Origin of the sequence: Sporosarcina ureae DSM 2281, from assembly GCF_000425545.1 — a bacterium.
In the GTDB taxonomy this organism is placed as follows: Bacteria; Bacillota; Bacilli; order Bacillales_A; family Planococcaceae; genus Sporosarcina; species Sporosarcina ureae.
This window is the reverse complement of the sequence record NZ_AUDQ01000002.1, coordinates 57,672-115,342: the sequence shown is the minus strand read 5'-3', so window position 1 is coordinate 115,342 and position 57,671 is coordinate 57,672. Positions and strand designations below refer to the sequence as shown.

Annotated in this window: 57 protein-coding genes, 1 riboswitch and 1 other annotated feature (2 of these 59 cut by a window edge); of the genes, 16 read left to right on the top strand and 41 right to left on the bottom strand. The window is 40.8% G+C overall.

Annotation, left to right across the window (positions count from 1 at the left end):
• Positions 1-2,322, bottom strand: partial view of a leucine--tRNA ligase gene (gene leuS, locus H605_RS0102955; RefSeq protein ID WP_029052825.1) — the 5' portion only. Its footprint begins 93 nt before the window's first position; 2,322 of the gene's 2,415 nt are visible here — the first part of the coding sequence; the start codon lies at positions 2,320-2,322; the stop codon falls past the left edge of the window.
• Positions 2,323-2,401: 79 nt separating this feature from the next.
• Positions 2,402-2,619: a binding site (T-box leader), on the bottom strand.
• 145 nt (positions 2,620-2,764) lie between these two features.
• Here leuS and mnmL point away from each other — a divergent pair.
• Together mnmL and mnmM are read left to right on the top strand one after the other, a co-directional pair.
• The gene (gene mnmL / locus H605_RS0102950; RefSeq protein ID WP_029052824.1) at positions 2,765-3,718 is read left to right on the top strand and encodes a tRNA modification radical SAM protein MnmL/YtqA; all 954 of its coding nucleotides are present in this window, start codon (positions 2,765-2,767) and stop codon (positions 3,716-3,718) included.
• Between the two features lies 1 nt (position 3,719).
• Entirely contained in the window at positions 3,720-4,328 is a 609-nt protein-coding gene (mnmM, locus tag H605_RS0102945) for a tRNA 5-(aminomethyl)-2-thiouridylate-methyltransferase MnmM (protein ID WP_081657832.1), read from the top strand.
• Between the two features lie 38 nt (positions 4,329-4,366).
• Here the strand turns inward: mnmM and H605_RS0102940 are convergent, their stop codons facing one another.
• The 6 genes from H605_RS0102940 to H605_RS0102915 all read right to left on the bottom strand — a co-directional run bounded on the left by H605_RS0102940 (position 4,367) and on the right by H605_RS0102915 (position 10,141).
• Entirely contained in the window at positions 4,367-5,092 is a 726-nt protein-coding gene (locus tag H605_RS0102940; protein ID WP_029052822.1) for an SDR family NAD(P)-dependent oxidoreductase, read from the bottom strand.
• Positions 5,093-5,118: 26 nt separating this feature from the next.
• Complete coding sequence (locus H605_RS19540) at positions 5,119-5,253, bottom strand: hypothetical protein (protein WP_255407629.1); 135 nt, start codon at positions 5,251-5,253, stop codon at positions 5,119-5,121.
• Between the two features lie 109 nt (positions 5,254-5,362).
• Complete coding sequence (locus tag H605_RS0102930; protein ID WP_029052821.1) at positions 5,363-6,028, bottom strand: 3'-5' exonuclease; 666 nt, start codon at positions 6,026-6,028, stop codon at positions 5,363-5,365.
• A gap of 68 nt (positions 6,029-6,096) precedes the next feature.
• A complete protein-coding gene (locus tag H605_RS0102925) occupies positions 6,097-8,025 on the bottom strand; it encodes a DUF294 nucleotidyltransferase-like domain-containing protein (RefSeq protein WP_029052820.1) in 1,929 nt (642 codons plus the stop codon).
• Between the two features lie 228 nt (positions 8,026-8,253).
• The gene (locus H605_RS0102920) at positions 8,254-9,801 is read right to left on the bottom strand and encodes a solute symporter family protein (RefSeq protein WP_029052819.1); all 1,548 of its coding nucleotides are present in this window, start codon (positions 9,799-9,801) and stop codon (positions 8,254-8,256) included.
• 13 nt (positions 9,802-9,814) lie between these two features.
• Positions 9,815-10,141, bottom strand: a complete 327-nt coding sequence (locus H605_RS0102915) for a DUF485 domain-containing protein (protein WP_029052818.1) — start codon at positions 10,139-10,141, stop codon at positions 9,815-9,817.
• 451 nt (positions 10,142-10,592) lie between these two features.
• On the opposite strand from H605_RS0102915, the gene H605_RS0102910 reads away from it, so the two are divergent.
• On the top strand, positions 10,593-11,261 hold the full coding sequence (locus tag H605_RS0102910; protein WP_029052817.1) for a GntR family transcriptional regulator: 669 nt from the start codon (positions 10,593-10,595) through the stop codon (positions 11,259-11,261).
• A gap of 44 nt (positions 11,262-11,305) precedes the next feature.
• On the opposite strand, the gene brnQ is transcribed toward H605_RS0102910, so the two are convergent.
• The 10 genes from brnQ to H605_RS0102860 all read right to left on the bottom strand — a co-directional run bounded on the left by brnQ (position 11,306) and on the right by H605_RS0102860 (position 23,700).
• Entirely contained in the window at positions 11,306-12,688 is a 1,383-nt protein-coding gene (gene brnQ / locus H605_RS0102905) for a branched-chain amino acid transport system II carrier protein (protein ID WP_029052816.1), read from the bottom strand.
• 333 nt (positions 12,689-13,021) lie between these two features.
• Positions 13,022-16,096 carry an AAA family ATPase gene (locus H605_RS0102900; protein ID WP_029052815.1) on the bottom strand — a complete coding sequence of 1,025 codons (3,075 nt, stop codon included), beginning with the start codon at positions 16,094-16,096 and terminating at the stop codon, positions 13,022-13,024.
• The gene (locus tag H605_RS0102895) at positions 16,093-17,247 is read right to left on the bottom strand and encodes an exonuclease SbcCD subunit D (protein ID WP_029052814.1); all 1,155 of its coding nucleotides are present in this window, start codon (positions 17,245-17,247) and stop codon (positions 16,093-16,095) included. The genes H605_RS0102900 and H605_RS0102895 overlap by 4 nt, the downstream gene beginning before the upstream one ends.
• 106 nt (positions 17,248-17,353) lie before the next feature.
• Positions 17,354-18,070 carry an NAD-dependent deacylase gene (locus H605_RS0102890; RefSeq protein WP_029052813.1) on the bottom strand — a complete coding sequence of 239 codons (717 nt, stop codon included), beginning with the start codon at positions 18,068-18,070 and terminating at the stop codon, positions 17,354-17,356.
• Positions 18,071-18,196: 126 nt separating this feature from the next.
• Positions 18,197-19,201, bottom strand: a complete 1,005-nt coding sequence (locus tag H605_RS0102885; RefSeq protein WP_029052812.1) for an aliphatic sulfonate ABC transporter substrate-binding protein — start codon at positions 19,199-19,201, stop codon at positions 18,197-18,199.
• A gap of 27 nt (positions 19,202-19,228) precedes the next feature.
• Positions 19,229-19,984, bottom strand: coding sequence for an ABC transporter permease (locus tag H605_RS0102880; RefSeq protein WP_029052811.1), 756 nt, complete (start codon positions 19,982-19,984; stop codon positions 19,229-19,231).
• Positions 19,917-20,759, bottom strand: a complete 843-nt coding sequence (locus tag H605_RS0102875) for an ABC transporter ATP-binding protein (protein ID WP_029052810.1) — start codon at positions 20,757-20,759, stop codon at positions 19,917-19,919. Before H605_RS0102875 ends, H605_RS0102880 begins: the two co-directional genes overlap by 68 nt.
• A gap of 247 nt (positions 20,760-21,006) precedes the next feature.
• Positions 21,007-21,933, bottom strand: coding sequence for a cysteine synthase A (gene cysK, locus H605_RS0102870; protein ID WP_029052809.1), 927 nt, complete (start codon positions 21,931-21,933; stop codon positions 21,007-21,009).
• Between the two features lie 42 nt (positions 21,934-21,975).
• On the bottom strand, positions 21,976-23,187 hold the full coding sequence (locus tag H605_RS0102865) for an MFS transporter (RefSeq protein ID WP_029052808.1): 1,212 nt from the start codon (positions 23,185-23,187) through the stop codon (positions 21,976-21,978).
• A gap of 33 nt (positions 23,188-23,220) precedes the next feature.
• On the bottom strand, positions 23,221-23,700 hold the full coding sequence (locus H605_RS0102860; RefSeq protein WP_029052807.1) for a PaaI family thioesterase: 480 nt from the start codon (positions 23,698-23,700) through the stop codon (positions 23,221-23,223).
• 168 nt (positions 23,701-23,868) lie between these two features.
• Between H605_RS0102860 and H605_RS0102855 the strand changes: the two genes are divergently transcribed.
• The gene (locus H605_RS0102855; RefSeq protein ID WP_029052806.1) at positions 23,869-24,321 is read left to right on the top strand and encodes a hypothetical protein; all 453 of its coding nucleotides are present in this window, start codon (positions 23,869-23,871) and stop codon (positions 24,319-24,321) included.
• Between the two features lie 83 nt (positions 24,322-24,404).
• Complete coding sequence (gene pepF / locus H605_RS0102850; protein WP_037561545.1) at positions 24,405-26,213, top strand: oligoendopeptidase F; 1,809 nt, start codon at positions 24,405-24,407, stop codon at positions 26,211-26,213.
• A 54-nt stretch (positions 26,214-26,267) separates the two neighbouring features.
• Here the strand turns inward: pepF and H605_RS0102845 are convergent, their stop codons facing one another.
• Together H605_RS0102845 and H605_RS0102840 are read right to left on the bottom strand one after the other, a co-directional pair.
• Positions 26,268-27,284, bottom strand: coding sequence for an LLM class flavin-dependent oxidoreductase (locus tag H605_RS0102845; RefSeq protein ID WP_037561500.1), 1,017 nt, complete (start codon positions 27,282-27,284; stop codon positions 26,268-26,270).
• 5 nt (positions 27,285-27,289) lie between these two features.
• Positions 27,290-27,649: a winged helix-turn-helix transcriptional regulator gene (locus H605_RS0102840; protein ID WP_029052803.1), complete on the bottom strand. Its 360-nt coding sequence runs from the start codon at positions 27,647-27,649 to the stop codon at positions 27,290-27,292.
• A gap of 135 nt (positions 27,650-27,784) precedes the next feature.
• Here H605_RS0102840 and H605_RS0102835 point away from each other — a divergent pair, with 135 nt between their 5' ends.
• Entirely contained in the window at positions 27,785-28,411 is a 627-nt protein-coding gene (locus H605_RS0102835) for a nitroreductase family protein (RefSeq protein ID WP_029052802.1), read from the top strand.
• A gap of 397 nt (positions 28,412-28,808) precedes the next feature.
• Here the strand turns inward: H605_RS0102835 and thiD are convergent, their stop codons facing one another.
• Complete coding sequence (gene thiD / locus H605_RS0102830) at positions 28,809-29,636, bottom strand: bifunctional hydroxymethylpyrimidine kinase/phosphomethylpyrimidine kinase (RefSeq protein ID WP_029052801.1); 828 nt, start codon at positions 29,634-29,636, stop codon at positions 28,809-28,811.
• 184 nt (positions 29,637-29,820) lie between these two features.
• Positions 29,821-31,167, bottom strand: a complete 1,347-nt coding sequence (locus tag H605_RS0102825) for a dihydrolipoyl dehydrogenase family protein (protein WP_029052800.1) — start codon at positions 31,165-31,167, stop codon at positions 29,821-29,823.
• A 156-nt stretch (positions 31,168-31,323) separates the two neighbouring features.
• Between H605_RS0102825 and H605_RS17310 the strand changes: the two genes are divergently transcribed.
• A complete protein-coding gene (locus tag H605_RS17310) occupies positions 31,324-31,839 on the top strand; it encodes a cupin domain-containing protein (protein ID WP_051210449.1) in 516 nt (171 codons plus the stop codon).
• Between the two features lie 46 nt (positions 31,840-31,885).
• Here H605_RS17310 and H605_RS0102815 read toward each other — a convergent pair whose 3' ends face one another.
• From H605_RS0102815 to H605_RS0102780, 8 genes are all read right to left on the bottom strand, one after another.
• Positions 31,886-32,248, bottom strand: coding sequence for a rhodanese-like domain-containing protein (locus tag H605_RS0102815; protein ID WP_051210448.1), 363 nt, complete (start codon positions 32,246-32,248; stop codon positions 31,886-31,888).
• 197 nt (positions 32,249-32,445) lie between these two features.
• The gene (locus H605_RS0102810) at positions 32,446-33,327 is read right to left on the bottom strand and encodes a 3-hydroxyacyl-CoA dehydrogenase family protein (protein ID WP_029052798.1); all 882 of its coding nucleotides are present in this window, start codon (positions 33,325-33,327) and stop codon (positions 32,446-32,448) included.
• 192 nt (positions 33,328-33,519) lie between these two features.
• Positions 33,520-33,900, bottom strand: a complete 381-nt coding sequence (locus H605_RS0102805) for a DUF3887 domain-containing protein (RefSeq protein ID WP_029052797.1) — start codon at positions 33,898-33,900, stop codon at positions 33,520-33,522.
• A gap of 153 nt (positions 33,901-34,053) precedes the next feature.
• Positions 34,054-34,644 (bottom strand): class I SAM-dependent methyltransferase, encoded by a 591-nt coding sequence (locus H605_RS0102800; protein ID WP_029052796.1) that lies wholly within the window; start codon positions 34,642-34,644, stop codon positions 34,054-34,056.
• Positions 34,645-34,867: 223 nt separating this feature from the next.
• Positions 34,868-35,194, bottom strand: coding sequence for a monothiol bacilliredoxin BrxC family protein (locus H605_RS0102795; RefSeq protein ID WP_029052795.1), 327 nt, complete (start codon positions 35,192-35,194; stop codon positions 34,868-34,870).
• Between the two features lie 168 nt (positions 35,195-35,362).
• Positions 35,363-35,584: a small acid-soluble spore protein Tlp gene (locus tag H605_RS0102790; RefSeq protein ID WP_029052794.1), complete on the bottom strand. Its 222-nt coding sequence runs from the start codon at positions 35,582-35,584 to the stop codon at positions 35,363-35,365.
• A gap of 92 nt (positions 35,585-35,676) precedes the next feature.
• On the bottom strand, positions 35,677-37,728 hold the full coding sequence (locus tag H605_RS0102785) for an acyltransferase family protein (RefSeq protein ID WP_248681196.1): 2,052 nt from the start codon (positions 37,726-37,728) through the stop codon (positions 35,677-35,679).
• A 216-nt stretch (positions 37,729-37,944) separates the two neighbouring features.
• Complete coding sequence (locus tag H605_RS0102780; protein WP_029052792.1) at positions 37,945-38,472, bottom strand: D-glycero-alpha-D-manno-heptose-1,7-bisphosphate 7-phosphatase; 528 nt, start codon at positions 38,470-38,472, stop codon at positions 37,945-37,947.
• A 261-nt stretch (positions 38,473-38,733) separates the two neighbouring features.
• On the opposite strand from H605_RS0102780, the gene H605_RS0102775 reads away from it, so the two are divergent.
• From H605_RS0102775 to H605_RS0102765, 3 genes are all read left to right on the top strand, one after another.
• Entirely contained in the window at positions 38,734-40,095 is a 1,362-nt protein-coding gene (locus H605_RS0102775; RefSeq protein ID WP_276324875.1) for an MDR family MFS transporter, read from the top strand.
• Positions 40,096-40,258: 163 nt separating this feature from the next.
• Positions 40,259-40,468: a helix-turn-helix transcriptional regulator gene (locus H605_RS0102770; RefSeq protein ID WP_037561497.1), complete on the top strand. Its 210-nt coding sequence runs from the start codon at positions 40,259-40,261 to the stop codon at positions 40,466-40,468.
• Positions 40,469-40,954 carry a hypothetical protein gene (locus H605_RS0102765; RefSeq protein ID WP_029052789.1) on the top strand — a complete coding sequence of 162 codons (486 nt, stop codon included), beginning with the start codon at positions 40,469-40,471 and terminating at the stop codon, positions 40,952-40,954.
• 102 nt (positions 40,955-41,056) lie between these two features.
• On the opposite strand, the gene H605_RS0102760 is transcribed toward H605_RS0102765, so the two are convergent.
• The 3 genes from H605_RS0102760 to H605_RS0102750 all read right to left on the bottom strand — a co-directional run bounded on the left by H605_RS0102760 (position 41,057) and on the right by H605_RS0102750 (position 42,760).
• The gene (locus H605_RS0102760) at positions 41,057-41,572 is read right to left on the bottom strand and encodes a QueT transporter family protein (protein WP_099639603.1); all 516 of its coding nucleotides are present in this window, start codon (positions 41,570-41,572) and stop codon (positions 41,057-41,059) included.
• 154 nt (positions 41,573-41,726) lie between these two features.
• On the bottom strand, positions 41,727-42,482 hold the full coding sequence (locus H605_RS0102755) for a 3-oxoacyl-ACP reductase (protein ID WP_029052787.1): 756 nt from the start codon (positions 42,480-42,482) through the stop codon (positions 41,727-41,729).
• Positions 42,483-42,538: 56 nt separating this feature from the next.
• A complete protein-coding gene (locus H605_RS0102750; RefSeq protein WP_029052786.1) occupies positions 42,539-42,760 on the bottom strand; it encodes a DUF2829 domain-containing protein in 222 nt (73 codons plus the stop codon).
• Positions 42,761-42,976: 216 nt separating this feature from the next.
• Positions 42,977-43,076, top strand: a riboswitch (purine riboswitch).
• A 52-nt stretch (positions 43,077-43,128) separates the two neighbouring features.
• On the opposite strand from H605_RS0102750, the gene H605_RS0102745 reads away from it, so the two are divergent.
• Together H605_RS0102745 and H605_RS0102740 are read left to right on the top strand one after the other, a co-directional pair.
• A complete protein-coding gene (locus H605_RS0102745; protein ID WP_029052785.1) occupies positions 43,129-44,292 on the top strand; it encodes an MFS transporter in 1,164 nt (387 codons plus the stop codon).
• A gap of 85 nt (positions 44,293-44,377) precedes the next feature.
• The gene (locus H605_RS0102740; protein ID WP_029052784.1) at positions 44,378-44,695 is read left to right on the top strand and encodes a DUF3784 domain-containing protein; all 318 of its coding nucleotides are present in this window, start codon (positions 44,378-44,380) and stop codon (positions 44,693-44,695) included.
• Positions 44,696-44,969: 274 nt separating this feature from the next.
• Here the strand turns inward: H605_RS0102740 and H605_RS0102735 are convergent, their stop codons facing one another.
• Complete coding sequence (locus H605_RS0102735; protein ID WP_029052783.1) at positions 44,970-45,488, bottom strand: hypothetical protein; 519 nt, start codon at positions 45,486-45,488, stop codon at positions 44,970-44,972.
• An 83-nt stretch (positions 45,489-45,571) separates the two neighbouring features.
• Between H605_RS0102735 and H605_RS19535 the strand changes: the two genes are divergently transcribed.
• Positions 45,572-45,697 carry a hypothetical protein gene (locus tag H605_RS19535; RefSeq protein WP_255407670.1) on the top strand — a complete coding sequence of 42 codons (126 nt, stop codon included), beginning with the start codon at positions 45,572-45,574 and terminating at the stop codon, positions 45,695-45,697.
• A gap of 56 nt (positions 45,698-45,753) precedes the next feature.
• Here the strand turns inward: H605_RS19535 and H605_RS0102725 are convergent, their stop codons facing one another.
• The 4 genes from H605_RS0102725 to H605_RS0102710 all read right to left on the bottom strand — a co-directional run bounded on the left by H605_RS0102725 (position 45,754) and on the right by H605_RS0102710 (position 49,941).
• A complete protein-coding gene (locus H605_RS0102725; protein ID WP_029052782.1) occupies positions 45,754-46,131 on the bottom strand; it encodes a PH domain-containing protein in 378 nt (125 codons plus the stop codon).
• Positions 46,132-46,353: 222 nt separating this feature from the next.
• Positions 46,354-48,261, bottom strand: a complete 1,908-nt coding sequence (locus tag H605_RS0102720; RefSeq protein ID WP_029052781.1) for a PTS fructose transporter subunit IIABC — start codon at positions 48,259-48,261, stop codon at positions 46,354-46,356.
• Between the two features lie 16 nt (positions 48,262-48,277).
• Complete coding sequence (gene pfkB, locus H605_RS0102715) at positions 48,278-49,192, bottom strand: 1-phosphofructokinase (RefSeq protein WP_029052780.1); 915 nt, start codon at positions 49,190-49,192, stop codon at positions 48,278-48,280.
• Complete coding sequence (locus H605_RS0102710; RefSeq protein ID WP_029052779.1) at positions 49,189-49,941, bottom strand: DeoR/GlpR family DNA-binding transcription regulator; 753 nt, start codon at positions 49,939-49,941, stop codon at positions 49,189-49,191. The genes pfkB and H605_RS0102710 overlap by 4 nt, the downstream gene beginning before the upstream one ends.
• A 117-nt stretch (positions 49,942-50,058) precedes the next feature.
• Here H605_RS0102710 and H605_RS0102705 point away from each other — a divergent pair, with 117 nt between their 5' ends.
• The 3 genes from H605_RS0102705 (at position 50,059) to H605_RS0102695 (ending at position 52,754) form a co-directional block, all read left to right on the top strand.
• Positions 50,059-50,325, top strand: coding sequence for an HPr family phosphocarrier protein (locus tag H605_RS0102705; RefSeq protein WP_029052778.1), 267 nt, complete (start codon positions 50,059-50,061; stop codon positions 50,323-50,325).
• Complete coding sequence (gene ptsP / locus H605_RS0102700; RefSeq protein ID WP_029052777.1) at positions 50,325-52,040, top strand: phosphoenolpyruvate--protein phosphotransferase; 1,716 nt, start codon at positions 50,325-50,327, stop codon at positions 52,038-52,040. The genes H605_RS0102705 and ptsP overlap by 1 nt, the downstream gene beginning before the upstream one ends.
• 399 nt (positions 52,041-52,439) lie before the next feature.
• Positions 52,440-52,754, top strand: a complete 315-nt coding sequence (locus tag H605_RS0102695; RefSeq protein WP_155979459.1) for a hypothetical protein — start codon at positions 52,440-52,442, stop codon at positions 52,752-52,754.
• 43 nt (positions 52,755-52,797) lie between these two features.
• Here H605_RS0102695 and H605_RS0102690 read toward each other — a convergent pair whose 3' ends face one another.
• The 4 genes in view from H605_RS0102690 to H605_RS0102675 are tightly spaced (at most 25 nt apart) and all read right to left on the bottom strand, a layout consistent with a single transcriptional unit that may run on beyond the window.
• On the bottom strand, positions 52,798-53,517 hold the full coding sequence (locus tag H605_RS0102690; protein ID WP_029052775.1) for a hypothetical protein: 720 nt from the start codon (positions 53,515-53,517) through the stop codon (positions 52,798-52,800).
• A 25-nt stretch (positions 53,518-53,542) separates the two neighbouring features.
• Positions 53,543-57,184, bottom strand: a complete 3,642-nt coding sequence (locus H605_RS0102685; protein ID WP_029052774.1) for a multicopper oxidase — start codon at positions 57,182-57,184, stop codon at positions 53,543-53,545.
• Between the two features lie 17 nt (positions 57,185-57,201).
• Positions 57,202-57,489, bottom strand: coding sequence for a hypothetical protein (locus H605_RS0102680; protein ID WP_029052773.1), 288 nt, complete (start codon positions 57,487-57,489; stop codon positions 57,202-57,204).
• A gap of 15 nt (positions 57,490-57,504) precedes the next feature.
• Positions 57,505-57,671, bottom strand: partial view of a hypothetical protein gene (locus H605_RS0102675; RefSeq protein ID WP_029052772.1) — the 3' portion only. Its footprint extends 124 nt past the window's final position; 167 of the gene's 291 nt are visible here — the last part of the coding sequence; the start codon falls outside the window, past its right edge; it ends in the stop codon at positions 57,505-57,507.

The window sequence follows — 57,671 nt, the reverse complement described above, 5'->3', positions numbered from 1 at the left end:
TAAAGCGACTTGCTCTAATTCTTCTTTCGAGCTATCTTTCGCTACAGTAATTTTCGCACGAATTTTACCGTTGATCTGTACCGCCACTTCCACTGTATCATCCGATAGTTTAGTTTCATCAAACGTCGGCCACTGTGCATAGGCAATCGTCTCCGTGTGACCTAGTTTAGACCACAGTTCCTCTGCCAAGTGAGGTGTGATAGGCGAAATTAATAGAAGGAATCCTTCGATGTATGCTTTTGGCAACTTCTCCGCTTTATAGCTTTCATTGATGAATACCATTAATTGAGAAATCGCTGTGTTATTACGCATAGCTTCGAAATCTTCCGTTACTTTCTTGACCGTCTGATTATAGACTTTCTCAAGAGGTCCACCTGTTTCATCCGTTAATTTATCTGTCAATGTATCGTCTTCATTGACGAGTAGACGCCAAATGCGATCAAGGAAACGACGAGATCCGTCGAGACCATTTGTTGACCATTCTTTCGATGCGTCAAGTGGTCCCATGAACATTTCATAAATACGCAACGTGTCTGCACCGTGTGAATGAACGATATCATCCGGGTTGATGACGTTACCTAGCGACTTAGACATTTTCACATGCCCTTCGCCTAAAATCATCCCTTGGTTGAAGAGCTTTTGGAACGGCTCTTTCGTTTGTACTACACCAATATCGTACAATACTTTATGCCAGAAACGAGCATACAATAAATGCAGAACTGCGTGCTCGGCTCCACCTACGTAAATATCAACTGGCAACCAACGTTCAGCCAATTTCGGATCAATGATCATGTCATCATTATTTGGATCGATATAACGCAAGTAATACCAGCAGCTTCCTGCCCATTGTGGCATCGTGTTCGTTTCACGACGACCTTTCATACCAGTTTCCGGGTCGACTACATTGACCCACTCTGTAATATTGGCAAGTGGTGACTCGCCTGTACCACTTGGTTTGATATTGTCTGTTACAGGCAACATCAATGGCAATTCCGATTCATCGACAGTAGTCATCGTGCCATCTTCCCAGTGAATGACAGGAATCGGCTCGCCCCAATAACGCTGACGGGAGAATAACCAGTCGCGTAGACGATACGTGATTTTGCGTTCGCCCGTACCATTCTCTTCGAACCATTCAATCGACTTTGAAATTGCTTCTTCTTTGCCTAGACCATTCAAGAAGTCAGAGTTGATGTGTTCGCCTTCTCCTGCATATGCCTCTTCTTCAATGTTTCCGCCTGCAACTACTTCCACAATTGGTAAATCGAATTTCTTCGCAAACTCATAATCACGCTCATCATGTGCAGGAACTGCCATGATCGCACCTGTGCCATACGTAGCCAATACGTAGTCTGCGATCCAGATCGGCATTTTCTCACCGCTTGCTGGATTGATTGCATAAGCACCAGTGAATACGCCCGATTTGTCTTTTGCTAAGTCTGTACGCTCAAGATCGCTCTTTGATTTTACTGAATCGATATATTCTTCTACCGCTTCACGCTGTGCATCGGTAGTAATCGCACTAACTAATTTATGTTCAGGAGCCAATACTGCATACGTCGCACCGAAAATCGTATCTGGACGAGTAGTGAACGCTTCGAATGAATGCTCAGTGTCCGCAATTTCAAACTTTAATTGTGCACCTTCAGAACGACCGATCCAGTTACGTTGCATATCTTTTAGGCTTTCAGGCCAATCCAAATCATCTAAGTCTTCTAACAGACGATCTGCATATTCCGTAATACGCAATACCCATTGGCGCATCGGACGACGTTCAACTGGGTGATTTCCACGCTCAGACAACCCGTCTATCACTTCTTCATTTGCTAGAACTGTTCCTAATGCCGGGCACCAGTTGACAGCTACTTCATCAATATACGCAAGACCGCGCTTATAAAGTTGAATGAAAATCCACTGCGTCCATTTATAATAGCTTGGGTCAGTTGTATTGATTTCACGAGACCAATCATAAGAAAATCCAAGATCTTGCATTTGACGTTTGAATGTTGCAATGTTCTTCGCTGTGAATTCAGCTGGATCATTTCCTGTATCAATCGCATACTGCTCAGCAGGCAATCCGAACGCATCCCATCCCATTGGGTGCAATACGTTATATCCTTGCTTACGTTTGAATGCACTTAAAATATCTGTCGCGATATAGCCAAGCGGATGTCCAACGTGCAGACCTGCGCCTGACGGATAGGGGAACATATCCAATGCATAAAATTTAGGCTTGGATGGATCGTCCGTCATTTTGTATGTATCGTGATCTTTCCAATACTTTTGCCATTTCTCTTCAATTTGCGTGTGTTTATAACTCATGTCAAAAACTCCTCCATATGATTCAATTTCTGCTTCTTGCATTGGTGCGTACAGATAAAAAAAGACTCCCGTCCCTCTACAAAGGGACGAGAGTCTATATAGTTTCCCGCGGTACCACCCAAATTGACGGAATACACCGTCCAACTTGATTCCTTAACGCGGAGTACGGTATTAGTTACAAGTATTCACCAATACAGGCTCAAAGGCGAGTTCGTTCTCCACTCATACAGACTTGCACTAGCCGTCTGCTCTCTAAAAAGTAGCGTAAGAAGTACTATTCCTCATCATTGCCTTCATTATTTTCTTCAGTTTACCCGAAACACAAGCTGAATACAAGTCTCCTCTGTTGCTTTTTGTCGTATAGTAAATACTTTCTGCAGTTTGTTGTGTGATATCCATGCATATTCCGTGGTACAATGTCTGATGTAAAGGAGCTGTACATATGAATGAAATCAATCTTCCGTTTCCAAGTGAAGGGAAACGATACCATACATGGTCAAGACATTTAAAGGATACATTCGGTTGCAAAATTGCGAAAGTAGCGCTTGACGCGGGGTTTGACTGCCCGAATCGTGACGGAACTGTTGCACATGGTGGCTGTACGTTTTGTAGCGTAGCAGGCTCAGGTGATTTCGCAGGAGATCGCGTAGATGCAATTGAAGTTCAGTTTGCTGAAATCAAAGAACGGTCCCAGCGGAAATGGAAAGATGCAAAATATATGGCTTATTTCCAAGCCTACACGAATACACACGCCCCTCTTCCTGTTCTAAAAGAAAAGTTTGAAGCGGCGTTGGCCCAAGAAGGCGTTGTGGCATTATCGATTGCGACACGTCCTGACTGCCTACCTGATGACGTAGTTGAGTATTTAGCTGAACTCAATGAACGCACCTATCTATGGGTAGAACTCGGCTTGCAGACTGTTCATGAATCTACTGCAAAACTCGTCAACCGCGCGCATGATTTCGAATGCTATAAAGAAGGTGTCGACAAGTTACGTAAACACAATATTAATATTTGCAGCCATATCATCAATGGTTTACCTGGTGAAACTGAGGAAATGATGATGGAAACCGCTCAAGCAGTTGCCGAACTTGATGTCCAAGGTATCAAAATTCATTTACTGCATTTGTTAAAAGGAACACCTATGGTAAAGCAATACGAAAAAGGCAAGCTAGAATTTTTAACGAAGGAAGCGTATATTAATCTAGTCGTCGATCAACTGGAAATCATGCCTCCTGAAATGATTGTGCATCGCATTACGGGTGACGGACCAATCGATTTATTAATTGGACCGATGTGGAGCGTCACGAAATGGGAAGTCCTGAATGGTATTGATCAAGAACTAGAAAGACGTAATAGCTGGCAAGGGAAAAAATATCTGCAAGAGGTGAAATAATGTGACAAACATATTGCTGCACCGCGTATTGCCGATAGCGAAAAGGCTTATTACCGAACGCGTGCAGCCTGGAGATACAGTCGTCGATGCGACCGCTGGCAACGGCAATGACACACTTTTCTTAGCTGACTTAGTTGGTGATGAAGGACGCGTTTTCGCATTTGACATTCAGCAGCAAGCACTTGAGACAACAGAACAGCATCTTGGAGAGCTAGCAAGTCGCGCTACACTCATTCATGATAGCCATGCGAATGTCCGCCAATACGTAGAGGGCGAGATCAGCGGTGCTATGTTCAACTTAGGCTATTTACCATACAGTGAAGATCCCAGTATCATCACGACTCCTTCATCCACGATTGCCGCACTCGATGCGCTACTTGGTATAATGAAAAAGTCCGGCATTATCACGATTACCGTATACGACGGACACGAAGGTGGAGCTGAAGAGCGTGATGCATTGCTTGACTATGTCTCGAAATTACACCAAGGCGATGTGCATGCGATCCGCTATGAATTGCTAAATCAGAGAAGAAACCCTCCGTTTCTACTAGCACTCGAGAAAATGAAAGATTTTACAGATGTGCGTACAGTAGAAGCTGGAGAATCATAAAACCCGTTGCCACAATCTAGTGTGGCAACGGGTTTTATTCAATTCAATTTACGTATATCTGCAATAGGGTCGATCTCCAGGAAGTCCACTTCGTTCACAAATCGCACTAGTTTTTCTGCGGTTTCAGAGGCTGAACTTAACTGGCCTTCCCTTTTATACGCCTCGAAACGCTTCAAGTGCGGAAATTGCTGTTCTGATGATGACCGAATCGTCTCTTGCATCCCTGTATCGATAATGCCTGGTGCGATGGAAACGATTCCGGTTGGATACTCCGCCATCTTCTGCTCCAGTGCGATGACACGTGAAAACTGATCAAGTCCAGCCTTCGTCGTACAATAAATCCCCCACCCTTCATACGCACTGCGTCCTGCCCCAGAAGAGATATTCATGATCTTTTTCGTTCCCTTGAAATCTTTTAATGTATGGATAAATGTATTCATTAAGTGAATCGGTGCCGTTAAATTCACTTTAATTGCCTGCTCTACTTTTTGCGCATCCAATGCACCTACCAAACTAATCGGATCCACCATACCGGCGTTATTAATCAAGGTGAAAGAACTCGCTTCGTCTAGATGTTGACTCACTATTCCTCCAAGAATGGCAGTCGCTTTTTCACAGTCTGCGAGATCCACTTCATACATCGTATGTAGTTGATCTGGATTCGTTCGTGCCATACCATACACCGTTGCGCCCGTTTCTTTAAATTGACTGAGTAACTGTTGACCGATTCCTTTTGAAGCGCCTGTAATAATGATAACATCCATATGTATCTACTCCTTTTCTATACGAATCAACTAATTCGTGATCCTATGTATGTTGTTGCACCTTCTGCTGTCTTATTCGGTAACTCGAAAAACAATATCCAGCAATACACTGCAATAGCCACTAGAATGACGATTAATAAAATCGTTTGACGTTTATTCATTACTTCACGTCCCCCATCCATTGTTCAACTCTTTAATTTCTACTATATCACAACAAACAAACGAGCCCGCCACTCAAATTTCATTGAATGTCGAACCCGATCACTGAATTTACGTGTAGGAAACAAATTTTTGTGCTCCACCACTTTTAATACGAAGTAAATCTGCTAATGTCTTCACGCCATGACGATCAAGTTTTCTTAGTAATGCCGTGAAGACATGTGCCGTCGTCAACGCATCGCCCAATGCACGATGTCGTTCGAAAATCTCTGTACCGAACAGACGTGCATAGTCTTCCAAGTCTTGTTGCTCACCTGTGGGATCCAAATAATTAATCAAATGCATCGTATCAAATGATGTAGGGATTTGAAATGTACATTTCTGACGGCTTAATTCTTTCTTAATGACCATTTCATCAAAACTGACATGGTGCCCTACCCACCCTGCACTTTTATGTTTTTCAATAAACGCAAAATATTCTTCAATAGCCGGAAGAGGCATAGGTGCCTGGTCAACTTGTGATTGCTGTATAGTCGTCAGCTTGCTGATGATAGGAGGAATATCCCTGGACGGATTCACAAATGTTTGAAATACGTGATCCGTAACCTCAAATCCTTCCACTTGTACGGCTCCGATTTCAATCATTCGATCGTCTGCACCAATAGCAAAACCGGTCGTTTCTGTATCAAATACTGTAAAATTCATATCTTGCAGCGGCGTATTGAGCTGAAGCGATTGCTGTAAATCATACGATAATTTTTTCTTTTTCCAAAACATGATACCGCCCCCTCATTCTATAGTACATTATGCGTGAACTTTGTACAGGGACCTTTATCAATATCGTCTTAAAGTTTTGACAATAAATGCGATTGAAGTGCTCTGACCGTATCTAGCGTTGTCCGTAATTCGTTCAATTCCCATCTTCTCAGCTTCCGCAAGTCGATTTCTGTAGAAACTTTCTCACCGCGTAAATGTTTTTCCCACGACATGGAAATTCGTATACTCAAGGATATTTCATACGCATGGCGAATTTCTTCCGCAAAGTCTTTGGTGATCTTTTTCTTCTTCTGCAAGGCTGAAATAATCTCAAGAGGTGTTGCATTAATAATACCATTACTAACTCCTAAGATTTGCAAGCAATGATGAAGCGGGAATAAAGCATGTTTCTTAATATCTATTACATCCGCTTTACTACGTCCCCTAAAAATGTTCAAAAAGTTTTGTTGTAATTGTGGTATTGGTTTTTCTTTTTCCTGTTGCGCCATATAGTAAATAAATGTAGCTGATTTTCTTAACAGATCGTGGACCATTTCGATAAATCGATCATTGACGGTAGTTTCACCGTAGAGGAAACGGAATGATAGGAAGTTGTAGCCGAGCAAGATCTGTTCAGGTGTAGATCGCAACGCCCATTGGCGAATGCGTTCATGCCAAATCGCCATAGTGCCGCGCCACTGCGATTCGCTTGCCATCATGAATCCGATACACCTAGTATAGCCTGCCTGTTCAAGATGAACGACAATTTCATTGCCAAGTAGCTCGAAGTAATTCTCTACTTGTTCAGACTGTTCTCTCGTTACATCTTCATAGACAAGGAAGTGATCTTGATCAGTCAGCATAAACTGCTCTCCACGTGCACCACTGCCCATCTGGTACCAGGCAAACGCAACAGGTGGCGTACCTTTCCCTTGATCTTCAAGTGACTGCACAGCCAGCATAACGCAATGTTTAGCCAGACGATCATAGAATTTCGTAATGATTTCCAATGTATGGATTGTGGATATTTCATCTTGGATTAAATTGGACAACACATCGTAAATTGCCGCTTTCACGACAGGCAATTTTTCAAAGGAAGCTTCTTCTATCGTTTTTAAGATATTCATAGAATTACGATCACGTTTTGTCATTAACGTAGCAAATGTCACGATTCCTACAGGCTTCCCTGCTTTGACTACCGGCAAATGCTTGATTCCATGTTTATAAAATTTAGTCAAGGCCTCATAGTAATAATCGGTTACCTTGATTGTATGCGGCTCTTTCGTCATGACATCTTTTGCCTTTAGTTCGATTGGAGAACCGCCACCCGCAATCACTCGCTCGACCAAATCTTTTTCCGTTACAATTCCAAGCAATTTACCTAACTGATCGGTCACAATAATAGAACTGATGGAGTGTTTTATCATCAATTCAGCAATTTCTCTCGTTTCTGCTTCTGCATGGATTGTCACCACTGGACTGCTCATGAAATCCTGTACACGTCGGACATACGGTTCACTCTCACCATATTCGTCAGCTAAACGAACTTGCTCCCCTAATGAGGTATAGACATTGGCCAAACGAATCGACATTTTGCGCAAGATATAATCGCGCACATTTTGATCATCCATCCGATGCTTAATCACTTCATACGGAACTTGGAGACAGACGGAGCCCTCTGCCACAACCATATCAATATGATGCTTATCAAGCGGTCGGGCCATTTCTCCTAAGTAGTAGGCAAAGTTGGAAAAACCAATGAGTTCATTTTCTTGAATGAATTCCAATGTTACCGAGCTGCCATCTTGTCCTTCTATTTGAACCTCTGCGGACCCTTTCAACACAATGAGTAACCCTTCTTGAGGTGTTTTGAAATAGTTGGATTTCTCCGCTTCTTCATACATTTTCAACTTACATTCAAGCAATAACTGATCAAATTCCTTTTGTGATGTGTTAGTAAATAACGGATTTCCATGAATTTTATCATACCACTCCTGATCTTTCACCATCTTCAGCATTTCAAAACCTCCTATTCGTATTAACCATCACGAGATCTCACTTCATATTATTCAAATGCAAACGTCATCAGTACGTACATGTTTACCTTCATTATTCTTTCAGCAAGAACTTCCAATACTAAGTCAATGACTGCCTATTTCCACAGATTTTCATTTGAATAAAAAATGGCCCCCTCTTCTGTCATGCTAGTAGAAGAGGGAACCATTAGTTGAATATCAAGCTAGTTATTAAAGATCAAGCTCTTTGTAGCCAGTTTCTGCTTTGAAACGAACTTCTGCATAAGAAACTTCATCTTTCTCGTGACGCTTAGAGCTAACAAGTGTACCAATGAATGCAGCAAGGAAACCTGCAGGTACGGAAACAATAGCCGGGTTAGCATACGGGAAGATTGGATTACCAGTGATAAGAGTAGCACCTTCCACTGGATTCATTACAGAAGGACTGATTGCAACAAGAACTAATGCAACGATAAGACCTGTCAACATTGAAGCAACAGCGCCTGTCGTATTGAACTTCTTCCAATAGATCGTTAGTAGAATAGTTGGTACGTTTGCGGATGCAGCCACACAGAATGCAAGTGATACTAAGAACGCAACGTTCAACTTTTCAGAACCTAGTGCAAGAAGAATAGAGAATACACCGATAGCGATGGAAGCCCAACGAGCAGCATTCACCTGTTGTTTCTCTGTTACGTTACCATTTTTGAAAATTTGTCCGTAAATATCGTGAGCGATTGCAGAAGCACCTGAAAGTACAAGACCTGCAACAACTGCTAGGATTGTCGCGAAAGCAACAGCTGCAACGAAGGATTCAAGTGCGTCTCCTCCAAGAACTCCAGCAAGCATTGGTGCTGCCATGTTCCCTGCGGCGTTTTCTGCGATGATTGCGTCTGATCCAACGAATTTAGCTGCGCCAAATCCAAGGAAGATCGTCAATACATAGAAGATCCCAATAATCCATACAGAATAAATAACGGAAGATCGTGCTGTTTTCGCATCCTTAACTGTGAAGAAACGCATTAAGATGTGTGGAAGACCAGCAGTACCTAGAACGAGTGCGATCAATACTGATATAAGACCGATTGTGTCTGTATAAACAACCCCTGAGTGAAGGAATGCTTCACCATGTGGAGTAGCAGTTTTCATTGTCTCGAACATACCGATGAAGTTAAAGTTGAACTTCATAAGTACCAAGAAGGAGATAATGATTGTACCTAACATCAATAGAATTGCTTTAACGATTTGTACCCAGCTTGTTGCAGTCATTCCACCGAATAGAACATAGATTAACATCATAGTTCCAACGATTAGAACAGCGATCCAATACTCGATACCGAATAATAATTTAATAAGAGCACCCGCACCAACTAATTGTGCAAGCATGTAGAACATTACGATTGTAATTGTATTCAATGCTGCCGCTCCACGCACTTTCTTAGCGCCGAAACGAGCACCAATCATATCTGCCATCGTAAACTTACCCAAGTTACGTAGTGGTTCAGCAATTAAGAATAAAACAACGAGATAAGCCGTTAACCAACCAATACTGTAGTAGAAACCATCAAATCCGTTTAGTGAAATCGCACCAGCGATACCTAGGAAAGATGCTGCCGATAAGTAGTCACCAGCAATTGCCATACCATTTTGCCAACCAGTTAATGAACCACCGGCTGTATAGAAATCACTTGCCGTAGTTGTTTGCTTTGCCGCCCAGTATGTAATGTAGAGCGTTAACGCGATTACTGCGAAGAATATAACATATGAAATCCAACTCATGAACACAACCCCCTTATTTTAAAACGTTTTTCTGTATAATCTTGTCCACTTCAACATCAAAGTGTTTAGCTTTGTTCATGTAAATGGATGTAAATACCCAGACCATAACAAACATGGAGAATGCATAGACCCAAGTCCATGTCATTGCGCCAATAGCAGGTGTTTCTAGAATCTTTGTATAACCTGTTAATAATGGTAGAATAAAGTACGCTGCGAAGAAGAAAATAACAAAAGGTGTAGCGAAGCTCTTTTTCCTTTTTACAAGCCCCTTAAAGTCTTCTGTTTGAACGAGCTTTTCATAGTCCATTGTGGATTTTCCACGTGCCACTTGATTAGTCATTGGTTGATCCCCTTTCTATTTTATATAGCGTAGTAAATTAGTTCATATTCCCCCCATTTCACTGAAACCGCTTTCATCAAGTTCAATAGATAATATGACACAGCGGGTTAGTCGTTCATTTGTTATAGTACACACCTAAACAATATCAAACGTGTACTATATTTGCAATACCTTGTTTTGAAAATTTGTAAAATTTAATCTACTAAAGGAATGCAAATCTGTATAGACATTAATCTATCAAATACAAGCGGAAACTACAAGAACTATTTGCATTTATCTCAATGTTACTTAAATATAAACTTATTTAGCCTTATAATAATTTCCAATTATTTCTGTATATTTTACTTAAGACTGTTAAATAACAGTAAAAAGATGTAGTATATTGTATATTGGCTATTAGCTAAATCAGATTTATGTGAAGACTACTTTTGGAGAAAGATGGTGTGAGAAATTGCCTATACCAACTAACCACGCACAACCCATACGAAAGACTGCTAAGGAAAGTGCGTTCAGTCAACTGCAGAAATGGATTATTGATGGAACTTTACAGCCTGGAGAAAAGCTAAACGACGTTGAATTAGCAGAAGCACTCGGAGTGAGCCGCACACCTATACGTGAGTCGCTACAATTATTAGAAGTTCAAGGATTTGTTCAAATGTTTCCGGGTAAAGCAACACAAGTGACAGACGTCGATCGTGAATCTATTTCAGATTTGCTTCCCCCACTCGCTGCGCTACAAGCATTATCAGCTGAACTTTCTATACCAAATCTAACTGAAAATATTATTAAGAAATTGCGTGATACGAATAAGAAATTCGCGCTAGCAGTTGAGAAGGAAGATTATTTCCAAGCTTTGAAAACCGATGAAAAATTCCACCAAATTATTGTGGACACAGCTAATAATCCATATATTTCTTCGTTGCTTGTCTCATTACAAGCCCATGTGCGTAGGCTTTTCTTTCACAATTCCATTATACTGACGGAAAAGTCGATTGCAGAACATGACCAGATTATAGATTTAATGAGTCAGCGTGATGGTGAGCAAGTTACAAAAGTTATGAGAGAAAACTGGTTACGCGCGATCGAGGAATTTCATTCGATTGAAAATGTAGATTCGTAAATAGACAGGAAAACAGGATCCGAAAATTAAACGGATCCTGTTTTTTATGATTTTTCATGAGTGGAGACCACTTGGATAGCTTGCATTCTTTTATTGGTTACTATCGCCACAATAGCTGTTACGACTGTCACGATCAACACAGGAACTAACCAGCCTATACCTTCTGTGTAGTATGGGATGTACGCTGTATATACGTCCTGTATAGTCACAAGCCAGTTCGGCATGGTCTTCTCTACTAGTGAGTAGAATTTCACCAGCGCTTCAATGAAACTGACAAAGAAAGCCGTTATAGTCGCTGATCGATATACCAAACTGGATTGATGGAATAAAGGGCCAGTGAACGTCAATAAGATGAGTACCATTGCCAATGGATACAGTAGAACTAATACAGGTAGTGAGTAATTGATAATATTCGCTAAACCGAAATTCGCTACAACCAAACAGAATATTGAAAAGAAGACTACAAAAAGTTTGTAACTTACTTTTGGGATGATCGCATGGAAATATTCACCGCATGCAGTCAGTAATCCAATGGCTGTTGTCAGACAGGCAAGCATAATGACTACACCGAGTAACATTAATCCTGTCGTACCGAATAAATGCGAGGAAGTCTCGCTTAACACGGAACCTCCCCCATCCAGATAGCCAAATAAATCAACTGATGTGGCACCCAGATAAGCAATGCCGATGTATATAATGGCTAAAAATCCGGCTGCCACAAATCCTGTCTTCGCCGTGGAAGACAATATTTGCTTTTTACTAGTAATGCCCATTGCACGCAAAGCGTTGATCACAATGATCCCGAACACTAATGAAGCTAGTGCATCCATCGTATTATAGCCTTCTAGAAACCCTGTAAAGAATGGTGTTTCATTATAAGGCGCTTGCGATACTTGTGCACTCCCCATCGGACTAAGAAGAGTCATACCAATTAAGCCAATCAATATAATAATAATGAGAGGAGACAAATATTTACCGACCCGATCGACAATTTTTGCAGGGTTCAGTGAGAGCCACATGCTAATACCGAAGAAAACCAATGTAAATATAAAACGTGCAAGATCAATAGAAAATCCGTTTAAAAATGGAGCAACTCCAATATCAAATGCCACAGCTCCAGTACGTGGCGCGGCAAAAAATGGCCCAATCGTTAGATACAGTATGGCTGTAAATAGAACCGCGTATAGTGGATGAATTCGGCTTGCTAAGTCCTGCAAATCTTTCTTGCCAGAAAAACCGATAGCCAATATACCTAAAAACGGTAAACCTACTCCAGTAAATAAAAAGCCGGCCATTGCTTTCCACGTTTGATCTCCAGCGAGCTGTCCTAGCTCTGCAGGAAAGATTAAATTACCTGCGCCAAAAAATAATGCGAATAGCATAACCCCAATAACGAGACTAGACGAAAATGATAATTTCTTTTCCATATGTATAAAAATCCTCCCAAAGTCAACAGCGTTAATTTGTATGCAATATATTACGTTCCCTTATATTACTCTTCCCTATTTAGAAAATCAACAGTCAGTCGAATCATTTAACTTTTGCCTCTATTGCAAACATACTAACTATTTATCTAAATCTACAATAAAGTTCTTAAAATAAAAAAACTGACCTCAACAGAGATCAGTTCGGACTTAAAAGAACAGTAAAAAGCAAAGATCTAAATTAGATAGGAAGTAGTTGGCGATTTCCGTTGCAGAGTCGGTTAGCGGTGCCATATTACTTTTTTAGAACTACTTTTCAACTTGAGAACTATGACATCAACTCAATACAAATTTCGTCTTGCTATATCCTTCTTTCAACTTAGTTACTTGCAATGTAGCAGGAATCGCTTCTTTCATTTCTTCAATATGTGAAATAATGCCAATCATTCTCCCCGATTGCTGAAGAGCGATCAGTGTATCGATTGCTTTTTGAATAGCCTCTTCATCCAACGCACCAAATCCTTCGTCAATGAACATTGTCTCCATACGAACAGCACCTTGGAAGCTTTGAATGACATCTGCCATACCCAGCGCCAAACATAGAGAGGCGTTAAACTTTTCACCGCCTGATAACGTCTTGACGTCTCGTGTTTGTCCAGTATATGCGTCATGAACGTCTATACCTAAACCACTTTGCTTCCCTCGTGTTTCCTGACGATCACTGCGAACGAGTTCGTATTGTCCATTTGACAGGTCACGCAGACGAATATTTGCAGCATGAATGATACGCTCTAAATATTCAATTTGAATATAGCGCTCAAAGGAAATTTTTAAATGGTTTTGACCACGGACTATATCATAAAGGTTCGTAATCTTTCCATAGGTCTTTTCTAGCTCTGCTTCCCTAGATTTACTTGTTTCTAACTCATTGTGCAAATCCTGTGCCGCTTGTTCCCATGCTTTTGATTGATTGTAGTGAGCAAACGCTTCTTCATATTGTGTTTTCAACGCTTCTACTTGTTGCTCCATGATCTCAATATCGGTTGGTTGTTTGCCTTCAACAGACCTTTCGAGTTCTTCTACGGATGATTTTAATGTATGAAGCGTTTGGGCATACACTTGAAGTTGTTGCTCAATCGCCTGACGCGTTGACGTCGGCAGTTTGACTTGCATATAATTCTCTTTTGAAGTAAAACCTTCTTCTATCATCCGTTTTGCAAAGGAAGCTTCACTTAGGTCCAATTTTTCTTTCATATCTGTTAGAGATTGCTTTTCTAACATTTCTCTAGATTCCCATTTAACTTTCTCATTTTTAGCGTCTTGTAATTTCTGTTGAACAGACTTCCAATCATGTTCAAGTTTTTGACTTGCTGTTTCTTTAGATGTAATTTGTTGTTTCAACGCGGATAGTTCTTGTAGATTTTCAGGTACGGTCGTTAAGACATGGTTATAGAGAGCTAATTTCGTTTCAAGCTCACCTTTTGATTCATTACGCTGCTGTTCTAACTTATTTATTTTTTCGGCAAGATCCTCCATGGCCTTCTCCGCTTGGTTTTGCTCGTCTTTCTTCTGTTTCAATACCTCTCGCTTACTTCTAAGTTCAGCTACGTTGTCTGTCAATTCAGCTTGTTCTTTATGATAATCTCGACTCAAATCCACTCGTTGATCATGTAGTTCGGCTTCACTTTGTTCAATACGTTGCATCACTTGTTGCAATTCCGCTTGCTTAGTATGGAAAGTCTGTTCTTTATTCATTAACTCTAGCTTCGCCGTGTCTATTTGTCGCTTGGATACGTGCTCTGTTTCTGAACCTTCAGCTTTAGACGGATGGTCTATACTACCGCAAACCGGGCAAGACTCTCCCACATGAAGTGATGCCGCAAGGACGACCGCCTGATTACTAATCCAACGATTCTCAAGAGCTTGATAGACTTCTGCAGAATGCTCTACTTGTTGCTTAGCCGTTTCGTAATGAGCCTCAACTTCTTGTTGTTGTGATAGCTGTTGCTTGTATGAAGCCACTTGCTTTGCAATGGCTTTGCTTTGTGCAAGTTGATCCAACAACTCTTCATATTTCTCTAATGAAGTTTCCAGTTCCTTAATTTCACTTTTCAGAACTGTGATGGATTCTTTTTGTTGCTTGGATGCTTGCTGATTTACTAGCAACGAATTCTCCGCTTGGTCTACAGTAAACTTAAGTGACTCTACTACTTGACGTTGCGTAGCGAGTCCCGATACGGTTGGAAGTAAATTATTAAGCGTAAGCAACTGTTCTTTTACTTCATTTCGTTCAGATTCTTTAGCTAGTTCTTGTTCATACGAAGCCTTTGCAGACACTAAATTTTTCTCTGTTTCCGCGAGAAGCTTGACCGCTTCAGAGTGGCTTCTTTCTTTTTTCTGCCATTCTGTTACATTAGACTTCACTTGTTGTTCTAAATCTTCTAATCTCGCGGCTCGTTCGGCTTGCTGCAATTTCTGTTCAAGGCTTTTCATCTCTTGTTGTTTCGCTAGCATGCTATCCAATTCTTTTTGGCGTTGCAGCAGCTTTGTAAATTGTTCATTAATTGAACGGGCGTCATGTAGTGCCTGTTGTTTCTTGTTATGAATGGTATAGAGCCTAGTATATTCTTTATGCGCTTCTTTAGATTGCGTCACATGATGTGCATGTTCTTGTTGAAGACCTGATACGAGCTGATGGTAGTTTGGGTACTCCGACTGTAATTCTGTAAATAATAAAGAGGCTCGCGCAGGTAACTTTGCCGGTATTTGATGAAGAATAGCTTCACTTAGCTGTTTTTCACGAAGATATTCCGCGTTTGCTTCTTCTTTTTTCACTTTTAACCGTTCCACGATTTTTTGATACGGTTCAGTCTTAAATATTTTCCGCATGATCGCTTCTTTATTCGCTGTATCGGATGTCAAGAATTTACGGAATTCACCTTGAGGCAACATCATGATTTGACTAAATTGTGCGTGCGTAAAGCCTAGCAATTGTTCGATCTTATCATTTACCTCGGTGACAATTTGGCGATCTACTGCCGGAATGAATTGCTCATCTTTTTCTTCAAATAATTCGCAGCGACCTAACGTATCCGATTTATTGCCTTTTTTTCTGTAAGGAATTTGACGTACAACACGGTATCTTCGCTTATGGATGTCAAACGTCAATTCTACTGTCGTTTGAATATCATCATCCGCAAACTGACTGCGCAACGCCTTCACATCGGTACGATCTTCTCCACTTGCTTGTCCATATAACGCAAAGCAAATACCATCAAAGATCGTAGTTTTCCCTGCACCTGTTTTTCCGGAAATGACAAATAAACGATGATCTTGTAAATCTCGAAAATCCACAGTTTCCTGATCTTTATACGGTCCAAATGCTGTCATCGTTAATGTAATGGGTTTCATGCACGGTCTTCCTCCTTCATAACGTCCCACAAGACTTCAGCGAATAGCTCTTTCGTTTCTTCATCTACTTCTTCGCCTTGAAGTTCTTTAAAGAAGGAAGCAAACATCGCTTGGTCGTCTTCTTTCTTCTCGACATTTATTGTTCCGCCAAAACTGTCTGTAGAAGATGCAAGCAGTTTACGTTCAACATGCATGGCATTCGGAAAGACGGAACGAATTTTCTCCATCGGTTGTATGACCGGTACCGTATCTAGCAGTTTGACGAACACATAATCTTCATTGTGATGCATTTCCAATATGTCTTCCATCGTGCCTTCAACCGTTCGCACATCATGAAGAGGAGTCAGCAACTTTTTCTCGATTTCCACTTTGCCATTTCCACCTAACGACACAATGAGGTAGCCCTTTTGATGATTCTCTTCGGAAATAGAATACTTTAATGGTGAACCGGAGTAGCGAATCGTTTCATTTCCTACAAAATGCGCCTGGTGTAAATGACCGAGCGCTGTATAATGAAACGGCTCAAATACATCTGAAGAAATATACTCAGCTCCACCAATCGATAATGGTCGTTCTGCGTCACTTGTATTTTCCTCTTTCTCACCGTGCTTCGTGATAAACGCGTGACCTACGAAAACATGTCGTGCTTCTTTGTCCATTGACTGTTCTATACGCTCGATAATCTTCTTCATAGCTTGCTGATGACTGGAAATCGATTCATCTTCGAGCAAGTGACGAATAATCGAAGGATCCGCGTATGGTATTAAATGAAAATAGACATCGCCATATTCGTCTTGGAGCTTTACTGGCGATAAGTCCGGGGATAATTCTCCTGTTATGTATAACCCTTGATCTTTCATAAACGTACTTCCAAAATGCAGGCGGCTAGGGCTATCATGGTTTCCTGCAATGGCAATGACAGGTATTTTCAAATCGATCACAATCTCCTGTAAAACCTCATTCAACAACCCTACCGCTTCAGTTGGCGGTATTGCGCGATCATACAGATCTCCCGCAATAATGACCGCATCCGGTTGTTCTCTCTTAATCTCTTCTATAAAAGCTTGTAAAATATAACGCTGATCTTCTGTCATATACATTCCTTGCACAAGCTTGCCGAGATGCCAGTCGGCTGTGTGGAAAATTTTCAAATCGTTTCCCCTCTTTCCCTCTATAAAAATAGAGACAAGAAGAACAGCGTATTAGAGAAGTGGTATAAAAACCCCTCCTCTATTACGCCCATTCTTCTACCTCAACTTACTTACCTACATTCTGATCTGCCTCATCTAGTATTTCTCCAATTTTCCGTTCATTGATAACGAGATCGGCAAATTGATCCATTTCTGTAGGTTCCATATTAATAATGACCAACTTCGCGCCTTGCTCTTTTGCGATCAGTGGAAATTGATTCGCAGGTGTAACGGTTAATGATGAACCGAGGACAATGAAGAGATCTGCTTTCTCACTTTCGAATATCGATTGAATAAATGCTTCTTCTGGTAGCATTTCTCCAAATAACACAACGGATGGACGTAACGTACCGCCACAATCGCAGTAAAACTCATCTTGCTCGTAGCGTTCGTTCCCGTATTCTTTTCCACACGTTTCACAATGGACTTTACGAAGTGTCCCATGAAGTTCCATGACGTTTTTCGAGCCCGCCATCGTATGGAAACCATCGACGTTTTGCGTAATAATTCCATTGATCAGACCTTCTTTTTCCCACTTAGCTAAAATATCATGTCCTTTATGCGGTCCTGTTTCTTTTGCCGCTAGGACACGCTGTTTATAAAACTGAAAAAACTGTTCTACCTGCTGATTGAGAGCTGTTACGCTTGCCACTTTGGCAGGATCTTCTGTTTCCCACATGCCCGTTTTAGCGGAACGAAAATCTGGTAGCCCGCTTTCTGTCGACATCCCTGCCCCTGTATAGACAATAGTACGTTTCGATTCGTTTAATAAATCTGCCAGCACTGTCCTCATCCTTTCAACTAGCGAAATTATGTTCTATCTATATACTAGCATATCCTGTTTTATTGCAACTTATCAAACGATATGGAAATAGAAAAACGAGCATCCATAATGGATACCCGCTTCGTATTAGTTTGCTGTAATTTTTTTAATTGCTTCAAGATTAATCAATCCATCAATTTCATTTGTCTTGATATAATCTGCTTCTTGACTGATATCAGCCATCTCTTGCAATACATCCTCATTTACATCTGTTGTCACTTCGATTCGAGTGAATGCTGCTTCCAATTCATCACTAGCTATTTCTTTACCAGTCAGATCTTTGATATGCTTCACTACTAGTTCTTGTGCTTTTTCCGGCTCATCACGAATGAACTGAACTGCTTTTGCGTGTGCTGTCAAATAAGCAGTCGATAATTTTTCGTTTTTCAAAAATGCATCGCTTGTTGCGACAACGGTGTTCGTAGATTCTTTACCCCAAGCAAAGTCCTCCCAATCGAGAATCAGTTTACCATCCGCTTGATTTTGTAGTATATATCCCCAAGGTTCTTGAGTTGCTGCACCGTCAACTGAATCTTGAATGAATAATGTCGCTGTATCCGCTGGTGCGGCTGCAAAAAACTCAACTGTTCCACCGTTTGCTTTGGCTTTTAGATCCACATCTTTCAACGCTTTACGTAACATGACATCCTGCGTACTACCGATTACGGGAATCGCAATCCTCTTGCCGTCTAGGTCTGCTAATTCATTAATCCCACTTTTACCGTTAGCTATTACTACCGCACCGCCGTTTACCGCCCCAGATACAATATGATACTTTGGATCTTTTACATAATAGTTGATAACCGGTCCAGGTCCGACTGTTCCAATGTCTATGGAATTAGAGGCCATCGCTTCCATAAACAACCCACCGTTACTCACAGTCTTCGTCGTGATCTTGATGTCTTCACCGAATTCTTCTGCAAAATAATTATTCTCTAGTCCAACAATTGTTGCGATATGCGTTAAGTTCGGGAAGTACCCGATTCTTACTTCCTTTTTATCTGCACTGCCCGCATCCGTTTTCCCACACCCTGATAAAACTCCCACAATCGCCAATAAAGAAAGCAATACACCCAATAGTTTTTTATTCATATAATAATCCCCTTTTCTTTAAGCGTATCACGCCCGAATTCCCCATTTTCTTTCTACACTGCGTTCCAAACGTAAGAATAATACATTATCCATAATCGTACCGATCACACCGATGATGATCATGACCGAAATTACTAAATCCATTTGACCCAGTGCGCGTCCTGATTCTAGTAATTGACCGAGACCGACGCTTGCACCTAATAGTTCCCCTGCCATGAGTGCGCGCCACGAGAATGCCCAAGCGATACGTAAACCAGAGATTAATTGTGGTACAGATGCTGGCAAAATCACCGTCCGCAAAAAGTGAAACCCGCTAGACCCGAGAGATTTGGCGACGCGCTGGTATAATACCGGTACGTTTTTAAAACCGCTTGTCGCATTGACGATCATCGTCCATGTAGCCCCTAATGTAACGATAAATAATATGGCAAAATCATTGAGACCGAACCAGATGATCGCTAACGGGAACCAGACGATACTCGGAATAGACTGTAAAGCTGTCACAAGAAAACCAAGTGTGTCTTCCACTATTTTGTAACGCCAAATCAAATAACCAAGCACCAGTCCTAGTATTGAAGCAATTGTGAATCCGATTAACAATCTGCTTAGACTTGCACCGATTGCAATCAGGATTTGACCGGAGAGGAGACCAGAAACCAAGGTGGACATGACTAGTGTAAAACTCGGGAACATAAAATCAGGTAAATCTGAGAGCCTAGATGTGACTTCCCATATCGCCACTAGTATCCCGAGAAACACTATTCGTCTTAAAGCTGTAGTCATCACCCATCTCCTCCTTCAGCACTTTCTCTATTTCTTCTTGAAGCTCAGCTAAAATCTGCTTTTCAAGTTGCAACGTCACATCACTCGGCATGACGCCATCCTTCGTATCATTTGATTTGAATGTAGCTTTAATTTTCCCCGGACGGGTTGCGAATACGACAATCTTTTGCGAAAGTAATACCGCTTCCCGAATATTATGTGTAATGAAAAGAACAGTTACTTTCGTTTTTCTCCAAATATCCAATAACTCTTTATGAAGCACCATGCGCGTTTGCTCATCCAACGCGGCAAATGGTTCATCCATTAACAGAATATCGGGCTCCATCACAAGCGCACGTGCGATCGATACGCGCTGCTTCATTCCTCCAGATAATTCATGTGGATAGGAATCGATGTAATTCCCCAAGTGAACCATTTTTAGCATCTCCATAGCTTTTTGTTCCGCTTCTTGCTTCGACATCTTCTTTAGAAGTAACCCGTATGTAACGTTATCAAGTACTGTCAGCCAAGGAAACAACCCCGCTTCTTGGAAAACCACCACTCGATCTGATCCAGAACCCTTTACTTCCTTTCCATTAATACGGATTTTCCCTTGTTCAGCTTTTTCCAGCCCCGCTATCAAATACAACATAGTGGACTTGCCACAACCAGACGGACCTACAATGGAAACAAACTGTCCTTTTTCTATCTCAAGGTTGATATGATCTAGTACTTTCACCATTCCCTTTTCCTTGTGGGGAAAGCTCTTTTCAATGCCTTCAATTTCCAAATACATGTTGATTCCCCCTCATAATACTTTTCGTTTCATTGCGTTCTTTCAATTCCTACTAACTTTATATGTTTTGTATATATATAATCTACCATTTACGTAGGTTTTGTCAATAGGCTTTCTGATTATTTTTTCAATCTATTTAAAATAATAGATTAAACGCTATAGGTAATGGTTTTTCATCACTTTTCATTCTGGAAGCCCACACTAAAAAACCTCTTCCCAATGCGGAAGAGGTTTTTGCTAGTAGACATTATTGAAATAAATCACTCGATAAATATCTTTCCCCGGAATCTGGCGCAATACACACGACTGTATCTTCAGGTGTTAAACGTTTAGCGACTTGCAATGCCGCATACAAAGATGCACCACCTGATGGTCCGAGTAACACGCCTTCTTGTCTCGCGAATTGTCTAACTGTGTTGTATGCATCGTCATCTTCTATACGGAAAATTTCGTCGTAGACATCTGTATTTAATACAGAGGGGACAAAACCAGGACTTGTACCAACCAATTTATGTTTTCCTGGCTTGCCACCCGATAATACCGGTGACCCAGCAGGCTCAACCACATGAACTGTAATATTTGGGTCATGAGCCTTTAATGATTCTCCTGTTCCCGTCACCGTACCACCCGTTCCTGAAGTACAAACAAAAGCGGTTAATGTACGATCAATTGATTGAATCGCTTCTATAATTTCTACAGCCGTTGTATGGCGATGACTATTTGGGTTCGCTTCATTTTCAAACTGCATCGGAATAAAACTATTTTCAATGGACTCTGAAATTTCATTCGCTTTAGCGATCGCACCTGGCATACGCTCTGCGCTAGGTGTCAGTACAACTTTCGCTCCATACGCTTTCATTAAGTTAATCCGTTCAATCGTAGAGTTATCTGGCATGACAAATATAGCTGGGTATCCTTTTGCCGCAGCATTCATTGCCAATCCAATTCCTGTATTGCCTGACGTCGGCTCAATAATCGTGGCACCAGGTTTCAGTATGCCAGTTTTCTCGGCTTCTACAAGCATTTGATACGCCGCGCGATCTTTCACACTGCGGCTTGGGTTGAAGTATTCTAATTTCACATAGACCTCAGCACCAGTATCTTCACCGAGTGTTCGGACTTTTACTAGCGGAGTCTCTCCGATTAATTCCGCCATATTATTGACTACTTTCATTCCACACACCTACTTTTCATGATAATAAAACTACTAATTCACTTATGAAGCTGACGTAATCTTTTGATCACGAGGTAAAGCCAATCCAACTAGACCAATGAACGGCAAGAATGACGTGATGATCATCGTCTGATAAATACCGATCGAGTCGATAAGCGTTCCGATGGCAACTGCACCGATTGCTCCCATTCCGAACGCTAATCCTACCGTTAGTCCCGCCATCGTACCAATTTTGGAAGGTACGAGTTCTTGCGCATAGATCACCGTGACGGAAAAACTCAGCATAATAAAGAAGCCGATCGTTACTAATAGTAAGATGATTCCCCATACCGGAGCAAATGGCAGCAACAAACTAAGCGGTAATGGCACGACAAGTGATAAGACAATCACCTTTTTTCGCCCTATTCTGTCTGCCATGGGTCCACCAAAAAATGTTCCAACAGCGCCCAGTGCCAAGAATAAGAAAATATACAATTGACCATGCTGAATTGTCATACCATAGTATTCGATTAAATAGAAAATATAGAAGCTCGTAATATTTGTCACATAGAATGAACGCGCAAATATAATAATCATTAATAAAGTCAATGCAACGGTCACTTGTCTTTTGGACAAACTTTCCATCGTCGTTAATAATACTTTCTTTCGGTTACCTAAACGCTCTTCATCCAGCTGTTTCTTGTACCAGATCGAAATACGAGTTAGTAAGGCAATGCCTGCAGCAGCTACTAACACAAAAACTGCTGCTCCTATTTGGCCTAGAGGAACGAGGACGAACGCGCTAATTAACGGTGCAAGTGCTTGTCCAGAATTACCTCCCACTTGATAGATCGACTGCGAAAGTCCGCGCTTGTTCCCTGCTGCCAAAAATGACACACGAGAGCCTTCAGGATGAAAGATTGCCGATCCTAATCCGAGCAACATAACGGATACAATAATCAGCCAATAGCTTGGTGCTAATGCTAGGCCCGCCATGCCAATTAAAGAAAATGTCATGCCAATCGGCAGCGCAAACGGCTTAGGTTTGCGATCACTTAGAAAGCCTACAACCGGTTGAAGTAAAGAAGCTACGATATTTAGTGCAAACACAATATAGCCTAATTGTTTATAACTAAATTGATATTCTTTTTCTAAAATCGGCAACATAGCTGGGATTACTGCCTGCAGCGTGTCGTTAAATAAGTGACAGACCGCGATTGCAATCATAATCGGAAATACGGGATTCGCTACGGCAGTTTGTGGTGATTTATTCATACCATCTGTTCACACCTTATCTAGTTGTCTATTTTACTTTGTAAATGTAGCAGGCATTACGACTCCCACCACTTCTCCAGAAGCGCATAATTCATCCTCAGCATAAATTTCTACAGCTACTTTCCACTTCTTTGGATGAATTTCTGTAACGTTTCCAATCGCTTTCAATACTTTTCCTTGTGGAGTCGGCTTACTATATGTAATCTGCAAGGAAGCTGTCACAAAGCGCGGAGGTACGGATCCGTCTCCTGGTTCATGACCGTTCTTTCGATGTAAGGCAAGTGCACAAGACCCTGTTCCGTGGCAATCCATAAATGACGCAAGAAATCCACCATAGACAAATCCCGGAATTGCCGTATATTTTTCAGGCGGTAATGAATACGTAACGGTTCGGTCTCCTTCCCAACCAGTTCGGAAATGATTCCCTTCCTCGTTGAGTCGCCCACAACCATAGCACCATGAAAAATCATCTGCGTAATTGTCCTGAATTGCATGTGTAACATATTCCTTCATATTAAAAGCCTCCCTTTCAGATGAATTCTCTCTATTATACATTCCGAAAATTGAAATATCGACCTTAAATGAAATATCTATTTATTGTACGGATAGTTATGTGCGTATCTTACTCACTACATTCATATACTAGTGAGAAACGATATTTTGTGGAAGGAGGGAAATAGTATGAAAATACGTGGTGTTATATTGGCATTGCTAGTGGCTGGAGGATTTTATGTGATGATTCAGACAATCGACGAAGCTGCCTCCCATCCCTTTGAGCGATTGCAAGAACAACAACTGAATGGTTTATCCCCCTATTCATTCATTACTATCCGACAACCCGGTCTGCATGAACAGCAAGCGGTTACTTGGAGAGTAGACCAAGTTGAAGAAGTTGATCGCTTACTTCAATTTCTCCAAGCATATGATTACGAGCGTGTGGATCCCGATACGTTGCAATTATTTGATGATCAACCACTCTTTACAATCGATTTACATGATGAAACAGGAAATCGTATGACCATATTAATTGAGGAAGGAGTATTGATCCACAATGACCGTCTGTATTATGAGGTTGTCAATGGACCGTTACAAGTCGATTGGCTAATGGAGTTCATCCTATCCAATAAACCGTAATTTTGTACTCTGAACATTCATTGTATTATACTATTCATTAATTCGAGAACCGAATAATCGATTTGAAGGAGAGATTCATATTGGTGAAAAGCTTACCGAAACGCGCACGAGTAAACGAACAAGAAACGTGGAATTTACGAACCTTATTTGAAAATGAACAGGACTACGAACAAGCAGTAAAAAATGCTGAAATAGAAGCAACTGCTTTTGAGAAAAACTATAAAGGTACGATCGTAGATTCAACTTCTGCTATTCTAGCATTGGATGCCTATCGCCGTTTACAAGAGAAACTCGTCAAGATTTCCAGTTATGCCGAGTTAGCAGCAAGTGTGGATCTAACGAATGATCAAGCTCAAATGAGAGAAAGCCAATTTGGATCAATTGCTGCAAAAATCGCTAGCCAAACTTCCTTCGCCATGAGTGAACTTACGGAACTTTCAGAGGAGACTTTACAGCAAGCAAGTAAACAATCCGAAGAGTATGCAACGGTATTCGATAAAATCATTCGGGAAAAGCCGCATCAATTACATCCCGAAGTAGAGAAAACACTCGCTGCATTCTCTTCTTCTTTCCAAGCGCCGTATTCAATGTATAATACAACGAAAATGGCAGACATTGATTTCCCCGACTTCACTGCAGAGGGAAAAGTCTATCCACTGAGCTATGTTTCATTCGAAGGGAAATGGGAGTCTGAACCAAAAACACCAGTAAGACGTGCTGCTTTTGAAATGTTTAGTGACACGTTACGCAAGTATCAACACACAACAGCCAAAACATATGACATGCATGTACAAATGGAAAAAACAACTTCTGACTTACGTGGGTATGACTCCGTTATCGACTATTTATTGATGGAACAAGACGTGGATCGTTCCATGTACAATCGCCAAATCGATGTGATTATGAAAGAACTCGCACCACATATGCGAAAGTACGCAAAACTCCTTCAGAAAATCTATGGTCTAAATGAAATGACGTTTGCGGATTTAAAAATGCCGATTGATCCATTATACGAACCATCGATTACAGTGGAAGAATCGAAGAACTATATGAATGATGCTCTATCCGTTATGGGCAAAGACTATCTCGACATGGTGAACCGTGCCTATTCAGAACGCTCGATTGATTTCGCTCAAAATGAAGGTAAATCTACGGGTGCATTTTGCGCGAGTCCTTATGGCAACGGTTCATTCATTTTAATTTCCTGGACAGGCAGCATGGAAGACGTCTTTGTACTCGCTCATGAATTAGGTCATGCCGGACATTTCCACTATGCCAATGAAGCTCAAAACCTATTTAATTCGGAATCATCATTGTACTTTATTGAAGCACCTTCTACGATGAACGAAATGTTGATGGCCAATCACTTATTGAAGAATTCCACCGACCCAAAATTTAAGCGATGGGTACTGTCTTCCATCGTGGCCCGAACGTATTACCATAACTTCGTAACACATTTACTTGAAGCAGCGTTCCAGCGCAAGGTGTACGAGCGAGTGGATGCAGGTGGCAATGTCAATGCAACCATCTTGAACAATTTGAAGCGCGGTGTACTCGAAGAATTCTGGGGCGATAGCGTGAGAATGAATGATGGTGCAGAATTGACATGGATGCGTCAACCACATTATTATATGGGCTTGTACCCGTACACATATAGTGCCGGCTTGACAATCTCCACTGAAATGGCACAACGCGTATTGAAAGAAGGAAAACCAGCTGTTGAAGACTGGCTCCATACCCTACGTGCAGGTGGTTCAAAAAAACCAGCTGAACTTGCGAAAATGGCGGGAATTGATATCACAACAGACAAACCATTACGCGATACCATTTCATATATCGGTGAGTTAATCGATGAAATCGAGAAACTGACGAAAGAGATCGAAGCGCAGTAAGAACAAAAAAACATCTGCCAAGCAGTTTTTTCTGCAAGGCGGATGTTTTTTCTTTTACTTCATGATTTCACTTAAGATTTCATATGAACGAAGTCGTTCCTCATGATCAAAGATTCCTGAACTGATAATCAGCTCATCCGCTTTTGTCATTTCTACGAACTCCTCCAGCTTCCGTTTCACAGTTTCAGGACTACCAATAATGACAGATGGTGCTTGACTTTGCTGTGCCACCGCTTCTTGTTCAAATGGTGACCATACCGCATGAATATCTTCAATCGGAGGATTGAATTGCGTCATCTTACCTTGACGGATATTTAAGAACTGCTGTTGCATCGATGTAGCCAAGTATTGGGCTTTTTCATCCGTATCCGCTGCAATTAAATTAACCCCCATCATCGCATAGGGCTTCTGAAGATCTTTCGACGGACGGAAGTTTTGATGATAAATTTGCAGTGCTTGCATCATAAACTGCGGTGCAAAATGACTGGCGAATGAAAACGGCAAGCCAAGCTCCGCTGACAATTGCGCACTGAAGCCACTTGAACCGAGCAACCAAATCGGAACGTTCTGCCCTGCTCCAGGAAATGCTCGAACGCGATCAGTTGGATTGCCTGCAAAATACATACGTAATTCTTCCACTTGTTGCGGGAAGTCTTCCCCACCACTCTGTAATGTACGACGCAGTGCATACGCTGTTGCCTGGTCACTACCAGGTGCACGACCTAGCCCTAAGTCAATACGACCTGGATACATAGCATCCAGAGTACCGAACTGTTCCGCAATGACAAGTGGAGCGTGATTCGGCAACATGACACCACCAGAACCTACTCGAATATCCTTCGTTTCTTGCGCTACATGTCCGATGATGATGGACGTAGCAGAACTCGCAACCCCCGGCATATTATGATGCTCTGCCAACCAGTAACGATTGAATCCCCAATCTTCTGCATGCTGTGCAAGATCTACACTGTTCTTAAATGATTGACCTGCATGACTTCCTTCATTGATCATTGCTAAATCTAATATTGATAACGGAATACCGCTAAAATGTTTCGCTCGTTCTCTAATCAATTCATTCACTCCTTATAACAGCAACCATTTTTCTTGACCCACTCGAAAATGGCCTGAATAATATCTTCCAACTCTTTACCTTTTGGCGTAAGCTCGTACTCGACTTTTCTGACCTTTGGATCGGACTGGTTTTTCATGACCAAGCCGTGTGCTTCTAAATCACGCAACCTCTCCGTTAGAAGACGATCTGATATCCCTTCGATCTCCGCCGATAATTCAAAGAACCTCTTCGGTCCGTCTAATAAATGATAAATAATAATTCCCATCCATCGCTTACCAATAAACTCGATCGTGTTATGGAAACTATCGCAACTTTTTTGACCTTTAGGATTTACCGACTGAACAAACTCTTCATTTTTCTTCATTAGCAAAACCCCTATCCTATACTCCTTTCACTTTATCACACCTAGGTTTGACAAACAAGCTTACTAATAGTAATCTTAAAAATAACTTACTATTAGTAAGTAAATATCAATATATTTTAAGAGGAGTTTGTCATTATGTCACAAAATTACGAAGAATTACTAGAAGTTATGCACGCACGGAAATCTGTAAGAAAGTTCGATCCACACTATACAATCAATAAAGAAGAGATCACGTCTATGCTAGAAGAGGCGATCTCCGCTCCTTCTTCAAGCAACTTACAGCCATGGCGTTTTCTTGTCATACAAGATCGAGAGTTAAAAAAGAAAATTAATCGTTTTTCATTCAATCAAGAACAAATTGAAACAGCATCCGCTATTATTGCGGTGATTGGCGATACAGAAATGTATCACAATATTGATGAGATCTATCTTTCCAATTTGGCTGCAGGAAATATAGATGAAGAGCATGTGCAAATCCAGATTCAAAATGCGAAGGCAGCTTATCCGAATGCACCACTTGAAGTGAGACGCAACATTGCAACGTTTGATGCAGGGTTGGTTTCTATGCAACTCATGTTGATTGCCAAGGCAAGAGGGTATGATACTGTTCCGATGGGCGGGTTTGACAAGCAACAATTTGCTGCGTCATTTGAACTTGAATCACGCTACGAGCCGCTAGTGCTGATTGCGCTAGGTAAAGCCGCTTCACCTGCTTATGGTTCTACACGTTTACCTATTGATTCGATTACTACTTATATGTAAGAGAATGGCCGGGTCTTCAATCCCGAACCACTTACTATTAACTGGCCACTTATAAAACGTTTATCCTTAAACTTAACCAATACAAGGAGGTTGGGATAGAACAGAAAAAACGTAAGGGGAGTCCTTTACGCTTTTTTTCTGTTCTTATCAGTAAATATTTTTTAGAGTATCAGAGTGTACCGGAACGGAGAAAGGCCGACTCCTGAGGGATCAGCGTGCGTCTTGAGACCCTGGACAGGTGCCTTAATTTCTGCAAAGTACACAGAAATACGGCAAAGCGAACCCTTCGTTGTTCGCTTGGCTCAAGCCACGCCCCTCGGAAAGCGTGCCTTTCGGAGTGCAGGGAAACGGGGTGAGATAGTTATGTCCCAGCCTCTATTGATGCTTGTTCTTGAATTCAATCCTGCTCAATAGTTACTTTACAACTCGTCTCGTCATATTTGCCATATGCCGCGTGATAGGTTGGCCCTACGCCTTGCTTGAAAGTCAAGGAATGGCGAATGCCTGCTGTGATGAACTTTTTCGCTTCAATCACGGCATCTGGTACCGTTTGTCCCTTTGCCAAGCCTGCCGCGATCGCAGCAGAGTAACTGCAACCGGCACCATTGGTATTCAGCGTGTCAATTCTTGGAGCTTCAAGTACATAGAACTGTTCTCCGTCATACAGCACATCCACTGCGGGTCCTTCCAGCCTTCCACCTTTCACTAATACGAACTTCGGTCCAAATGTAAACAAACGACGTGCAGCTTCTTTTAAATCAGCTACAGATCCCAATTCCATACCACCCAATAAGTAAGATGCTTCGGGCATATTTGGCGTAATAACCGTTGCAAGAGGAATCAATTGCTTCTGCATCGCTTCCATTGCATCGTCTTTCAACAACGCAGAGCCCATCTTTCCAATCATTACGGGATCTACTACTATATTTTGAATGTCGGACTGCTGAATCCACTTCGTGACATTGACAATAATTTCTTTCGTAAACAACATGCCAGTCTTCATTGCATCTATACCAATATCTTCTTCTATCGTCACTAATTGTGCTTCAATCGCTTCCCAAGATTGCGGGAATATACCTTGTCCAGTACGTGGATTCCTGGCAACAATTGCTGTGACCGCTGTTGTACCAAACACATCAAATTCCTGGAATGTTTTCAAATCAGCTTGAATTCCTGCCCCTCCACGTGCAGCGGAACCAGCGATAGTTAATGCTCGCTTGATCATCGTCTCTTTTCCTCCTGTCTTAGATGTAATTCATAAATTAGTAATTATATACGTGCATCATTGTACAGGATAACGTGAGGAGGTTTAAAGAGTCAATTTCATCGTTCGGTACAAGGCCCTGTATATTTCCCATCAACTAAAAACTCCCTATCCACTTGTAAGATAGAGAGTTGTTTGAATTTATTTACAACATATAGGAAATATCAGATGCTATAGTTGGATACGCAAATGGCATTTGCTTTAATTCTAAGATAGGAATTTGGAAACGAATGGCTAATGCAAAGAGATTAATCAGTTCATCGGCTCCACCACCTAAGAAATGAGCACCGAGTACGACGTCTTTCTCTTGATCGATTATTACTTTAAATGCTGCGGCCCGTTCATTTGTCCGTTTATATGTGAACCACTCGGTCATATTTTGTGATTTTACATATATTTTTAAACCCGAGTCTATTGCTTCTTGTTCGCTCATTCCGACAGATGATAATTTAGGAACGGTGTAGACAACAGATGGAATAACGGGATAATTGGCCGTTTTGTTATTTCCTTTTAGCAAATTTGAAGCGACAACATGTGATTCAGTTGTTGCGACGGGTGTCAAAGGAGGCGCATCACTTGAAGCGACATCTCCAGCCGCATATACATGTGGATTACTAATGCTTTGCATGAATTCATTGACACACACGCCTTGTTTATCGCGCTTTACATTTCCTTTTTCCAAATCAATATCTAATGCCGGTGCGCGTCCTGCCCCATGTACAACGAGATCTGCTTTCCACTCTACTTGGCGATCATCTTGTTCTCCTTTGACCACAAATGAATTGCCGCATTTCTCTATTCCATTTACCGGTGTGTTCAAATGCACATGAACGCCAATTTCTTCAGTACGTTTAATGAGCATTTTTACTAAATCTTGATCAAAATGCTTCAAAGCGCTTTCACTTCTATGCAAAATATGCACTTCTGAGCCTGCCCTTGCAGCAAGATGTGCAAATTCGAATGAAATAAATCCGCCACCAATAAAGACGATCTTTTTTGGTAGAGCTTCCAGTTCCATGAACTCATCGCTCATCGTCAAATATTCTTCACCTTCGATATTCATCTCAAAAGGTTTTGCCCCCGTGGCAATTAAGATATGCTTCCCTTTTAATACATCTGAACAAACCTTCAATTCTGTTTCACATTGGAAGTGCGCCTTGCCGTGATAGATATCAATTCCTAATTTCTCGAATTTTTCTTCCGTGTCCTCAGGTATCGACTGAGTAAATGTTCGTTTGAATTCCATTAATTCAGTCCAATTGATTTTGCTATCTTCTTCAATCCCTTTTCCTTGCATACGTTTATTCCAATCAATTAGTTCAGCAGCTCCCACCAATACTTTCTTCGGATCACAACCTCGCTGAGAACAGGTACCGCCAAATGGCCGGTCATCGATAATTGCAACGCTCCAGCCTTCCTTCTTACATTTTGTTGCTGTGATGGAACCTGCACTACCTGTTCCAATTACAAGCAAATCATATTCTTTGACCATACTCTATCTCCTCCAACTATTCTTGCTCATTCTGTTCACCCATTCTATAATCAACTACCCTTTATTGACCCTTATCACACTTGGAAACAATTATACAATTAAAATCACGTTACTTTCCTACGTACATACTATATAACAGCACACAGGAAAGGTCGTATGAAAATGATTTCAAATAATCCTCAGTACGCAGCGAATGTGAATACTAGTCCCTTTTTCAAGAAAAATGATAAGAACTTTATTAATATTTTGAGCAGTAAGCAATTAAACACATTAGATCATTTGTCGATGTTGGATATCTTCCTTAGTAAAGATCATATTATTGAACCCCATTATCATCCAAATGCTTCCGAACTGACCTATTGTGTTTCAGGCTCGGCTACTATTTCTATGATGAATCTTGACACGAAAATCTTTCAACATTATAAAATTGTGGCGGGTCAAGTCGTTAACATTCCACAAGGATGGTGGCACTACCAAATCGCCCATACCGATGATACACATCTGCAAGGTATATTTAATGTGAATATTCCCGAGGTCGTCTTAGGTTCCGATATTCTAACCGCTACACCAGCGGACGTTTTCGCTTACTCCTATGGGTTAGATGAACAACAATGGGCTGCCAATGTAAAAGCTATTTCCCCTTCGCAATTAATAGGTCCACCAACGAAATAAGCATTTACAAAAAGCGACGGTAAGTATCCCGTCGCCTGTTCTTTCATTATTCCACCGGACCTAGCCAAGTAGACATACCTTCAGAAACATTGATCACGTCGTATCCTTCTTCAAACAAAATTCCACTTGCTGTTTGCGAACGACTTCCACTACGACAAACGATTACATACTTCTGATCTTTATCTAAGCCCGCTCTTTCACCATTTTGTAGTTGCGATAATGGCATATTGATTGCACTCACCATATGACCTTCATTGTATTCATCTACTTCGCGCACATCCATCACTAACGCGCCTTTCTTTTGTAAGGCTTCAATATCTTTTAAATCCACTGTTTCAAATGCTTTATCTGTCGATCCGCAAGCCGCCAGTAATAAAACGGTTGCGATCAACCATACTAATTTCTTCATGATTTAGCCTCCATTTTCTATTGCCAATAATTAATAAGCTTCGACTACTTCAAATCAGACTATCTTAGTCCCATTTTCTTTCAGTATATACTAACCTTTGTTGAACCCCAAATTAGATTAAACACAAAAACGACACGTAGATAGCATACATGTCGTGGTTTATACTATATATTTAAAATACCAAACGACTTTCCGTGTTACTTCACCGGTACTTCACGGTAATCATAAAACCCTATTTTAGTTTTCCTTCCAAGTTCCCCTTTATCCACCTTTTCTTTAATGCACGCAGGTGGCTTATCTCTTTCATCTCTACTTTGCTGATATTGATGCTGCATGGCCGAATACACGACGTCCGCTCCCGACATATCGATTAATTGAAATGGTCCGAGTTTATGACCAAGAGACTTTCTTATAATGAGATCAATATCTTTGAAGTCAGCAATTCCTTCTTCATATAAGTACGCTGCTTCTCGATGAATGGCACCGAGTATACGGTTCGCAACAAATCCTGAAATTTCCTTCCTCAGTAGAACCGCTGTACGTCCAATTTGTTTTGAAACTGCCATGGCGATATCCTTTGTCTCTTCAGACGTTTTTTCACTCATGACAACTTCGAGGCTGTCCATGACGAGTGGCGGGAAGAAGAAATGCATATTACATACTTTATCCGGTCTGTTCGTCACTTTGGCAATCAATGAATTCATAATAGTTGAGCTGTTCGTCGCCAATATAGCATAAGGTGGTGTCATTTCATCTAATTTTTTAAACAGCTCTTGCTTCGCTTCAAGCACTTCGACAATCGCCTCTATTACAAGATCTGCATCTTTTGTTGCTTCTTCTAACTGATCTGTAAAAGAAAGTAATGAAAAAGCTTTCTCTATAGCTGGCTCATTAATCTTACCTTTTCTTACCCAATCACTCATCAGACGCTCCAAGTTGTCCTTTGCATGTTGCAAAGCTTCCTCATTAATATCCTGCAACGTTGTTTGGTATCCACCTAGCGCACATAGCATTGCGATTTGGTGTCCCATCTGCTCTGCACCGATTACTGTAATTCTTTTCACATCGTTTGGATTCATGTTTTTACTCCCCTTTATTATTATACTAACTGGTCGGTATGTTATAAATACTATAATAACTAGTTTTCATTTCTTTAGCAAGTGTAAGTAGAGATTTAAGTATAGAGCGGATTTTAAATAAGGCGTAAGCGAAAACAATAAAAAACCCTAACAAGAAGTACGTGACTTCCGTTAGAGTTTAAATAGCTTTCATTATTTCACGAAGAACCCTGCTACTTGTTGCTGTTCATCCAATGTTATAGTGTACACTCTATTGTCTTCTTTGTATTTCGCTGTAATAGTCGCAACAAAGTATTGCTCTTTTTTAGCGATGGACTCTTTTTCAAAGCTGACGAATTCACCAGATTCCTTTACAATATCCGATACTTCTTGTAATTGCTCTACGGATAAAGCATCTTTCATCGTTGCATCAAACATAGTACGCATTTCATCAAACTTCTCTTCATTGAATAATGTGATCGTTTCTTTTGATATCTTAATATACTCTTTGGCAGCAGAATCGTCGACTTTATTTTTTCCGCATGCCGCGAGTAGGAAAACGGTTGCTATAGCAAGGATAACTAGTTTCTTCATTCTCTAACTCCTTCCGTTTAACATAGATAAAAATTAGTTGGGTAATTAAATGAACTACATATACTGCATGCTGTTAATTTGATACCAAATCTCTTAGCGTCTGAGGCCATTTGGTTAGGGCGTGTACGTCCAAATCATCCCTGAAGTTCCTACTTATCTTCTTTTACATTTAATAGACAAAAACAGGCCTTCATAGAGTGATTCGATATCTTCTACGTATATGCCTGAATTCTCGATCATTGAAAGAGTGTCTCGATTTAATTGGCAACCGTCGCAGACCTTCTCCCACAACGGATTTAATAGGTCTTGTGCTTTCGCAAGCTTAGGTTGCTTCATTTTGACATGCTCAAAAAATAAAATGGTAGCATCCCGCTTACTAACACGCTGGATTTCTTTTAATGCAAGTAGTGGATTAGGTATTGTACAAAATACTAAAGTTGAGATGACTGTGTCAAATGTATGATCGGCAAATGGTAATGATTCTGCATCTGCCTCATATAAGGTAATAGGTACATGCCCATTTCGTCCTCTTCTCATAGCTCTGCGACTCATCTGCGGATTCGGTTCAATCGCTGTTACATGTTTTGCCTGCTGATAATATGGAAAATTGATACCAGTACCTGAACCGATCTCCAGTACATTCCCTTGTGCATTACGGATTAATTCCGTTCGAACTTTTTTAAATCGAGTGACTTCAAGAGGCTTCATAGCCATGTCATAGATTTTCGGAAATACACTTTCCATTATAAGAACTCCTTTTGCTACTTTACTATTTTCTATGAGTAGTTGTTACAACTCCATTTGTCTACATGTTTTACTTATGTACATTAATAGCAGCAGTGATCTATTTCTCTATTGGTGTAGGTTTTGGACTATATATGCACGCTACTATTCAACTTCAGTGGAGAGCAACACATGCACCTTTCCATATGCATTAAGAAAGAACAATTCGAAATCCTTACGCATCTCAAACGTATTCTTTGATCGCATCTAGTAAAATCTGTTCTTTGATTTGATAGTGAGTAGCTTGCCAGATCGCTCGTTTATCTTTTAAAATTAATAATTGTGGAACTTCGTGCGGCACAGCTAAATCTGATTCAATGGCTACCGAAAGCTTTTTACTTACTTGTGTAATGACGATATAAATAGGTAATTCCGTGCGGAGTCCATCCAATTCTTTTTTAGCAGCCAAACTGCTGACAGAAGTCATGCTGGATTTAAACAACAGAAATGGTTGCTCATCCGATTTTTCAAGCAGTTCCCGCCACTCGTCAATTTTTTTTATTCTTTTCAACTTTAATTCTCTCCTTTATATAGAAAAACCTTAGATAGTATAGATACTTCTATTCTATACAGCGTACTAAATGGATTCCTCTTTTTTGCTTATTTACCTCTATCATAACAGACAGTAAAAACCCTCACTTATATAAGTGAGGGCCAACTTTTTATCGTAGCAAGTTATTTATAAATACCCATTGATTCGGGACTTGTCTTCTTCACTAATTTCTTCTTTTAAATCCTCGATACTTTCTGCTCTGCGTTCGTTTTTCTTTTTGATCTTTTCAAACTCTTTGTCCTCTGCGAACTTCATCGCATCTTCTGCCGCTTCCATATTACTAATTGTCTTATTCAATCGTACTTTGTTGTCAGCAGGATCATTCGGTTTTGGATAGTTTTTTGCCATCATATACACTCCTTTTTGAAGTTTTCGTTCTATATGATAGCATTCCCGTATCTAGATGAACTATACAATGTTCATGGCAAACACATCACTCATCATTGCGCAGGTTTCTTACTTAAGTTGTCGAATGCTTGCTGCAAAGGTACTTTTAATGCAGGTGCTAACGTTTTTGCATACTCTGCGGTAATATGGTTATCATCACGATAGACAATAATATTCCCAATGACAGGATAACAAGTCGTTTCATCACAAAAAGAGTCTGTTAAGTCTGCGAAAAACACATTAGATGGAATACCTTCTGTCACTTCCCATGGAGTTTCCTTTGCAATGGCTTGATCTCTTGGTACTGAACACTCCAACGGATCGTCTGCTTGTTCAAGGCAAACAGGAATAATTTCTTGCATACGAGGATTATCCCGTATCGCAAAGATGGTCGTAACCCCTTCAAGTCTCTTCCATTGATTCACAAATCCTCGAGGTACTTTTGGACGCTTATTCACTGTCGATGTTGTGAAAACCAAGTCAGGTGGATCTTCTAGTAACGTATCAATCAAGTTACTATTCCAAGGAATACAAGCTTTCGTTAAGTTTCCCTTAGGGTCTTCGTCAGTAAATCGACAACCATCATGACTATATAAATCAATTTTAAAATTCATTTCTTCTGCTAATTCTATTAAAGCTGGGAACCAATGACCTGAGTGAGATCCACCTACGAGCGCCAATGTGTAATCAAAGTCCTTCAAAACACCATAAGAACATTTCCTGACTTCTGTGAGGTTAGCGGACTGGCATTCCAAATCATTATAAAATTCCGGAAGATCTGTTTTAATTTCTGAAGGTGACGGGATCAAGTCTACATAAGAAACAGTTTTCATATCAAACTTTTCGGATTGAGCACCAGGGTAATCCTGTTCCTGGACAATATCAGTACTAGCAGTTGCCTTTTCTATATAAGCAGAAATAGAAAATATGGAACTACATGCAAGTACTAACATAGCTGATAATACGACGATTAGTTCCCTATTCTTCTGATTTCGGCCTATTTTTTGAACAGGTTTTTCTAATAACTTGGTAGAAATCATGGACAGCACAAAAGTTGTCACCAATAGTAAAATACCATCTCCGATAGGCACTGTTTCTGTTTCCATATAGGAACGATAGTAAATCAGCAACGGCCAATGCCATAAATACACACCATATGTAAGACTGCCTAGATAGATCAGAGGCTTTGTGGATAAAAATCGATTTACACCATATATTGTAATACTTTCAGAGGCGATTAATATTAGTAATACCCCACCAATAGGAATTAATGCCAAATAACCAGGAAACACAGTGGAGACTGGAAACAAAAATCCAGTGAGGCCAATAATGGCTAGACCTAGCCAGCCTAAGACAACGCTCAATCTTTTAGTAAAAATTAAGTATGGTGATAGTAATGCAAAAATACCGCCAATACTAAATTCCCACATCCGCGTGAATGTATTGAAATATGCAAAAGGTTGGTTCACATTTGTTTGATAAACGGAAAAAGCCAGTGAACATATAAACACTATGATCAGCGAACTAAGTAACGTCTTATATACAGGTGTTTTCAAAAAATTTCGGGCGATATAATAAATAGATGCAAGTAAAACAGGCCAGATCAGATAAAATTGACCTTGCACACTTAGTGACCAAAAATGTTGAAATGGACTTGCTAAATTATCTTTTGCTAAATAGTCAACAGAATCTAATGCTAACCGCCAGTTTTCAAAATAAAACGTGGAAGCCATCATATGCGCAATAATTTCTCCCCATTCAAACTTTGGTAGAAGAATCACCGCAAATATTCCCGTAAAAATCAAAACTATTGTAGCTTGGGGTAATAGTCTTCTCGTTAAGTTCAGAAAATATTCGATAAAATTCACTGATCCGGTTCGTTCTATTCGCGAGACGATGGACAATGTCATCAAATAACCTGAAATAACGAAGAACACATCGATTCCACCAGATACCCTACCAAACCATATATGATAAATGGCGATTAATAATGTTGCAACCGTTCGTACCCCTTCTATCTCGGGCCTAAATCTTTTATGTGGTAACTTTAGATCCGACATAACTTCCTCCGTTACATATGCTCTTTTAATTTTAAATGCATTCAATACTATATCATAAAACGATAGAAGCATTCTCTTTTTATCTGTTTATATTATAGGGTTTTGATAAGCATTAAAACAAGTGTTTTACTACGTCTCCCTTATTAACTAATCTCCATGTACGAGAAAGAACAGAAGTCTTCATGAAGAATTCTGTTCTTTCACTATATAGATCATAGGGAATTTTTCCTTTAGTTCAATTTCGTAACAATTCCCCACTTTTCACTTCACCATATCATCGATGATCCAAGGAACAGCATGAAGCAGATCTGGGAACACTGCATCTGCTATTGGATCTGTTGCACCAAGGTAAACCGTTTTAGTTCCTGCTCTTTTGCCGGCAATAATGTCTGTATCCGTATCGCCTATCATATAAGAAGTGGACAAATCTACATCATAGTTTATTGCAAGATTTTCTATTAGCTTACTATGGGGTTTGCGACAATCACAACCAGACTTTGGCTTATGCGGACAATAAACGACTTCGTCAATTATTGCACCTTCCTTTGCAAGTTCTGCTATCATATGATCATGAATGGATTTCAATTTGGATTCCTTCATGTAACCAAGCCCCACACCGCCTTGATTCGTTACAACAAATATATAATCAAACAGTTGATTCAATTGCTTAATTGCCTCCGCAACCCCCGGCAAGAAATATAGTTGATTCGGTTCATTCACAAATTTCACTCGATCTGTCAACACTTCATTGATCACGCCATCTCGATCCAGAAATACAGCTTTTTTCATGTTGGCTTTCCTCCTAAAGAAAAGATCTTATCATTGTCATATTATCCTAATTACATTCTTTTAAACGTAGTACCACCCAAGCTTCGCCAATAGATGTAGTCAAGCAAGATTATTGTGGTCTTACGAAATAACAATTAACATAACCTGTATGTTAGATATATAACGAACTCCGAATTATTTTGTGATCTGTAATTAATAATGAGGTGATGCGTGGACATGGTAAACTCACAGAAATTCGATTTTAAAAAGAACCTTCCCTTAATGATCGTACTATTATCGGGTGCGTTCATCACAATTCTGAATCAAACGCTTCTCGCTACTGCCCTTCCGCCAATTATGATAGATCTTCGGATTAGCGAAAGTACAGTGCAGTGGTTGCAGTCGATCTTCATGTTGGTCAACGGGATTATGATCCCTATTACAGCTTTTTTCATCGGAAAGTTTACAACCCGACGTCTATTTTTGACAGCGATGAGTATATTTGCTTTAGGTACACTAATCGCAGCGACTTCTCCAAATTTCTCTATATTGTTAATAGGTAGAGTTCTCCAAGGTGCGGGAGCCGGGATTATGATGCCACTCTTGCAAACTATTATGTTTTTACTATTTCCGATTGAGCAACGCGGAAAAGCAATGGGTTACTTTGGACTCGTTATTGCATTCGCCCCTGCTATCGGACCGAGCTTATCTGGTTATCTCGTAGATCAATTCCCTTGGCGCAGCGTATTCTATGTTGTTTTGCCGTTTGCTCTGTTGAATATTGTAGCCGCTTATTTCTTGCTGAAAAATGTAACGAAACTGACCAATCCCAAAATGGATTATTTATCGATCGTTCTCTCTACATTCGGTTTTGGTGGATTGCTCTACGGTTTCAGTATTGCAGGGAATACTGGTTGGCTTCATTCGAACGTTTTGATCTCGTTAATCGTTGGGGCGATTTCACTCGCTTGGTTCATTTTAAGACAATTGAAACTGGAACAACCCATTCTCGAGTTTAAAGTGTTCAAGTATGGCGTATTCACACTGGCAACTAGCCTAGGTATGATCGTATTTGCTTCCATGATTGCATCGACAGTGATTTTGCCGTTGTTCATGCAGACTATGCTTGGTTTTAATGCTCTCCACTCAGGTCTTATGCTGCTACCAGGGGCAATTGTCATGGGAATCATGAATCCAGTGACCGGTACGATATTCGATAAATATGGAGCCAAATGGTTACTACTGTCTGGCTTCACCATTTTAACGGTCACGACGTTCATGTTTGCCAACTTATCAGTAGATACAACGTTCACATATTTAGCCATATTGAACGCTGTAAGGATGTTTGGGATTGCAATGATTATGATGCCATCCACTACACTAGGGTTGAACCAGCTACCCACTCATTTAATTTCTCATGGTACTGCAATGAACAATACATTTCGACAGATTTCAGGATCCATCGGAACTGCTGCACTCGTTACAGTCATGATCACATCTGATCTGGATAACGGAACCATTGCAGGTCAAATCCAAGGTGTTAATACAGCCTTCCTCGTATCAGGTTGTATATCCATTGTAGGACTTCTATTAGCGCTGCTGATCAAGAATCCACAACTAAAAGATACAGATGCAGAGGTATAAAATGATAATAGGATGTCCAAGAAGTTGAAACACTTCTATGGACATCTTTTTTAGTGGTTCTATAACTACATCACAACTTGATATGCACATTTCTTATTTAAATTATAGTATAGTTAACTAGACATAATGTAAAGTTTAGTATACATTAAAACTAGACGAGGTGATGAATTGCGTGATTAAAAATCGAGTCAAAGAATTGCGTGCGCGAATGGATTTAACACAAGGTGCACTTGCAGAACAAGTTGGGGTTACACGACAAACGATAGTGGCATTAGAAAAAGGTAGTTATACTCCTTCTCTTTTGCTTGCCATGAACATTGCAGAAGTATTTGAGTTGTCAATTGAAGAAATTTTTTACAAGGAGGATGCTTAAATGAAGAATATTTTTATTTCTGTTACTTTACGAATCGTGCTATTCATTGCTTTAGCTATAATGGTTTTTGATTTTCTTCGGGTTGAACAAAAATTCATTCAGATGGATAGAGGATATATTGAAGGATTTACAGTACAAGTTAACACATGGCCAGGATCTTTGATGATTGCTATACTCATTCTTTTTATTATCGCTAATCTGATTCACTTTTTACGTATGCGTAAAAATAAGAATACGGATATACGTGACTTCATAACGTTCGAATACGATTCTACAGACGAACGAGCAGTGGCGAATACACGAAAAGCCATTAGTTATGCTTTTTCGGGAATATTAATTTTCTCCTTTTTCATGATTGGTTCATTCATGTTTATTCCTAACTACTTTTTGGATCATATTTGGTATCCATTATTCGCAGTAGCTTCTATTCCGATTAGTGGTTTGATTATTTATGCAATTTCATTTACCGTTTTGCAACGTGCTTAATAAGTAGATCGAATGGGTCTAACCCTATTCAATATGTAATGAGTTTATTTCTAGGAAAGAAGAAAGAGAGCATATTCACAAAATCTGCGAATATGCTCTCTTTTATTTGGACAAATCTATTTTCTTATTCAACGAGTATATAATGATTCCGCCAATTGTCATGGATAACAACTCGCCAATTCCAGCTGTCAGCCAAGTAGCCCAGAACGGGAAACCAAGCATAATAGTCAATTGGGCTGCAATGGCACACATGGACAGTGCAAACACAATAGCAGTGATTACCATTTTGACGATATCGTTTTTTATTTTCTTTGTTAGTGCACGACATATTAATAACGCGACTAACGTAGCCATCGAACCAATCGGCACATCCAATATCCAAGTGGGAGACATAAAGTTTGCGAACATGACACCTAGTGTGACACCGATCACATACCTTTTATTATACAAAGCCAGATAGTTGAACATCTCTGACAAACGCAGTTGGACTGCGCCAAAACTAATCACTGCAAAGACAAACGTCACCGCCACATACAAAGCTGCGACGAGCGCTGTTTTTGTCAGTTCATTCACCGTACTCTTACTCTTAGGTGAATCCTTAACATAAGACATACTCATTTTATTTTCTCCTTTGTGAAATAGCACAATTGCTATTCCAGTAATAACTACGACCAAAGGAAGAAAGAGCCTATCGCTCGATCAAAAGTGCCGTAGTGCAAACAGAATTTGCTTGCTTCGGTATTATAACAGAGTTCCTTGTAATACAAAAGCTTTATTTTGCAATCCAACCTCCGTCAATCGGAATAACCGCTCCATGAATATAATCCGCTGCGGAACTGGCTACGTATAATGTCAGGCTTGCAACCTCACTCGGCTGCGCCCATCGACCTGCAGGCGTTTCTTCCGCTACCCACTTCGCCATTTCACCATCGCCTTCAAAATCCGCCTTGTTCATCGGGGTCTGGATCGCGCCTGGTGCAATTGCATTCGCACGAATCCCCTCTCGGCAGTAATCCATGTCCAGTTGCTTTGTATAACCGACAATGGCATGTTTGGATGCAGTATAAGCTGCACCGCCACCGCCTGCCACAAGTCCTGCAATGGATGCCATATTGACAATGACACCTGACTTTCGAGCGATCATATGTGGCAATACTTCATTCGTCATAAAGTATGTACCTTTCACATTCGTATCCATGATTGTATCCCAAAGCGCTTCATCAGTGTCTAGAGTTTTTGCAAAACCATCGAGCACCCCTGCTGTGTTTAGTAAAATATCTATTGTACCAAACACGTTACATGCTTCTTTGACAGCGTGTGCTACTTCGTCCTTTGCACTGACACTTCCAATCGCATAGGCAAACTGTGACGGATACTCCTGTTGCAATTTTCTAAGATTCCCTTCGTTTATATCAAGCGCAAAGACATTCGCTCCATTTTCTAAAAACGCCACTGCCTGTGCGTACCCAATACCAGACGCACCACCTGTCACTACGACTGTCTTTTTTTCATATTCTGCAAATTTCATAATAGCCTCCCACATAAAAAAGCTCATGAATTCTCATGAGCTTGGATTCTTCCGATTTACTCTACGATGACCCAGTCTTCAGCTAGTAAGTCGCAAACTGTTGGTGTGAACATGGTATAGCCTTCACCCGTTACATCAATCACGAAATATGGATTTAGCTTTTTACCATCTTGTTCGCTTTCTCCTACTAGCTTCACGTATAATTCCGCTCCACCCCAGTTACTGCGTATGACTTTCTCTCCAGCCTTCAAGCGTGGCAATATTTCTTCAAATGTCATGTATATCCATCCTTTATTATTGTATTGATCCGCACAGGTTTATCGGGAAAAGTATACTTGATTATGATGTCTTTTACAACTTGAGACTATTCGAACCAGATTATGGAGCAGAATGAATATAACTTTTACACTATGTGTTAAATTCAAGATTTTTTATAAATAACCTGCTATCCAACTTGCCATATTTCACATTCCATGATAAATTGAACAATAGAAAATTTCATTACGGAATCAACATGTATAACCTCGATAATATGGTTCGAGGGTCTCTACCAGGAACCGTCAAATCCTGATTACAAAATCATTTTTGTAATCGGGATTTTTCTATTTCAAAAAATAGTGTAGGGACACTAGTAGGAGGAATTGTTTTGGATTTACGTGTTTTATTATTGGCAGTATCCGCCGTTACGGTAGGACTGGTAGAATTGGTAGTCGGCGGGATTTTGCCCGTCATTGCTGATGATTTGAATGTTTCAATCGCAACGGCTGGACAACTCATTACAGTATTCGCTCTCGTCTACGCGGTAGCAGGACCTGTATTATTGTCACTGACCGCGAAAGTGGAACGCAAGAAATTATATTTGATTACTTTGGTCGTATTCTTACTTGGAAACATCCTAACGTACTTCAGTCCGACATTCGGCTTGATGATGGCTGCTCGTGTCTTGACAGCTGCAAGTGCAGCACTCGTCATTGTGCTGTCGTTAACGATTACAGCACGAATGGTCGAGCCGCGTGTTAGAGCTAAGTCGCTTGGCTATATATACATGGGAATCAGCTCATCGCTTGTTCTAGGGGTACCCATTGGGATTGTAGTAACGAACGCATTCGGATGGCGTTCAGTGTTTTTAGGAATTGCAATCTTGACAGTAGGTTCTATTGTATTGATTGCAAAGTTTCTCGAAAAAATACCGAACGCGAAAGTGCAACCATTGTCCGTTCAACTTAAAGCTTTAGCTAATAAGAAGATATTTTTCGCTCATTTAGCGACCATGTTTATGCTCGCGGGACATTATACGGTATATGCGTATTTCACCCCCTTCCTAGAGACTACGATGAAGTTAAGCCCTTATTGGATCAGTGTATTCTACTTCCTATTTGGACTTGCAGCAGTAGCAGGCGGGGCATTTGGTGGCGGACTAGCTTCACGGCTTGGCTCGAAGAGAAGCATTTTAATCATATTAGGGGCATTTGCAATTAGTTTATTTGCACTTCCCTATTCGACATTCTCCATTCCACTTTTCATTATCTTCATGATGATTTGGGGTGGATTAAGCTGGGCTCTAGCACCTGCTCAGCAAGATTATATTATCCAAAGTGATTCGGTAACTTCCGATGTGCACCAGAGTTTCAATAACTCGGCGCTACAAGTCGGGATTGCGCTTGGATCTGGAGTTGGCGGGGTAGTCTTTAGTCAAACAGGCAATGTAACAAATATGCCGGCAGTTGGTGGCGTAATTGTGATAATCGCATTCTTATGTGCCGCGATCTCTTTATCGATGGCTGTAAAGACTCGGCAGACCGCTATGTAATGAGATAGAATGGAGTTAACTCGTCAAAGAGTTGGCTCCATTTTTTATTGGATGCCCATTCTTTGTCATGAAATGAGGAATCACTATGACCGGCCTACTTCTTGATATTGTTATCATGATTGCATTCATTGTATATGGTATAGCACTTTGGCAAGGTAAAGGAGCGTCCTTGCTGTCAGGCTATAATACGATGCCAATCGAAAAAAAGATGCGCATTAATGAACGTGCGTTATGCAAGTTCATGGCGAAAATCATGTTCGCTTTAAGTTTTTGTGTCGGCTTGTTCGCTGTGAGTGAGCTGTTAGAGGAAGATGTATACTTTATTGTAGGATTAGCACTTTTCATAGTAGTACTAGTATTTACCTTAATCTATGTCAATACAGGTAATCGTTTTAAAAAATAAGGTAGGTGTTGAATGCTGGGTAAAATAGCTTGAAAGCGTTAGAAGCTGTATAACGATTTTAAAACATCCACTTATTTGCCGTTTTTGTACGCATGATCAATTTATCCCTTATCGGTCCTTATCAAACGTGGAAGATCCAGGAATAGGCGTGCTATCGATCGGTGATCCAAGTCGTCCATCTGAAGATGGTTTAGACTATATTTGGGCTTTTACACAAACAGTATTATAGTAGTATTTGAAAAACGCTCCGTCAAAGGAAGCGTTTTTTCTTTCATTATGACACTTCTCCAATTTGCTCCATCATATCCAGTACACTTTTTAAGAATGCGCCGATTTCTCCCATATGTTCTTCAGTTAATTTTGGTTTAAAATGAATGTTGATCCTATTCATGAACCCTGGTTCTGTTTGTTCATGACGGAAGCTAAGTGTTTGTGTATAACTAATATCGTTTTCCCATACAGTACGGAGAATACTCGCAATTTCTTCACATTCTTTTTCTACATCTTGAATAAATGTGCGGACTAGTAATGTAAGCGTACAGCCCGGATCCATGTCTTGGATTTCAAGTATTTCATCCGCCAGTTCCTTAAGGGATGAATGTAATTTAAGATCGACAATGACAGACGGAAAGCCGACTCTGGTAAAACGAATGGTGAATTCTCTTGCCATCACGGCTAAATCTAGTTGATCTTTGCGATGTAAAATATGAACTGTTTGTTCCAGATTATCCAAATCATATATATGGTTTTCAAATGCGACTTTTAAGTTTTCGAATACAGTTGGATCAGACATAGCGTGGCCTCCTTATCAATTGTATGTATAATTTAGTACGATTCAGCCACCTTATACTTAAACAGTGAAAGGAAGTTATGTATATGACAAAAGATACGTCGATTGCACAATTAAGTACCGAAGATTTACATGCACTGAATCGCTTAGAAGATAAATTAGGTGTAACGCTCGTTGCGTATGAAAATGTTAATTCACCTAAAACGAAATAATGGTGAAGTGGTACTTTCTATTACAGAAAGTACCACTTCTTTAAATACGATGTACATTAAACACAAACCGTAGCTAATATTTTCTGAATATCATAAATAGCTTTATCTTTTCTAAACTGTTTTTCAATATGCGGAGTCAGTGAGCTTGATATCCAAATTTTCAATTCCGCATCCACATCAAATGTACCTGCAGTTTCTACACTATAATGAGAGATACTTTTGAATGGGACGGAATGGTATTCCACTTTCTTTCCTGTGATACCTTGCTTGTCTACGAGTATTAATCGTGTTTTCGTGAATACGATTAAATCTCGCACTAGCTTAAACGCGGCTTCCACTTCTTCGCCTTCTGCCAAGATCAAGTCTAGTTCTTTCCTCACTTCATCGTTGTTTACGACGGAAGCATTTCCTAAAAGCGCATCAAATAATCCCATTCAATTATTCCCCTTTTCTATATAGTTTTCCTCACATCACAATACACTTAGAAAATCTTTCATACTTTGTACTAGTAAGGGTATTCTAGTTCATGCGAATGTATACAGTCTGAATAGTTTACCATGTTGCTATAAAATTGGATAGAAAAAGTAAAAAGCTGGCCATGTTATGTCAACTGATGACTTTACATGGACAGCTTATAATAGATATACAAATTTTGATCAAGCAGGCTTCTTACGCAACATGCCGGCAATTAAGCCTGTAATAACAGAACCAATAATTATTGCAAGTGCATACAGTAGAATTTTACTGATTCCACCTTCAACGAGTCCCATGACGAAGATTCCTCCGTGTGGTGCGCGTAAGGCGATATCAAATGCCATCGTTAGTGCACCTGCTGTCGCTGCCCCTATTACGGAAGCCGGAATGACACGCAATGGATCAGCTGCTGCAAACGGAATAACACCTTCCGTTATGAAGCAGGCACCGAGCACATACGCCGTTTTCCCTGCTTCACGCTCTGTCTTTGTATAACGATTTTTAAATAACGTTGTCGCGATCGCCATACCAAGCGGTGGTACCATCCCACCTGCCATTACTGCTGCGATAAATTGGAAATTCTGTGCATCTAGCATGGCAATACCGAATGTGTATGCCGCTTTATTGACCGGTCCACCCATATCCACAGCCATCATTCCACCAATAACTAAACCAACTAAAATTTGATTCGTACCGCCCATCCCTTCAAGGAAAGCGGAAAATCCAGTGTATAGCTTGGCCAATTGTGGATTGATAAGCAACATAATTATTCCTGTCGCTGCAATACTGAAAACCGGATAAAACAGCACGGGTTTTAAGCCTTCTAATGAATTAGGTAAACGAGCAAATAATTTCTTAACAAGTAAAGTGATATACCCTGCTAAAAACCCTGCAATAAGACCGCCTAAAAACCCTGAACCGCCACCCACTTCATCTACACCTGAAACCGTGATGGCAATCAGACCCCCTATCATACCGGGAGCAAAACCAGGTCGATCAGCTATGCTTGAAGCTATGAAGCCAGCCAACACAGGAACCATGAGGAAGAATGCTTTTCCGCCGCCTATAGTGTTAAGCATAGCTGCAAAGGCATTATATTCAGGACTGTCTGGATTAGACGATTCGATTCCCCAGAAGAAAGAGAGCGCTATCAAAATCCCTCCACCGACAACGAATGGTAGCATATTTGATACGCCGTTCATCAAATGCTTATAAAAACCACTCTTCTTTTCACTCGATGAAGTATCTTCCTGACCTTTTTCCAGCTGATAAATTGGTGCATCTTTTTCAATTGCCCTATCCAGTAATGCATCCGTTTCATAGATAGCATCTCCGACTTTCGTCTGGATCACATGTTTTCCAGCGAATCGAGCCATCTCCACTTTCGTATCAGCTGCCACAATTATGGCATCAGCTTCTGCAATTTCTGCATCTGTTAATCTATTCTTCACACCGGATGAACCGTTCGTTTCTACTTTCAATGAAAGGCCACGTTCTTTTGCTCTCTCATTCAATTTTTCTGCAGCCATATACGTATGCGCAATACCAGTCGGACAAGCCGTAACCGCTAGCAAACGTACAGTTGATTTCTCTTCTTTAGGTGCTTGTACTTCTTCTGTTACTTCATCATCCAATTCCGACTCTTTATCATTGACTGCTTGCAATACGTCCGCTGCTGATTGTGCTGACAAGATTTTTTCACGAAATGAAGTATCCATCAAAAATTTCGCAAGTCTAGACAGTGCATCTAAATGGTCGTCGTTGGCTCCTTCGCTTGCTGCAATCATGAAAAACAAATGTGCCGGTTGGCTGTCAAGCGAGTCAAAGTCTATACCTTCAATAGAACGCCCAAACGCGATAGCAGGCGTCTGAACAGCAGCTGACTTCGCGTGTGGAATAGCGATTCCTTCACCAATACCCGTCGTACTTTGACTTTCCCGATTCAGAATATCATTGGTGAATTGTTCTTTGTCACGTAATTTCCCTGCATCATGTAACTGCTGAACCAGTTCAGATAAGACCGCATCCTTCGACCTAGACTGCAAATGAAGATTGATTGTGTCCTCTGTCAATAATTGTGTGATTTTCATAGAATAGCACCTCTTCCTATAGTTTCGTAATGATCACTTGACTCAATAATGACTCAACATCTTCCTTTTTACATAAATCGGACTGGAAAGCGGTAGCACTTCCGCTAGCAACTCCATATCTGAAAGCATTTTCTGCATGCCCATCTATAGAGTAGGATGCGATAAAACCTGATACTAGTGAATCCCCCGCACCTACTGAATTGACGAGCTTACCCTTCGGCGCAGTAGCTGCCAATGTTTCTGTAGCTGATACATAGAGTGCCCCTTCCTTACCCATCGATATCACTACATGTTGAATACCTTCACCTACTAATTTTTTGGCATAGCCAACTGCCTCTTGTTTACTATGAATGGTCTTGCCAACCAATTCTCCAAGTTCCTGTTCATTCGGCTTGATCAAGAATGGCTTAGTTATTTCCATAATCTGTTTCAATGCAGGTCCTGATGTATCCACTACGAGCCTCACTTTATTTTTTTCACAAAGTGTAGCAAGCTCGGATACGAACGACGAAGGTAAAGAGGCTGGAATTCTACCTGCGATCACTAACCAGTCGTCTTCTGTTAGTCGACTGATTCGTTCAAGAAGCCTCTGAAAATTCTTTTCATTTAAAATTGGACCAGGCCCATTTAATTCCGTTTCTTCAGTCGATTTAATTTTCACATTGATTCGAGTAATATCTGTCGTGCGAATAAAATCGGTTTTTATTCCTTCTTTTTGCAAAAAGTCCTCAATATAGTCTCCTGTGAAACCACCAATGAAACCGCATGCCACTGTTTCTGCACCTAGTCTGTGAACTACCCGTGATACGTTAATACCTTTTCCGCCTGGATAATAATACACTTCATTTGTACGATTCAGTTCTCCACGCTCAAAATTGGATAAATACGCGGTATAGTCTACTGTCGGCATGAATGTACATGTGAAGATCATTTCTGCACCACCTTTACTAACGTTTTTTCTTCCAGTTCATATAGAATGTCGTCTGGCAATTCATCAATCAGCAAGACTGCCTCTTCTATAGATAAAAATTTAATAAAACTACTTTTTTTCACTTTGGAATGATCCGCCACTATATAAGTAGTTCTGGATTGCTCTGCTGCCAAACTTTTGACAGTTGCCTCATCAGGGTCTGGAGTCGTATACCCATGAACAGGGTCCACTCCATTCGTACCTAAAAAACATTTATTGAAATGATATTGTTTCAATGAGTTCCTAGCTTGTTGTCCTACAAGTGCACCTGTTGTAGCTTTGACATAACCTCCTATTAAATAAGAGGAAATGCCTTGCTCAGTTAATGATTCAACATGAGTCAGCCCATTTGTTACAACCGTTATATTACGGTCTTTTAGAAAAGGTATCATTTGAAACGTAGTAGTACCCGCATCTAGATAGATGAAATCCCCTTCTTTGACTATACTTGCTGCCAAGGAAGCAACTTTTACCTTTTCTGAAAAATGTTTTTCCGACTTGGCTGAAATGCTTAGTTCTTGCATGTCTCGATCTGGTAACGTGGCTCCGCCGTGAATACGTTGAAGTTTATTGAGCGTTTCAAGTTCAGTTAAATCTCGTCGGATGGTAGATTCAGATGCATCGGTTGCTTCTATTAATTCTGTAATCTTCACTGTTTTATGAGTAGCTAATTTATTCAAAATTAATTCAAATCGTTCATTTGTCAGCATGTGCCCCCCACCTTTTCTATCAATAACACCATATTACTTGAATTATTCAATAAAATCTATCATAATCATTCATAAGCAGTCAAAAACATTCAAAGCAAACTACAGGAGGTTTTCGTAATGATAAAAAAACAATTCGTATTTAGCAATGGTGAAGGTCTTCACGCACGTCCAGCTTCCCAATTGGTCGCTGCCGCCACTCCTTTCAAATCAGAACTTTCACTTGAGTATAAAGAAAAGAAAGTAAACCTAAAATCTATTCTTGGTGTGATGTCACTTGGTGTCGCTGCAGGATCTACAATCACGGTGATTGCGGATGGTGAGGATGAAGGAGAAGCGATGAATAAGCTGGAGGAATTATTACGATCTGAAGGCGCACAAGACTAATGGAAAAGATCCTTCAGGGCATACCAGCCTCCAATGGTATCTCTATCGCCAAAGCCTTTCGTCTAGAAAATGCTGAGTTGACTGTACTGAAGGAATCCATTTCAGACTTGTCAGCAGAGATAGATCGTCTGCAAAGCGCACTCTCTCATTCCCGATCAGAATTGACGACTATTCAGAGACAGACACAGGAAAAGTTCAGTGAACAGGAAGCAGCTATTTTCAGTGCACATTTACTTGTTCTCGACGATCCAGATTTAAGCGCCGCTATTACAGATACCATTCAGACGCAACACGTAAACGCCGAGTATGCAGTACAAGAGGCAGCAAACTTATACGTTTCAATGTTCGAAGCGATGGATGATCCATATATGAGAGAACGCGCTGCTGATATTCGGGATGTGACGAAACGAATCCTTTCCCATTTGCTCGGAGTCAGCATTCAATCACCCAAAGCTATTACACAAGAGGTCGTTATCATTGCGGAAGACTTGACGCCTTCTCACACTGTTCAACTGAATCCTGAACTAATTAAAGGTTTCGTGACGGATATTGGGGGTCCTACTTCTCACTCTGCTATTTTAGCGAGAACACTAGAAATTCCAGCTGTTGTTGGAAGTAAAACTGCAATGGCTACGATTCAAAACGGCGAAATCATTATTGTAGACGGGGAAGCTGGGAGAGTTATTGTGAACCCTGACGCAGAAACATTAGTCGCTTATCAAGAAAAACAGCATGCATTTGCTAAACAAAAGGCAGAATGGCAATTACTTGCGAATGAGCCCGCCATTACGCTTGATAGTCATCGCGTTGAATTATCAGGAAATATTGGGACACCCGACGATGTTGAAAGTGTCTTAAAAAATGGTGGAGAAGCGATTGGTTTATTCCGCACGGAGTTTCTTTACATGGGAAAAGAACAATTCCCAACCGAAGATGAACAGTTCGAAGCCTATAAAAGCGTGCTAGAACAAATGAATGGAAAAGCTACCATTGTCCGGACTCTAGACATTGGTGGTGACAAAGAATTACCTTACTTACAGCTTCCGCATGAAGCCAATCCATTCTTAGGGCTACGTGCTATCCGTCTATGTCTCGATCACGAAGAGATGTTCAGAACACAGTTACGCGCTTTATTGCGTGCCAGTATATATGGAAACTTGCGGATCATGTTTCCGATGATCACAACGATTGATGAATTCAGGCAAGCAAAAGAAATATTCTTAGATGTAAAGCAACAACTCATCAGTGAAAAAATTGACGTGAACGAGACGATTCAACTCGGAATTATGGTTGAAACGCCAGCTGTAGCTATATTGGCTGACATATTTGCAAAGGAAGTAGATTTCTTCTCAATTGGTTCAAATGATTTAATTCAATATACGATGGCTGCTGATCGGATGAATGAACACGTTTCGTACCTCTACCAGCCATATAATCCATCTATTTTACGCTTTATAAAAATGATTATCGATGCAGCTCATAAAGAAGGTAAGATGGTAGGAATGTGTGGAGAAATGGCTCGTGACGAAACGGCAATTCCTATACTACTCGGGATGGGATTGGATGAGTTTTCCATGAGTGCATCCTCGATACTTCGTGCACGTTCACAAATCCAGAAACTATCTAAGGCCACCTTAGAAAATCAGATAGATCATATTCTTTCCCTATCTACCGCGGATGAAGTATTGCAATTCATCAAGAGTTTGGATAGCTAATACTACGTAATGGACCACTCTCTGAATCTAGATGATTCAAAGAGTGGTTTTTAATTTCTCCAACATTGTTACTCCACACAAATATCATGCGAACTTGACTCTCTTTTTGTACGCTTAGCCTTATAATTGAAAAGGAAGTGTGTGGCTGGTTAGTCGAAATACATCCACTATATATTTTAATCAGTCAATTTTTAGATAATACAACTTCATTAGGTTGTTACATCATCTCCCAAGCATCAGATATTCATATACTACAAAGAGCGGTGGGAGGTGAATGCTTTGAAAAAAGAAAATCATTGTAAATGTGGAGAACACAATTACTGTCAGAAGTGCCCCAAAAAAAAATGTGGTGCCAAATACTGTACCCGTTGTAGAAAAGACTTATGTAATCCGTGCTTCATGGTCCGTTTAGGCGGTTTGCAAGACGGTCTTAACTTCCGTTTGCGCCAAATGGTTTGTTGTGAGGTGGAGTTCCAAATGGAAGAAGAAATTGTAAAGGGTACTATTACTTTTGTCGGCTCTAACTTTGTCGAGATATTCGTGAACGGGAAACCAGGCGAATTGCCCGCAGACTGTGGTTGTACTGCTGATAAAAAAGGAAAGAAACGAAAGAAAGTAGATCATCCAATCGGTAATACTTTGATTTTACCAATCGACAAGATTTCACAAATCAAGACCCTAGGATGTTGCCATTCCAAGAACCCATGCAGGTAGTATAGTAATAAAAAATCAGTCCCCAATTATAGGGACTGATTTTTTATTTATCTACCACGATGTGGCCAATATTTCCAATGGCGATGATACTTTTTTCTTTATTCAACTCCAGTACAATGGACTCTTTATTCACATCCACTAGTACCCCTTCAATTAGTGACCGTCCAACTCGAACTTTTATAGTTTGCTCTTCAAACAACAGCAGATAGACCGCTAACGGAATTTTGAAGAATAGCTGAATAAGCTCTGGAGAAGAGCCGACGACTTTTCCAAACTGAAATGTTAGCTTCCTACGTAAACGTGGACCGATATTCAGTAAATTGGCCTCCGGTACTAGTTCAGCATAGCAGCCCGAGGATTTGACCGATTCAATCTGTTCATATGGCACGATGATTTTATAATCGTCTCGCCTTAACAAGATAAAATCAAATGCCGCCATCACCACTACTCCAGAAAGCGTTTCATCTAAAGGATTTATTATCTCTACTTCCAGACCAATCAAACCGTCAAACGCCCGTTGATACGTTTCTTGAACGGATCGGTTATCGTCAAGTGCCAGATCCAGTAATAATCTATTGGCTTCTGCGATTTTCTTGTCTACTTCCTCACGCTTTTCAGGAGGAAGACAGCTTTCTGGAGATGGCAATTCCGGATTCTCTGCCCGGCTTGGACAGCATTTTTTCGGGATGAAAAAATCCTGTTTTTCGATTTGCTTTTCCATTTGCTTTTTCATTTGTTTTTTCTTTATTCTCTTTTTACCCATTTTCACACCCCCGTTCCTTCACAAACTATTGATCTAGTTTTGGGAGATGCTTTTTAAGCTCTTCGAAAACCCGCATGATCCCCCACATCCCTTGCTCGATATCCCAGCGAATGTTTCCTGATCGATACATGAAATCGCCCGAGAATCCGTTATAAGCTCCTGCACCGCCAAGCAGTTGCAAATTTCTTTTAGCACCCGCAACGTTAAATCCGACATATGATTCTGTTCGTGAATAAATATCTTTGGAATCAAATTTCCAACGGTGACCATGCAGATGGAATGTGTGCGATCTTCGTCTTTCAGCCGGTGTGACTAATCGTATTGTAACCGGGTCCCCCACATAGCTTTCGAAAACTGGAGTGGATGGGTCGCCAAAAACATCTGAACTGAATACATCATGGATTTTTGCATGTTGTCGATAACGATTAATCAGCCGCTCGCTTCGATAGTTAAAGCCTCGCGACCCTTGATCATACGTATCTAGCAAATCCTCGTCTATCTCAGGCGGAGCCAGCAAAATACCGTCCACTGGATCGAAAATGACTTGATTGTTTTGATCAAGTAGCCTGACACCGTCATGCATCACAATCACGAATTCTCTCGTATCTGGCAAGTAGGGATTGCGCAAGATAACATTCGCTCCTATCGTGACTGGCTCCAGTGTATACGGATCCAAATATTCGGTTCCCCTCGGTTCTGCTATAAATGCACCGAACGCGCCTTGCGAACGATGGTTGCGGATATCCGCCATATCCCACATGCCGCACACACCGACCGCAGAATCGACATACCAGCGATACGTCCTAGACTCACCTGGACCAACTGTTTGATCGCCATTGAATCCAACTGTCTCTCCTGCAGACGTCTTAACGTCATAATCAAGTAATTGAGCATGAAGTGAGATACGTAAAGATGGTGGATAAAATGCTTGCTCCTTCACAATCGGATACGGATAGATTCCGTCCTTGAATGGAAACAGCTCTGGTTTCAGATAGCTAGTTAACGTAACATCGACAGTATCCCCCACGTTGCCACGTAAGATGAGCGGTACCGGTTCTTTCTCGCCGTTCTGTATAGCCTCCATATCCTCACGCAACGCAAAGATGATGGCATCCGGATCATGATCACCGAACGAGTTATACTGGATCGAGGTTTGAAAGGCTACGACATCGTATTTTCGCAGAGGCCCCTCCACTATCTCTATAGTTGGATCTGCTGCTGATGGCGGTTTGATCCCTGTACATTCCGGCAAAGGTTTTGAACGCTCTTTCGGTTCGGACCGATCGGGCAGTTTGATTAGTTCAGGAACTTTTTCATCGTATGCCCTAATCAGACCCCAGAGTCCATTCCATAAATCCTCTTCCGTTTCAAAAGTCCATAAATAATCACCTGACCTCGGCACATTCATCTCCATCGTAAATGATTCGGAGATTCCTATATGCTGCTGGTTTTCCAACCTGGAATTTAGATCTCCGCGCTCATTCAGCCAACGTAGACCATGCACATTAAAACTATGGGATTCTTCCTGTGCCCCTTGAAGCAACCGGATCCGGATGGAATCCCCCTCATACGCTTTAAAAATCGGTGTAATAGGATCGCCTTTTACATACGAACTGAAACTGTAAGCAGGATCGCAGTCCTTACCTAAACGGAATTGCAGTGGTTCATTTTTATAGTTCACTCCAAACAGCCCTGGATCATCTGGTGAGCCCGGGAATGGCGGAGGTGCTAATGGTTTACCGTCTTTGTTAAATAAGTGTGTGAAGTCTTGTGCGAATATCGCAAAGTCTCTATAATCGGGGATAAGTGGATTGGTAACAGTAATTTCCACCCCCTGATCCACTTCCTCCCCAGTCGCGGAATCAAGAAATCCAGAAAAGCGCGGATGGACGACACCGGAACCGAAGACACCGTGCTGTTGATGGGCTGACGGGAATATATGATCATGGAAGAACCATGCTTTAAGCTCAACATCTGCATAGTAAGAGTATCGGATCGTTTCACCGGATAGAACAGATGAATCATAGTTCCATCCGATATTTCCACCGTCATTTACGAGTACATCGAACTTCACAAAGTGGATGTGCAAACCCGCCTCGTAAGTTCGCGTAACTAGCTGGAATGCGTCACCATCCAAGATATGCGGCAAACGGTTTGTGAAATTGATTTCATAGCGCGTATTACTGGATGCATGGATGACGAGCGGTTCCGGTGCTTTCTTTCCTGAACAAATATCGTCCAAATCTTCATCAAGCACAAATATTCGTCCAGTCGGGTCATGCCAACCTTCTCGGTTATAAGTAAGCGGAATCTCAATTAAGGAGATATTGAACTCCTTTACAGGTACACCTTCAGGACACGGGTCGGTAAAAACTGCCCCCGGTCTAGGATTTGCAATTGCAGCATTTCTCTCAAGTTCAGTCAACACCCTACCTCCAACAATACTCATTGGTGGACGAGGTGCTTTCAAACCGACTTTTCCTGGAATAAAATTCGGGAATCCAGGTTTCTGTTTAGTTGGTTTTGGCGGCGCCGGTCTATCCGGTAGTGGCTTAAGTGCCTTGATCGGAACACCATTCGGATAGCACTGGCTGCCGTCTTGAAGTGTATTGAAGACACGATTCATCCCCCACATTCCTGCCGCGAAATGCGGATAGAGATGACAGTGGATGACTGCATCTCCAAAAGAGCCGTGCAAGCTGCCAAGACCGTATAGCGGCTGAATCGTGTAATGACTTTGCGGACTAATGGCCTGCGCATCAAAAATCTCAGAAGACAAATCACCTGGATCACTGAACCATTGGTGGACGTGATAGTGGAATACATGTGTTTCCTTCACACCGCCATGAAATAGTCGTATTTTTGCAGGATCCCCGACATACCCCCGCAGAATCGGTGTCGACGGGTCGCCGAAGACCCATGAATCATGGTGCACTTCTTCTCCCTCACAGTTTGGACAGACGACGCCTTCTGCGACTAATTGTTCTCGTCTGTTTTCTGGTTCATAGCGATAATTAGCGCCATGGAACGACTCTACTTCTTGATTGGAGAAATGATTAATCGGTCTGTTGCCTGTTAGATCATCCACTTCCATTTCATCTGTAAACATCCACACATACTCTCGGAAGGAAGGTAGCAAAGGATGATGGACATCCGCATATTGTCCGCTATTTATTGGCTTGCCTGTTTCAGGATCGGTCCACCAGGAGAAACGGCTTTGCACACATAATCCTCCGACAAGACCGTTGGAGTTAGAACCGTTTTGGTCACTCGAGACATTTCCTAGATCAGAGAAGTAATAGTTTCCTTCTTTCATCAAATGCAGCTTATATAAGATTTTTTCACATGGCGCTACAGTCGTTTCCTTATTGAATCCAACATTCGCTCCATCCGATTGGCAAACATCGTATTCTGCTTCCTGAAAATGCATACCTGCATGGAATGGGAGTTTATTTTCAAACAGTATTTCCACGACATCTCCTTCATTCGCCCGGATAAAGAGCGGTTGAACGAGATCAACAGGCATAAAAGGATTTTTCTTTACGAGTTGCTTCACTTTTTCTTCGTTTTCCTTCAATACATACATCATGCCATTCGGATTGTGATCCCCAAATGTGTTCAGGACAATCCGTATAGGAATGGCTACTACGTGGTAGCGTCTTTTCACTCACTTCACCTCATCTTCTACTCTTTTAATTCCGGGATTGGAACTCCATTTTCTGTTTCGATATAGAACACTTCAATGGTGTCAATATGAACAAACCATGTTTTCCCTTCCAATGCAGGGATAGATGTTGTCTGAACTTTCATTTCCACAATATCATCCACTACACTAATAATTTCACCTATGAACATAAACGGAAAGGCCTCCGTCAGGATCAATACTCTTTGGCCTATGTTCTGGCTAAAGTGGACGATGATTCCTTCTTCCCGAACAATATTGATTGGCTGACATTCATTTTGCTGTGTCATGCATTCAACTCCTTTTTAAGTTAACGGAAAGACTAAATCACAAGGTACTTCTGTCGTAAATGACACGATTTTCTCCAAAGGTATACTCAATGGTGTCGGGAACTTATAAAAAGGAGCATTCACCATTTTGACTGTAACAGGCGTTAAGGTTAAATGCCCTACACCCACTTCAGAAACTGTAC

Coding starts and splice junctions, on each gene's coding strand:
- mnmL (WP_029052824.1), top strand. CDS start 2,765: ATGAATGAAATCAATCTTCCGTTTCCAAGTGAAGGGAAACGATACCAT.
- H605_RS0102940 (WP_029052822.1), bottom strand. CDS start 5,092: ATGGATGTTATCATTATTACAGGCGCTTCAAAAGGAATCGGTCAACAG.
- H605_RS19540 (WP_255407629.1), bottom strand. CDS start 5,253: ATGAATAAACGTCAAACGATTTTATTAATCGTCATTCTAGTGGCTATT.
- H605_RS0102930 (WP_029052821.1), bottom strand. CDS start 6,028: ATGTTTTGGAAAAAGAAAAAATTATCGTATGATTTACAGCAATCGCTT.
- H605_RS0102925 (WP_029052820.1), bottom strand. CDS start 8,025: ATGCTGAAGATGGTGAAAGATCAGGAGTGGTATGATAAAATTCATGGA.
- H605_RS0102920 (WP_029052819.1), bottom strand. CDS start 9,801: ATGAGTTGGATTTCATATGTTATATTCTTCGCAGTAATCGCGTTAACG.
- H605_RS0102915 (WP_029052818.1), bottom strand. CDS start 10,141: ATGACTAATCAAGTGGCACGTGGAAAATCCACAATGGACTATGAAAAG.
- brnQ (WP_029052816.1), bottom strand. CDS start 12,688: ATGGAAAAGAAATTATCATTTTCGTCTAGTCTCGTTATTGGGGTTATG.
- H605_RS0102900 (WP_029052815.1), bottom strand. CDS start 16,096: ATGAAACCCATTACATTAACGATGACAGCATTTGGACCGTATAAAGAT.
- H605_RS0102885 (WP_029052812.1), bottom strand. CDS start 19,201: ATGAATAAAAAACTATTGGGTGTATTGCTTTCTTTATTGGCGATTGTG.
- H605_RS0102880 (WP_029052811.1), bottom strand. CDS start 19,984: ATGACTACAGCTTTAAGACGAATAGTGTTTCTCGGGATACTAGTGGCG.
- H605_RS0102875 (WP_029052810.1), bottom strand. CDS start 20,759: ATGTATTTGGAAATTGAAGGCATTGAAAAGAGCTTTCCCCACAAGGAA.
- cysK (WP_029052809.1), bottom strand. CDS start 21,933: ATGAAAGTAGTCAATAATATGGCGGAATTAATCGGAGAGACTCCGCTA.
- H605_RS0102865 (WP_029052808.1), bottom strand. CDS start 23,187: ATGAATAAATCACCACAAACTGCCGTAGCGAATCCCGTATTTCCGATT.
- H605_RS0102860 (WP_029052807.1), bottom strand. CDS start 23,700: ATGAAGGAATATGTTACACATGCAATTCAGGACAATTACGCAGATGAT.
- H605_RS0102855 (WP_029052806.1), top strand. CDS start 23,869: ATGAAAATACGTGGTGTTATATTGGCATTGCTAGTGGCTGGAGGATTT.
- H605_RS0102840 (WP_029052803.1), bottom strand. CDS start 27,649: ATGAAGAAAAATGAAGAGTTTGTTCAGTCGGTAAATCCTAAAGGTCAA.
- H605_RS0102835 (WP_029052802.1), top strand. CDS start 27,785: ATGTCACAAAATTACGAAGAATTACTAGAAGTTATGCACGCACGGAAA.
- thiD (WP_029052801.1), bottom strand. CDS start 29,636: ATGATCAAGCGAGCATTAACTATCGCTGGTTCCGCTGCACGTGGAGGG.
- H605_RS0102825 (WP_029052800.1), bottom strand. CDS start 31,167: ATGGTCAAAGAATATGATTTGCTTGTAATTGGAACAGGTAGTGCAGGT.
- H605_RS17310 (WP_051210449.1), top strand. CDS start 31,324: ATGAAAATGATTTCAAATAATCCTCAGTACGCAGCGAATGTGAATACT.
- H605_RS0102815 (WP_051210448.1), bottom strand. CDS start 32,248: ATGAAGAAATTAGTATGGTTGATCGCAACCGTTTTATTACTGGCGGCT.
- H605_RS0102810 (WP_029052798.1), bottom strand. CDS start 33,327: ATGAATCCAAACGATGTGAAAAGAATTACAGTAATCGGTGCAGAGCAG.
- H605_RS0102805 (WP_029052797.1), bottom strand. CDS start 33,900: ATGAAGAAACTAGTTATCCTTGCTATAGCAACCGTTTTCCTACTCGCG.
- H605_RS0102800 (WP_029052796.1), bottom strand. CDS start 34,644: ATGGAAAGTGTATTTCCGAAAATCTATGACATGGCTATGAAGCCTCTT.
- H605_RS0102790 (WP_029052794.1), bottom strand. CDS start 35,584: ATGGCAAAAAACTATCCAAAACCGAATGATCCTGCTGACAACAAAGTA.
- H605_RS0102780 (WP_029052792.1), bottom strand. CDS start 38,472: ATGAAAAAAGCTGTATTTCTGGATCGAGATGGCGTGATCAATGAAGTG.
- H605_RS0102775 (WP_276324875.1), top strand. CDS start 38,734: ATGATCGTACTATTATCGGGTGCGTTCATCACAATTCTGAATCAAACG.
- H605_RS0102770 (WP_037561497.1), top strand. CDS start 40,259: ATGAATTGCGTGATTAAAAATCGAGTCAAAGAATTGCGTGCGCGAATG.
- H605_RS0102765 (WP_029052789.1), top strand. CDS start 40,469: ATGAAGAATATTTTTATTTCTGTTACTTTACGAATCGTGCTATTCATT.
- H605_RS0102760 (WP_099639603.1), bottom strand. CDS start 41,572: ATGAGTATGTCTTATGTTAAGGATTCACCTAAGAGTAAGAGTACGGTG.
- H605_RS0102755 (WP_029052787.1), bottom strand. CDS start 42,482: ATGAAATTTGCAGAATATGAAAAAAAGACAGTCGTAGTGACAGGTGGT.
- H605_RS0102750 (WP_029052786.1), bottom strand. CDS start 42,760: ATGACATTTGAAGAAATATTGCCACGCTTGAAGGCTGGAGAGAAAGTC.
- H605_RS0102740 (WP_029052784.1), top strand. CDS start 44,378: ATGACCGGCCTACTTCTTGATATTGTTATCATGATTGCATTCATTGTA.
- H605_RS0102735 (WP_029052783.1), bottom strand. CDS start 45,488: ATGTCTGATCCAACTGTATTCGAAAACTTAAAAGTCGCATTTGAAAAC.
- H605_RS19535 (WP_255407670.1), top strand. CDS start 45,572: ATGACAAAAGATACGTCGATTGCACAATTAAGTACCGAAGATTTACAT.
- H605_RS0102725 (WP_029052782.1), bottom strand. CDS start 46,131: ATGGGATTATTTGATGCGCTTTTAGGAAATGCTTCCGTCGTAAACAAC.
- H605_RS0102720 (WP_029052781.1), bottom strand. CDS start 48,261: ATGAAAATCACACAATTATTGACAGAGGACACAATCAATCTTCATTTG.
- pfkB (WP_029052780.1), bottom strand. CDS start 49,192: ATGATCTTCACATGTACATTCATGCCGACAGTAGACTATACCGCGTAT.
- H605_RS0102710 (WP_029052779.1), bottom strand. CDS start 49,941: ATGCTGACAAATGAACGATTTGAATTAATTTTGAATAAATTAGCTACT.
- H605_RS0102705 (WP_029052778.1), top strand. CDS start 50,059: ATGATAAAAAAACAATTCGTATTTAGCAATGGTGAAGGTCTTCACGCA.
- ptsP (WP_029052777.1), top strand. CDS start 50,325: ATGGAAAAGATCCTTCAGGGCATACCAGCCTCCAATGGTATCTCTATC.
- H605_RS0102695 (WP_155979459.1), top strand. CDS start 52,440: ATGGTCCGTTTAGGCGGTTTGCAAGACGGTCTTAACTTCCGTTTGCGC.
- H605_RS0102690 (WP_029052775.1), bottom strand. CDS start 53,517: ATGGGTAAAAAGAGAATAAAGAAAAAACAAATGAAAAAGCAAATGGAA.
- H605_RS0102680 (WP_029052773.1), bottom strand. CDS start 57,489: ATGACACAGCAAAATGAATGTCAGCCAATCAATATTGTTCGGGAAGAA.